Annotated in this window: 61 protein-coding genes and 1 pseudogene (1 of these 62 cut by a window edge); 25 read left to right on the plus strand and 37 right to left on the minus strand. The window is 59.6% G+C overall.

The window, feature by feature from the left end:
- Positions 1-716: glycine-rich domain-containing protein (locus tag ACCD02_RS23875; RefSeq protein ID WP_413307435.1), on the minus strand; the 716-nt coding region annotated here is incomplete at its 3' end.
- A 449-nt stretch (positions 717-1165) separates the two neighbouring features.
- On the opposite strand from ACCD02_RS23875, the gene ACCD02_RS23880 reads away from it, so the two are divergent.
- Together ACCD02_RS23880 and ACCD02_RS23885 are read left to right on the plus strand one after the other, a co-directional pair.
- Entirely contained in the window at positions 1166-2749 is a 1584-nt protein-coding gene (locus ACCD02_RS23880) for an aldehyde dehydrogenase (NADP(+)) (protein ID WP_413307438.1), read from the plus strand.
- Positions 2750-2962: 213 nt separating this feature from the next.
- Positions 2963-3685, plus strand: coding sequence for a FadR/GntR family transcriptional regulator (locus ACCD02_RS23885; RefSeq protein ID WP_413307441.1), 723 nt, complete (start codon positions 2963-2965; stop codon positions 3683-3685).
- Here ACCD02_RS23885 and ACCD02_RS23890 read toward each other — a convergent pair whose 3' ends face one another.
- Positions 3686-4936, minus strand: coding sequence for an MFS transporter (locus tag ACCD02_RS23890; RefSeq protein ID WP_413307444.1), 1251 nt, complete (start codon positions 4934-4936; stop codon positions 3686-3688). It lies immediately after the preceding gene.
- A 273-nt stretch (positions 4937-5209) separates the two neighbouring features.
- On the opposite strand from ACCD02_RS23890, the gene ACCD02_RS23895 reads away from it, so the two are divergent.
- From ACCD02_RS23895 to ACCD02_RS23915, 5 genes are all read left to right on the plus strand, one after another.
- A complete protein-coding gene (locus ACCD02_RS23895) occupies positions 5210-5812 on the plus strand; it encodes a hypothetical protein (protein WP_413307447.1) in 603 nt (200 codons plus the stop codon).
- 463 nt (positions 5813-6275) lie between these two features.
- Complete coding sequence (locus tag ACCD02_RS23900) at positions 6276-7220, plus strand: DedA family protein/thiosulfate sulfurtransferase GlpE (protein ID WP_413307449.1); 945 nt, start codon at positions 6276-6278, stop codon at positions 7218-7220.
- 192 nt (positions 7221-7412) lie between these two features.
- On the plus strand, positions 7413-8408 hold the full coding sequence (locus ACCD02_RS23905; protein WP_413307452.1) for an ABC transporter substrate-binding protein: 996 nt from the start codon (positions 7413-7415) through the stop codon (positions 8406-8408).
- Between the two features lie 232 nt (positions 8409-8640).
- Complete coding sequence (locus ACCD02_RS23910) at positions 8641-9588, plus strand: D-isomer specific 2-hydroxyacid dehydrogenase family protein (protein ID WP_413307455.1); 948 nt, start codon at positions 8641-8643, stop codon at positions 9586-9588.
- 90 nt (positions 9589-9678) lie between these two features.
- The gene (locus ACCD02_RS23915) at positions 9679-11811 is read left to right on the plus strand and encodes a TonB-dependent receptor (protein WP_413307457.1); all 2133 of its coding nucleotides are present in this window, start codon (positions 9679-9681) and stop codon (positions 11809-11811) included.
- A gap of 319 nt (positions 11812-12130) precedes the next feature.
- Here ACCD02_RS23915 and ACCD02_RS23920 read toward each other — a convergent pair whose 3' ends face one another.
- From ACCD02_RS23920 to ACCD02_RS23965, 10 genes are all read right to left on the minus strand, one after another.
- Positions 12131-12670, minus strand: a complete 540-nt coding sequence (locus tag ACCD02_RS23920) for a flavodoxin (protein WP_413307459.1) — start codon at positions 12668-12670, stop codon at positions 12131-12133.
- A 34-nt stretch (positions 12671-12704) separates the two neighbouring features.
- On the minus strand, positions 12705-14036 hold the full coding sequence (clpX, locus tag ACCD02_RS23925; RefSeq protein WP_413307462.1) for an ATP-dependent Clp protease ATP-binding subunit ClpX: 1332 nt from the start codon (positions 14034-14036) through the stop codon (positions 12705-12707).
- Positions 14029-14913, minus strand: coding sequence for a nitrogen fixation protein NifM (nifM, locus tag ACCD02_RS23930; RefSeq protein WP_413307465.1), 885 nt, complete (start codon positions 14911-14913; stop codon positions 14029-14031). Before nifM ends, clpX begins: the two co-directional genes overlap by 8 nt.
- Positions 14903-15388 (minus strand): nitrogen fixation protein NifZ, encoded by a 486-nt coding sequence (locus ACCD02_RS23935; RefSeq protein ID WP_413307468.1) that lies wholly within the window; start codon positions 15386-15388, stop codon positions 14903-14905. Before ACCD02_RS23935 ends, nifM begins: the two co-directional genes overlap by 11 nt.
- Before the next feature lie 13 nt (positions 15389-15401).
- Entirely contained in the window at positions 15402-15749 is a 348-nt protein-coding gene (gene nifW / locus ACCD02_RS23940; RefSeq protein WP_413307471.1) for a nitrogenase-stabilizing/protective protein NifW, read from the minus strand.
- Positions 15750-15784: 35 nt separating this feature from the next.
- A complete protein-coding gene (cysE, locus tag ACCD02_RS23945; protein ID WP_413307474.1) occupies positions 15785-16558 on the minus strand; it encodes a serine O-acetyltransferase in 774 nt (257 codons plus the stop codon).
- Positions 16555-17703, minus strand: a complete 1149-nt coding sequence (gene nifV, locus ACCD02_RS23950) for a homocitrate synthase (protein ID WP_413307476.1) — start codon at positions 17701-17703, stop codon at positions 16555-16557. Before nifV ends, cysE begins: the two co-directional genes overlap by 4 nt.
- 35 nt (positions 17704-17738) lie before the next feature.
- A complete protein-coding gene (gene nifS / locus ACCD02_RS23955) occupies positions 17739-18947 on the minus strand; it encodes a cysteine desulfurase NifS (protein WP_413307479.1) in 1209 nt (402 codons plus the stop codon).
- Between the two features lies 1 nt (position 18948).
- A complete protein-coding gene (gene nifU / locus ACCD02_RS23960; protein WP_413307482.1) occupies positions 18949-19917 on the minus strand; it encodes a Fe-S cluster assembly protein NifU in 969 nt (322 codons plus the stop codon).
- Between the two features lie 66 nt (positions 19918-19983).
- Complete coding sequence (locus ACCD02_RS23965; RefSeq protein WP_413307485.1) at positions 19984-20307, minus strand: HesB/IscA family protein; 324 nt, start codon at positions 20305-20307, stop codon at positions 19984-19986.
- Positions 20308-20582: 275 nt separating this feature from the next.
- Between ACCD02_RS23965 and ACCD02_RS23970 the strand changes: the two genes are divergently transcribed.
- Positions 20583-21821: an MFS transporter gene (locus ACCD02_RS23970; protein WP_413307487.1), complete on the plus strand. Its 1239-nt coding sequence runs from the start codon at positions 20583-20585 to the stop codon at positions 21819-21821.
- Here the strand turns inward: ACCD02_RS23970 and ACCD02_RS23975 are convergent.
- Positions 21788-22564: a phytanoyl-CoA dioxygenase family protein gene (locus ACCD02_RS23975; RefSeq protein WP_413307490.1), complete on the minus strand. Its 777-nt coding sequence runs from the start codon at positions 22562-22564 to the stop codon at positions 21788-21790. The genes ACCD02_RS23970 and ACCD02_RS23975 overlap by 34 nt on opposite strands.
- A gap of 422 nt (positions 22565-22986) precedes the next feature.
- Here ACCD02_RS23975 and ACCD02_RS23980 point away from each other — a divergent pair, with 422 nt between their 5' ends.
- Both ACCD02_RS23980 and ACCD02_RS23985 read left to right on the plus strand, forming a co-directional pair.
- On the plus strand, positions 22987-23409 hold the full coding sequence (locus ACCD02_RS23980; protein ID WP_413307493.1) for a TOBE domain-containing protein: 423 nt from the start codon (positions 22987-22989) through the stop codon (positions 23407-23409).
- A gap of 177 nt (positions 23410-23586) precedes the next feature.
- Positions 23587-23805 carry a Nif11-like leader peptide family natural product precursor gene (locus tag ACCD02_RS23985; RefSeq protein ID WP_413307496.1) on the plus strand — a complete coding sequence of 73 codons (219 nt, stop codon included), beginning with the start codon at positions 23587-23589 and terminating at the stop codon, positions 23803-23805.
- A 56-nt stretch (positions 23806-23861) separates the two neighbouring features.
- Here ACCD02_RS23985 and ACCD02_RS23990 read toward each other — a convergent pair whose 3' ends face one another.
- From ACCD02_RS23990 to nifH, 15 genes are all read right to left on the minus strand, one after another.
- On the minus strand, positions 23862-24656 hold the full coding sequence (locus ACCD02_RS23990; RefSeq protein ID WP_413307499.1) for a Rossmann-like domain-containing protein: 795 nt from the start codon (positions 24654-24656) through the stop codon (positions 23862-23864).
- Positions 24620-24943, minus strand: coding sequence for a (2Fe-2S) ferredoxin domain-containing protein (locus ACCD02_RS23995; RefSeq protein WP_413307502.1), 324 nt, complete (start codon positions 24941-24943; stop codon positions 24620-24622). Before ACCD02_RS23995 ends, ACCD02_RS23990 begins: the two co-directional genes overlap by 37 nt.
- Positions 24944-24952: 9 nt before the next feature.
- Positions 24953-25249 carry a ferredoxin III, nif-specific gene (gene fdxB, locus ACCD02_RS24000; protein WP_413307505.1) on the minus strand — a complete coding sequence of 99 codons (297 nt, stop codon included), beginning with the start codon at positions 25247-25249 and terminating at the stop codon, positions 24953-24955.
- Positions 25250-25251: 2 nt separating this feature from the next.
- Positions 25252-25461: a CCE_0567 family metalloprotein gene (locus tag ACCD02_RS24005; protein WP_413307507.1), complete on the minus strand. Its 210-nt coding sequence runs from the start codon at positions 25459-25461 to the stop codon at positions 25252-25254.
- Positions 25462-25481: 20 nt separating this feature from the next.
- Positions 25482-25961 (minus strand): NifX-associated nitrogen fixation protein, encoded by a 480-nt coding sequence (locus tag ACCD02_RS24010; protein WP_413307509.1) that lies wholly within the window; start codon positions 25959-25961, stop codon positions 25482-25484.
- A 29-nt stretch (positions 25962-25990) separates the two neighbouring features.
- Complete coding sequence (locus ACCD02_RS24015; protein ID WP_413307512.1) at positions 25991-26467, minus strand: NifB/NifX family molybdenum-iron cluster-binding protein; 477 nt, start codon at positions 26465-26467, stop codon at positions 25991-25993.
- A gap of 3 nt (positions 26468-26470) precedes the next feature.
- On the minus strand, positions 26471-27847 hold the full coding sequence (gene nifN, locus ACCD02_RS24020; protein WP_413307515.1) for a nitrogenase iron-molybdenum cofactor biosynthesis protein NifN: 1377 nt from the start codon (positions 27845-27847) through the stop codon (positions 26471-26473).
- A 10-nt stretch (positions 27848-27857) separates the two neighbouring features.
- Positions 27858-29273: a nitrogenase iron-molybdenum cofactor biosynthesis protein NifE gene (gene nifE / locus ACCD02_RS24025; protein WP_413307518.1), complete on the minus strand. Its 1416-nt coding sequence runs from the start codon at positions 29271-29273 to the stop codon at positions 27858-27860.
- A 189-nt stretch (positions 29274-29462) separates the two neighbouring features.
- The gene (locus ACCD02_RS24030; RefSeq protein ID WP_413307521.1) at positions 29463-30194 is read right to left on the minus strand and encodes a 4Fe4S-binding leucine-rich repeat protein; all 732 of its coding nucleotides are present in this window, start codon (positions 30192-30194) and stop codon (positions 29463-29465) included.
- Between the two features lie 8 nt (positions 30195-30202).
- Positions 30203-30472: a DUF6129 family protein gene (locus ACCD02_RS24035; RefSeq protein WP_413307524.1), complete on the minus strand. Its 270-nt coding sequence runs from the start codon at positions 30470-30472 to the stop codon at positions 30203-30205.
- 30 nt (positions 30473-30502) lie between these two features.
- Positions 30503-31216 (minus strand): dinitrogenase iron-molybdenum cofactor N-terminal domain-containing protein, encoded by a 714-nt coding sequence (locus tag ACCD02_RS24040; RefSeq protein WP_413307527.1) that lies wholly within the window; start codon positions 31214-31216, stop codon positions 30503-30505.
- A gap of 2 nt (positions 31217-31218) precedes the next feature.
- Positions 31219-31440, minus strand: a complete 222-nt coding sequence (gene nifT, locus ACCD02_RS24045; RefSeq protein WP_413307530.1) for a putative nitrogen fixation protein NifT — start codon at positions 31438-31440, stop codon at positions 31219-31221.
- 67 nt (positions 31441-31507) lie between these two features.
- The gene (gene nifK, locus ACCD02_RS24050) at positions 31508-33079 is read right to left on the minus strand and encodes a nitrogenase molybdenum-iron protein subunit beta (RefSeq protein WP_413307533.1); all 1572 of its coding nucleotides are present in this window, start codon (positions 33077-33079) and stop codon (positions 31508-31510) included.
- 90 nt (positions 33080-33169) lie between these two features.
- Entirely contained in the window at positions 33170-34651 is a 1482-nt protein-coding gene (nifD, locus tag ACCD02_RS24055) for a nitrogenase molybdenum-iron protein alpha chain (protein ID WP_413307536.1), read from the minus strand.
- A 169-nt stretch (positions 34652-34820) separates the two neighbouring features.
- The gene (gene nifH / locus ACCD02_RS24060) at positions 34821-35702 is read right to left on the minus strand and encodes a nitrogenase iron protein (RefSeq protein ID WP_413307538.1); all 882 of its coding nucleotides are present in this window, start codon (positions 35700-35702) and stop codon (positions 34821-34823) included.
- Positions 35703-36121: 419 nt separating this feature from the next.
- On the opposite strand from nifH, the gene ACCD02_RS24065 reads away from it, so the two are divergent.
- Both ACCD02_RS24065 and ACCD02_RS24070 read left to right on the plus strand, forming a co-directional pair.
- Complete coding sequence (locus ACCD02_RS24065) at positions 36122-36979, plus strand: SIR2 family protein (protein WP_413307541.1); 858 nt, start codon at positions 36122-36124, stop codon at positions 36977-36979.
- 30 nt (positions 36980-37009) lie between these two features.
- Positions 37010-37573, plus strand: coding sequence for a hypothetical protein (locus tag ACCD02_RS24070; protein ID WP_413307544.1), 564 nt, complete (start codon positions 37010-37012; stop codon positions 37571-37573).
- Positions 37574-37770: 197 nt separating this feature from the next.
- Here ACCD02_RS24070 and ACCD02_RS24075 read toward each other — a convergent pair whose 3' ends face one another.
- From ACCD02_RS24075 to rsxA, 8 genes are read right to left on the minus strand one after another with little or no spacing between them, the layout of a single operon-like run.
- Positions 37771-38493 (minus strand): dinitrogenase iron-molybdenum cofactor biosynthesis protein, encoded by a 723-nt coding sequence (locus ACCD02_RS24075; protein ID WP_413307547.1) that lies wholly within the window; start codon positions 38491-38493, stop codon positions 37771-37773.
- A gap of 53 nt (positions 38494-38546) precedes the next feature.
- The gene (locus tag ACCD02_RS24080; RefSeq protein WP_413307549.1) at positions 38547-38813 is read right to left on the minus strand and encodes an RnfH family protein; all 267 of its coding nucleotides are present in this window, start codon (positions 38811-38813) and stop codon (positions 38547-38549) included.
- Positions 38814-38834: 21 nt separating this feature from the next.
- Positions 38835-39566 carry an electron transport complex subunit E gene (locus ACCD02_RS24085; RefSeq protein ID WP_413307552.1) on the minus strand — a complete coding sequence of 244 codons (732 nt, stop codon included), beginning with the start codon at positions 39564-39566 and terminating at the stop codon, positions 38835-38837.
- A complete protein-coding gene (rsxG, locus tag ACCD02_RS24090; protein ID WP_413307555.1) occupies positions 39563-40252 on the minus strand; it encodes an electron transport complex subunit RsxG in 690 nt (229 codons plus the stop codon). The genes ACCD02_RS24085 and rsxG overlap by 4 nt, the downstream gene beginning before the upstream one ends.
- Positions 40249-41343 carry an RnfABCDGE type electron transport complex subunit D gene (locus ACCD02_RS24095; protein WP_413307558.1) on the minus strand — a complete coding sequence of 365 codons (1095 nt, stop codon included), beginning with the start codon at positions 41341-41343 and terminating at the stop codon, positions 40249-40251. The genes rsxG and ACCD02_RS24095 overlap by 4 nt, the downstream gene beginning before the upstream one ends.
- Entirely contained in the window at positions 41340-42806 is a 1467-nt protein-coding gene (rsxC, locus tag ACCD02_RS24100) for an electron transport complex subunit RsxC (RefSeq protein WP_413307561.1), read from the minus strand. The genes ACCD02_RS24095 and rsxC overlap by 4 nt, the downstream gene beginning before the upstream one ends.
- Before the next feature lie 20 nt (positions 42807-42826).
- Positions 42827-43345, minus strand: coding sequence for an RnfABCDGE type electron transport complex subunit B (locus ACCD02_RS24105; RefSeq protein WP_413307564.1), 519 nt, complete (start codon positions 43343-43345; stop codon positions 42827-42829).
- Between the two features lie 36 nt (positions 43346-43381).
- Positions 43382-43954 carry an electron transport complex subunit RsxA gene (rsxA, locus tag ACCD02_RS24110; protein ID WP_413307566.1) on the minus strand — a complete coding sequence of 191 codons (573 nt, stop codon included), beginning with the start codon at positions 43952-43954 and terminating at the stop codon, positions 43382-43384.
- A 454-nt stretch (positions 43955-44408) separates the two neighbouring features.
- Between rsxA and nifL the strand changes: the two genes are divergently transcribed.
- The 10 genes from nifL to ACCD02_RS24160 all read left to right on the plus strand — a co-directional run bounded on the left by nifL (position 44409) and on the right by ACCD02_RS24160 (position 53085).
- Positions 44409-45968: a nitrogen fixation negative regulator NifL gene (nifL, locus tag ACCD02_RS24115; RefSeq protein ID WP_413307569.1), complete on the plus strand. Its 1560-nt coding sequence runs from the start codon at positions 44409-44411 to the stop codon at positions 45966-45968.
- A 16-nt stretch (positions 45969-45984) separates the two neighbouring features.
- The gene (nifA, locus tag ACCD02_RS24120) at positions 45985-47550 is read left to right on the plus strand and encodes a nif-specific transcriptional activator NifA (protein ID WP_413307572.1); all 1566 of its coding nucleotides are present in this window, start codon (positions 45985-45987) and stop codon (positions 47548-47550) included.
- A gap of 55 nt (positions 47551-47605) precedes the next feature.
- On the plus strand, positions 47606-48283 hold the full coding sequence (locus ACCD02_RS24125) for a thiopurine S-methyltransferase (protein WP_413307575.1): 678 nt from the start codon (positions 47606-47608) through the stop codon (positions 48281-48283).
- A 192-nt stretch (positions 48284-48475) separates the two neighbouring features.
- Positions 48476-49990 (plus strand): nitrogenase cofactor biosynthesis protein NifB, encoded by a 1515-nt coding sequence (gene nifB / locus ACCD02_RS24130; protein WP_413307577.1) that lies wholly within the window; start codon positions 48476-48478, stop codon positions 49988-49990.
- A 39-nt stretch (positions 49991-50029) separates the two neighbouring features.
- A complete protein-coding gene (locus tag ACCD02_RS24135) occupies positions 50030-50308 on the plus strand; it encodes a 4Fe-4S binding protein (protein ID WP_413307579.1) in 279 nt (92 codons plus the stop codon).
- 10 nt (positions 50309-50318) lie between these two features.
- Positions 50319-50771: an ArsC/Spx/MgsR family protein gene (locus tag ACCD02_RS24140; protein WP_413307582.1), complete on the plus strand. Its 453-nt coding sequence runs from the start codon at positions 50319-50321 to the stop codon at positions 50769-50771.
- The gene (locus ACCD02_RS24145; protein ID WP_413307584.1) at positions 50768-51343 is read left to right on the plus strand and encodes a nitrogen fixation protein NifQ; all 576 of its coding nucleotides are present in this window, start codon (positions 50768-50770) and stop codon (positions 51341-51343) included. The genes ACCD02_RS24140 and ACCD02_RS24145 overlap by 4 nt, the downstream gene beginning before the upstream one ends.
- Complete coding sequence (locus ACCD02_RS24150) at positions 51340-51711, plus strand: thiosulfate sulfurtransferase GlpE (protein ID WP_413307587.1); 372 nt, start codon at positions 51340-51342, stop codon at positions 51709-51711. The genes ACCD02_RS24145 and ACCD02_RS24150 overlap by 4 nt, the downstream gene beginning before the upstream one ends.
- Positions 51708-52067, plus strand: coding sequence for a Grx4 family monothiol glutaredoxin (gene grxD, locus ACCD02_RS24155; protein WP_413307589.1), 360 nt, complete (start codon positions 51708-51710; stop codon positions 52065-52067). The genes ACCD02_RS24150 and grxD overlap by 4 nt, the downstream gene beginning before the upstream one ends.
- A complete protein-coding gene (locus tag ACCD02_RS24160) occupies positions 52045-53085 on the plus strand; it encodes an FAD:protein FMN transferase (protein WP_413307592.1) in 1041 nt (346 codons plus the stop codon). The genes grxD and ACCD02_RS24160 overlap by 23 nt, the downstream gene beginning before the upstream one ends.
- Here ACCD02_RS24160 and ACCD02_RS24165 read toward each other — a convergent pair.
- Positions 53086-53181, minus strand: a pseudogene (locus ACCD02_RS24165) (transcriptional regulator); the annotation flags it as partial.
- 291 nt (positions 53182-53472) lie between these two features.
- Here ACCD02_RS24165 and ACCD02_RS24170 point away from each other — a divergent pair.
- The 3 genes from ACCD02_RS24170 to ACCD02_RS24180 form a co-directional block, all read left to right on the plus strand.
- Entirely contained in the window at positions 53473-53997 is a 525-nt protein-coding gene (locus ACCD02_RS24170) for an RNA polymerase sigma factor (RefSeq protein WP_413307595.1), read from the plus strand.
- Complete coding sequence (locus tag ACCD02_RS24175) at positions 53994-54839, plus strand: FecR family protein (RefSeq protein WP_413307597.1); 846 nt, start codon at positions 53994-53996, stop codon at positions 54837-54839. The genes ACCD02_RS24170 and ACCD02_RS24175 overlap by 4 nt, the downstream gene beginning before the upstream one ends.
- Before the next feature lie 79 nt (positions 54840-54918).
- On the plus strand, positions 54919-54964 hold the beginning of the coding sequence (locus ACCD02_RS24180; RefSeq protein ID WP_413307600.1) for a TonB-dependent siderophore receptor. The gene runs 2321 nt beyond the window's last position; 46 of the gene's 2367 nt are visible here — the first part of the coding sequence; its start codon is at positions 54919-54921; the stop codon falls past the right edge of the window.

Consider the following 54964-nt stretch of genomic DNA (forward strand, 5'->3'; position numbering starts at 1 on the left):
CCACCACCACAGCCCCCGCCGCCGCAGCCGGAACTGCTGTCACCGCCGGAACTGTCACCACCGCCACAGCCCGAGGCCGAATCGCTGCCACTGGAATCGCCTCCGCCATCGGAACCCACGCCTGTGGCGAAATCGCCACCGCAGTACACCGTCGAGTTACTGCCCGCGCGCTTTACCGAAGTGCAGTCCACGACATAGTGGAAGCCATCGGCGATGCCGAGCTTGGCGTCCAGGGCAAACAGCAGCGGCAGGCGCAGGGCGTTCTTGGGGAAGATATTTTCTTCACGGCAGGCATACCACCAGCAGCGGCGCAGTCCAGCGTCGGCCTTTGCTGCGGCTTCCTTGCCAAGGGCCGCCGCCGGGGTGTGATGCAACAGGCCGCCAAAGGCTTTTTTGCAGAAGGTTTCGTACTCGCGGGTATGCAGGATGAATTCGTGCCACAGGTCATCCACCACCTGGGAAGGCATGGACACATATTTTTGCCCGCTCTTCAGATACGCCAGGAAGAACTGGCGCATGCCCTGGGCCACCAATTGACAGTCCTTGATCTGCAGATGACTGTGACGGCGCATCAACATCTCGAACAGATGGGCGGGCAAGGTATATTGGCGGATGTAGTGCTCGCGCTTGTAGATCAGCCCGTTCTGGCGGATTGCCAGGAGTACCCAGACCAAAAAAGCCGCCAATAACAGCAGAGGGATCAAGATAAAGTGCATTGCGACATCCGTGTGGGGTTTATGCGGTCGGCCTGATACCACGCTCTCGTACAGCAAATACAAGGCCCGTAAGAGCCGACTTGCTGGCGATGGCGGCGGATCAGCCAATATAAAGTCATCGCCTGTGACATTGCTTCAGCCAGCAAGCCGGCTCCTGCAGAACCTCATTCCAAATCAGAGAGCCCCGCGACGGGCCAGCCAGCCAACCAGACCATGAGACAGTGACCGCCAGGCTTAGTGCCCGCAAGAGCCTGGGTGTGACACCGCTCACAACCTCGACTCGACATGCCCGGTTGCGCAGCCTCTTGGGAGGTTGTACGATGACTGCTGACTATCGAGTAACCGCGCTGCCTCACGCGCGATCCACTGCAATTCGGCAACCCAGCATGAGCGCCTGTTGCGCTGTTACGTGCAACCGGCCCCACCGTCAAAAACAACAGGAGATACCGATGCCTACCGTTCTCGGCCATAACTTCATCGCTGGCGCCCGCAGCGCCCTTGGCGAACCGCAACACAAAAGCCTCGACGCCACTACTGGCGAGGCCCTGCCGTACAGCTTCTACCAGGCCACCGACGCAGAAATCGACGCCGCTGCCCTGGCTGCCAAAAGCGCCTTTTCCGAATACCGCCAACTGAGCCCGGCTCGTCGCGCGGAGTTCCTTGAAGCCATCGCCGACGAACTGGACGCCCTGGGTGACGATTTCGTTGCCGTGGTCTGCCAGGAAACCGCCCTGCCCGCTGCCCGTATCCAGGGTGAGCGCGGTCGTACCAGTGGCCAGATGCGTCTGTTTGCCAAAGTCCTGCGTCGTGGCGACTATCTCGGTGCGCGCATCGACCTGGCCCTGCCGGATCGCAAGCCGCTGCCGCGCGTCGATCTGCGTCAATACCGCATTGGGGTAGGCCCGGTGGCCGTGTTCGGCGCCAGCAACTTTCCCCTGGCCTTCTCCACTGCCGGTGGCGATACCGCCTCGGCCCTGGCCGCCGGTTGCCCTGTAGTATTCAAGGCCCACAGCGGCCACATGGCCACCGCTGACCTGGTTGGCTGCGCCATCATCCGCGCCGCTGAACGCACCCAGATGCCAAAAGGCGTGTTCAACATGATCTTCGGCAGCGGCGTCGGCGAAGGTCTGGTCAAGCACCCGGCCATCCAGGCGGTCGGCTTCACCGGTTCCCTGAGCGGCGGCGATGCGCTGTGCAAAATGGCTTCGGAGCGTCCGCAGCCGATTCCGGTCTTCGCAGAAATGTCCAGCATCAACCCGGTGGTTCTGCTGCCGCAAGCCCTGAGCAGCCGTGGCGACACCGTGGCCAAGGACCTGGCCGCTTCCGTGGTCATGGGCGCCGGTCAGTTCTGCACCAACCCGGGCGTCGTGATCGGCCTGCGTTCGCCGGCCTTCACCGCGTTCCTGGAGCAGCTCAAGGAGCACATGGGTGGCCAGGCGCCGCAAACCATGCTCAACGCCGGTGGCCTGCGCAGCTACAGCAAGGGCGTCCAGCATCTGCTGTCGCACCCGGGCATCACTCACCTGGCGGGTAAACCACAGGAAGGCAAACAGGCCCAGGCCCAGCTGTTCAAGGCCGATATCAGCCTGCTGCTCAACGGCGACGAACTGCTGCAGGAAGAAGTCTTTGGCCCGACCACGCTGGTCATCGAAGCGGCTGACGATGCCGAACTGAAACAGGCCCTGCTGGCCCTGCGCGGTCAACTGACGGCCACCCTGATCGGTGAACCGTCCGACCTGCAACAGTACAGCTGGCTGCTGCCGCTGCTGGAAGAGAAAGTCGGCCGCATCCTGGTCAACGGCTACCCGACCGGTGTTGAAGTCTGCGAAGCCATGGTTCATGGCGGTCCATACCCGGCGACGTCCGACGCGCGCGGCACTTCGGTGGGCACCCTGGCCATCGACCGTTTCCTGCGCCCGGTCTGCTACCAGAACCAACCGGACAGCCTGCTGCCCGCCGCGCTGCAAAACGCCAACCCACTGGGCCTCAAGCGCCTGGTCAACGGCGAGTGGAGCGACCAGCCGATCGCGTAACGTCGGCTGATTGTTGCTGCATACGGAACGGCGTGACCTTTGGGTCGCGCCGTTTTCCGTTGGAGCACGCCGCGGGGAAGAAGGGTCTGTGTGAGCGAATTCACTCGCGAAGAGGTCGGAGAACATAACGAAGCCTTCGCGGATGAATCCGCTCCCACACACTCTCATTTCGAATCATGAATTTGTGTTGTGTTTGATGAAAGAGGAAACACCATGAACGCGATACCCGGAGGCCGCCGCCCTTCTCGCAGCCTGGCACAAATGCTGGTCGAGGAACTGACCCGGCTGATCGAGGACGGCGCCATTGCCGTGGGGGAAAAGCTGCCGCCGGAAAAGCTCATCACCGAAGAGCACGGCGTCAGCCGTACCGTGGTGCGTGAAGCCATTTCCCAGTTGCAGTGCCTGGGCCTGGTGGAAACCCGTCATGGCATCGGCACCTTCGTGGTCGGGCAAATCGCTGCTCAGCCACAGCTGCAGACCGATCGCACCCTGGACGATGTCCTGGCGGTGATCGAATTGCGCATGGCCGTGGAGGTGGATGCTGCCGGGCTGGCTGCCAGCCGCCGCAGCGAGGCGCACCTGGCACGCATGGCCGCGGCCCTGGCGACGCTCGATAAAGCCGATGTGAGCCGTGCCGAAGCGGTGGAAGCGGACTATGACTTCCACCAGCAGATCGCCCTGGCCACGGACAATCGCTACTTCGCCGATATCAACGAACACCTGGGCACCGAGCTGATTCCACGGACCCGTCTCAATTCCGCCGCATTGGGCAATACCGAACCCGGCGAATACAACGCGCGCCTGCGTCACGAACATCAGGCGATCTATCAGACCATCGCCAATGGCGACCCGGCCGGAGCCAAGGCCGCCATGCATACCCACCTGAGCAATATCCGCGAGCGTCTGCGCCAGGCCTACCTGCAACGCGAGGCCTGATTACAGCCGCGTTGCGACCACGCCACGGCGCAGGGTCTGGCGCTGAATGATCACCACCAGCACTGCGGCAATCGAGGTGGTGGCGACCATCACGTAGCCGATCGTCTCAAAGCCCAGCAATTTGCCGTCGCTGCCAAAAGCAATCAAATGCCCGGCCACCAGCGAGGCACAGCCTCCCGATAGCTGTTGCACCGCCGAGTTGAGCGCATTGAACGAGCCACGCTGATTGGGTTCCGGCAACGTACTGATCAGGGCCTGGAACGGGATAATCCGCGAGAAGATGCCGAGGAACAGCAGCACGTTGACCAGAATCAGCCACGGCAGCGAGGTCGCCTTCAGGTGGGTGTAGATCAACACCATGATGATGGTCATCACGCAACCGGCCATGAATACCGGGACCTTGCCCAGACTGTCCGCCGCCTTGCCCACCAGCGGCCCGACGAAAATAGTGCCCAGGCCGGTGACCAGATAGATAGTCGGCAGGTGGCTGGCGTCGATGCCCAGATTATTGATCACAAAGGCGCTGCTGAACGGCATCAGCATGTAGCCGCCGGTAGTCAGCAAGGCCATGGCGGCAAACGCGGTCAGGTAACGCACCTCGGTGACGGTATGCAGCAAGTGCATGAACGGGCTGCGCTCCTGGGGCGCCTTGAGGTGTTCGTTGACCGGCTTGAGGAACAGGATGATCACCAGCCCGCCGATACCGCCAATCACCACCAGGGCGAGGAACGCAGAGTGCCAGCCCCAGTGGTTCGACAGGTATAAGCCCAAGGGCAGGCCCAACACCTGGCTGGCAGCAAAGGCCGTCTGGATGAAGCCCATGACCCGTCCGCGCAGTTGCGGGCTGAACAGGTCCGCAGCAATGGCCAGGACAATCGAACCAATCACCCCGGCGAAAATCCCGGTGACCATACGCGCCAGCAACAGCGCCTCGAAACTTCCGGCCAGGCCGCACCACAGGGTGCCGACGATAAAGCCGCCGTAGAAAAACAGCAGCAGCTTCTTGCGGTCGAAACGGTCGGCAAAGCCTGCCGTCAGCAACCCGGACAATCCGGCGCTGAAGGCGTAGGCCGAGACGATCATGCCGAACTGACCCGGCGAAATATCCAGCGCCGGCATGATCAGGGCGCCCAGGGGCGACATGATCATGAAGTCGAGAATGACCGCGAATTGCAGGAAGGCCAAAAGGCCGGTGACGAACTTCTGGTAGCGACTGAATTGCGTCGCGGGTGTTTCGTTGGGAGCAGTCATCGCAGTCCACTGGCGTTGATCATCAAGGCGGGCTGCAATATGCCATAAGCCATCACCGCAGTGGGATCCAATCGACCTGCTATCGATAAACCGGTCGGTATAAACCTAGGTATAGGCCCTGCACCCCCATGTACAAGTGACGCTCCTGGGGCACCGGTTTACTGTTCAGCCACTCCTGTCCAAACAGGAGTGACTGAACAGTAAACCGGTGCCCCCCGAGTGAGGTTGGGACGCCAGACAGGCCAAATACTGTCTGTAATCAGGAGTTCCCACATGCTGCCCTTGACCCGCCGCTTCTCTGATCTGCCACTGGATCTCGCCCTGCCCGGCCATGTCGACGACGAGGCCCGGGCCGCCCTGGCGCAACTGCTGACCGAGCAGTTGCACGTCAGCGCCGAACTGCTCGCGGTGATCCAGCAGGTGCGCTGGAAGTTGCGGGCAATGGCCTACAGCGCAGTCAAGGCGCTGTTTGAAAACCTGGACCGCAGTGGCCAGGACTTTCTGCGCCTGGTCAGTCAGCGCCTGTCGTACCTGGATCGCAAGGCGGCCAACTCGGTGCTGGTCGCTCATACCTTCGACGACGCCGACTTCAGTGACTGCTTTGCCGCCCTGCACGAACGCAGCCGCAGCCTGAGCCAACTGATCAGCAGTACCCAGCAACGGCTGGATCAGGCCTTCGATAGCGCTGACTACGCCACGGTCAATCTACTCAGTGAAATCGTCCACCGCGCTGGCCAGTTGCTGGCGCTGGTGGAGATGAATATACCGGCGGGCAGCCCGAAAGCACGGCGCGCCGCCACCTCTCGCACCCCCATCGGCACAGAGGAAATCTGGCCGGTCGGCCCGGCGGTCGAGGCCGGGATGATGTTTATGTAAGGACCTGCTGCAACCATTGTAAGTCCCTCCCTTGGCGCCCCTTGCGGGCGCCTTTTTTATTTGCGCTGCCTGCCCGCAACCCGGCCGGAGCAAATCGCAGGAGCGAATTCATTCGCGAAAACAGTAGTGCAGGCGATACAAATGCGTCGGATGTACTGGCCTATTCGCGAATGAATTCCCACACAGAACCGATGATATTCACGCGCTACTGTGGGAGCGAATTCATTCGCGAAAGCTTTATTCCGGACGCCGCCAATGTGTTGGATGTACTGGCCCCTTCGCGGATGAATCCGCTCCCACAGATCCGACGATATGCACGCGCTACTGTGTGGATTCGGGCCGTTCTGGCTTTACAGCAAAACATAGAGTCTCCCACAGGATTTGCTCTCTCCCCCTGCATGGATCATTTCAATATCCGGCGCACGCGGCATAATGCACCACGCCGTCCGCCCGAGAACCGCCTATGAACGATCTTCAGCAACTGAGCGAAAGCCACGGCATGCTGCTGGTATTCCTGAATGTCCTGCTCGAACAACTCGGCCTGCCAATCCCGGCCTGGCCGACGCTGATCGTCGCCGGGGCCCTGGCCATGCAGAATCCGTCGTTGCTGGGCGCAAGTGTGTTGCTGGCGATGCTTGCCTGCCTGATCGCCGACCTGGCCTGGTACTGGGCGGGCCAGCGCTATGGCGGGACGTTGCTGAGGACCATCTGCAAAATCTCCCTGTCCCAGGACACCTGCGTGCGCCAGGGCCTGAACCTGTATGGCAGGATCGGCCCGCGCGCCCTGCTGGTGTCCAAGTTCCTGCCGGGGGCCGGTGCATTGGTCACCACCGTGGCAGGCATCAGCCGCACGCCGCTGCCGGTGTTCTTTCGCTATTCCCTGGCCGGTTCCTTTATCTGGGCAGGCTCCGCGCTGCTGATCGGCCAGTTGTTCGCCGATGCCCTGACTGCCGTACTTGACCTGCTGGCCCGCTACGCCCTGCTCGCCGGTATCGGCATTGCGGCAGCCCTGGCCCTGTTTATCGCCTGGAAATACTTCAAGCGTGTGCAACTGCTGCGCCGCACCGCACGCATCCCACGGATCAGCGTCGACGAGTTGCGCGCCCTGCAGGATGGCGAAAACACCCTGCCCGTAATCCTCGACGTGCGCCCCAGCTTCAATGGCGGCGTGCAAGGTATCCCCGGCGCCATCAACGTCAGTCTGGAAGATCCCCTCGACGACCTGGTGCAACGCCTTGCCGATACCGACGTGGTCATCTATTGCGCCTGCCCCCACGAGCTGTCAGCAGCGCTGCTGGCCGAGAAACTGGGCCAACATGGGGTAACGCGGATCCAGGCCCTCACTGGTGGGCTGGATGCCTGGCGCCTGGCCAATGACTGGCTGCCGGAAGAAGATGCGCAGTTTTAATATTATCCGACTATAAAATCAGTCAATTACATAATTACTATATAACCAAAAAGACTTTCACAGCCTTTTCTTATAGATATAAATTCACTTCCAGACCCACCCCTTGCCAGGCGGAGGCCAATTTCCCGGGGGTGGCGACCTGTTCGCTCGGTTCAGCAGCCCCTTTATCGGTCGCACTGAAAGAGCCTTGCCATGACTGCACATCACTTCAATCGCCGCGACTTTCTGCGCGCCAGCTCGGTTGCCCTGGGCGTTGCCGGGCTGTCTTCCCTGGCGCCCACTTCGCTGTTCGCCGCCGAACCTTCCCTGTCCGGGCTGACCCTTGGGGTCGCCACCTACAAGGGCCAAGACTCTTACTTCACGACCGACGCCGGGACTGACAATACCCCGTACAAAGTCGACTATGCCGAATTCGCCGGCGGCAACCTGATCGTCGAAGCCCTGGCCTCGGGCAGTATCGATGTCGGCGGCATGAGCGAGATCCCGCCGATCTTCTCCATCCAGAGCCATCGCGAGCCAAAACTGATCGCGGTGCTGCAAGGCGATGTGAACAATCAGGTGATCCTGATCCCCAAGGAGTCCACCCTCGACTCGGTGCAGCAACTGCGGGGCAAACGTGTGGGTTATGTGCGCTCGACCACCGCCCACTACTTTCTGATCAAGGCCCTCAAGGAGCAGGGCCTGACCATGAGTGACATTACCCCGGTGGCGCTGACCCCACAGGACGGCTTCACCGCCTTTCAGAGCGGTCAGCTGGACGCGTGGGTGATCTATGGCGTGTTCATCCAGCTGGCGAAATTCCGCAGCGGCGCCCGAGTGTTGAAAACCGCGCTGGGCTACCTGTCCGGCAACTACCTGATCGCTGCCCGTCCAGGAGCGCTGGAAGACCCGCTGCGCAAGCGGGCAATCCAGGACTACCTGCAACGCCAGGCCCGCACCCTCGACTGGATCAACGACAACCCCGAACCCTGGGCAACCAAGTCGGCGAAATTGCTTGGCGTGGACAAGGAAGTCTTCCTCGACGTCTACCGCAACCGCAGCCAGCCCTACCGGATGCTGCCGGTGAACGCAGAGGCGATTGCTTCGCAGCAGGAAGTCGCCGATCTGTTTTTCGAAGCGGGTGTGTTGAGCCAACGCCTGGATGTCAGCCCGCTGTGGGACCGGCAGTTTCAGTTGTTGTCGACCTGATATTGCCAGCGCACACAACCTCACCACCCGGACTGGAAAACAAAGCCAAACCTACTGAATCACCTTGCGTCTGTGAGATGCAAATTGTGGGAGCGAATTCATTCGCGAAGAGGGCAATACATTCGACGCATTTGCATCGCCATCACTGGCCCGTTCGCGAATGAATTCGCTCCCACAGATTTACTCTTACCCTGCCAAGGGTCCATGCCTGCAGTCTTCCAAGGAACACCCCATGCCCCAACTCGTTATCGCCAGCCAGCTGGACCCGGACTTCAATGAGGTCATCCGCCAGCGTCGCCCGGATATCCGCCTGATCGATATCCCCGCCGGTACGCCCACCGACTTGCCAGCAGAGGTGCAGGTATTGCTGGCCCGGCCGATCAATGTGCGCGGCTATACCGCCCCGGACACGCCGCCAGCAGGCTGGCCCTACAGCCTGCGCTGGATTCATGTGGTGTCTTCGGGCATCGACTTCTACCCCGCCTGGTTTCTGCGCGGGCCGCAGTTGACCACTTCCAAGGGCAATGCCGCCGAGAACCTCGCCGAGTTTGCCCTGGCGCTGATCTTCGCCGAGGCCAAACGCCTGCCGCAGATCTGGGTGCACGACGCGCAATGGCAGTTCACCCCGCTGGCGCCGGTCAAGGGCAGCACCCTGGGCATTCTCGGCTTCGGCGCCATTGGCCAAAGCCTGGCGCAGAAAGCCCGCGCTCTGGGTATACGGGTCATTGCCCTGCGTCGTAACGCTGCGCCCCTCGGTGTGGAGGGTGTGGAAGCGGCGCGGGATATCCATGAGCTGTTCGCCAAGTCCGATCATCTGGTGGTGGCCGCCCCTCTCACCGACGAGACCCGTCACCTGATCAATCGCGATGTGCTGGGCAGTGCCAGGCCCGGCCTGCACCTGATCAATATCGCCCGAGGCGGCCTGCTTGATCAGCAGGCGCTGTTGGAAGCCCTGGATGACGGGCGCATCAGCCTGGCGTCCCTGGACGTCACCGATCCGGAACCGCTGCCCGATGGCCATCCGCTGTACCACCACCCCAAGGTGCGGCTGTCGCCTCACACCTCGGCCATCTCGACCCGCAGCCGCGAGGACATTGCCGACACCTTCATTGCCAACCTCGAGCGCTATCTGGCGGAACAACCGCTGCATAACCTCGCCGATATCAATCGCGGCTATTGAGTTTTCAGTTGCAACAGCGTCCGACCCCGCACCCGGTGGAGGCACCCAAAAAACCAGAAACACTGCCCCTTCACCTATGCGAGCACACCCATGACGCCACACTTTCCCCTGAACCGCCTGGCCCTGGCGCTGCTGGCTGGCACCCTTGGCCAGCAGGCCCTGGCCGACGAACCAAGCAAGGACGGCACCCTGTCCGTGGTCACGGTCACCGCCGAGCATCGCAGCGAAGACCTGCAAAAGACTCCGGTGGCGATTTCCGCCTTCGACGAAAAGGCCCTGGAAGACAAGCAGATCAAGAACGTGCGCGACATCGCCGGGCAAGTACCGAACCTGACCCTGCCGCGCCAGTCGATCTCCTATAGCGCCCAGACCTACGGCATTCGCGGCATCGGCGAGACCGACCCGATCCAGGAGTCGGCCGTGGCGGTTTATGCCGATGACCTGTATATCCCCCGGGCGATTTCCTCGATGCTCGACTTCAACGATGTCGAGCGCGTCGAAGTGCTGCGCGGCCCCCAGGGCACACTGTATGGCCGCAACAGCAGCGCCGGGGCAATCCGCGTGATCACCCGTGACCCGACCCAGGAAACCCGTGGTTTTTTCGAACTTGGCGCCGGTAACTACAACGCCGCCAATGGTCGCCTGCTGATCAGCGGCCCCTTGATCGACAACACCCTGTTCGGCAGTTTCTCGGCGACCCGCCTGACCCGCGATGGCACGGTGTCGGACCCGACCCGGCATTCGGACGTCAACAATATCGACATTCAGTCCTACCGCGGCAAACTGCGCTTCAAGCCTGACGACTCGCCGTGGGATATCCAGCTGACCCTGGCCAGCACCTTCGACCGGGGCGATACCACCAGTTATTCACCCTTTGATGCCAATGGCCGATTCGACAAATTCAAGAGCTACAGCGGCCTCAATCCGAAGAACCGCCTGGACCAGGGCAGCTCGGTGCTGCGGGCAATCTATGCCATCGACGATCACCTGAGTTTCAAATCGGTGACCGCCTACTCGGCGTTCCATCAACCAGTCAATTACGACAACTCCGGACAGGCCGCGCTGATCCAGCAGAACCTGATCCTCTACAAGCAGGATTACGCGACCCAGGAATTCCAGCTCAACGGCGACTACGACAAATTCAGCTTCACCACCGGGCTGCACCTGTACCGCGAGAAGTTCGATGCCGACCGCGATAACCTCACCTACTCCATTGCACAGAAACGGGTGATCGGCCAGGGCCAGTACAGCACCACCCAGACCGAAAGTTATGCCTTGTATGGCCAGGGCAGCTATCACCTGACCTCGCAACTGTCGCTGATCGCCGGGCTGCGCTACACCCGGGAGCACAAGAATTTCGACTTCGCCAATTACGGCATCACCACCACGCGGCAGATCACCGGCACCAACTTCACCGCCGACGACAGCCACTCCTGGCAATCCACCAGCCCGAAAATCGGCTTCGAATACGCGTGGACGCCACACCTGAACCAGTACGGCTATGTGGCCAAGGGCTTCAAGGCTGGCGGCTACGACAACCGCGCCCCCACCCAGGCCGCAGCCGAGCAGGCGTTTTCGCCGGAAGACGTGACCACCTATGAAACCGGCTTCAAGGGCGACTTTTTCAACAATCGCCTGCGCGCCAATGTGGCGTTCTTCTACAACAACTACAAGGATCTGCAGACCAACGCCTACGAACCGTCACTGGGCGTCAACCTGCGCACCAACGTCGGCCGTGCCCATACCTATGGTGTCGAACTGGAAACCCTCAGCGCCCTCACCGACGACCTGCAACTGAGCGCCAACGTCGGCTACCTGCAAAGCGAATACGACGACTTCCAGAACGCCAGCGGCCCAGGCGTGGATGCCAACGGTAAACAACTGGTGCTGTCACCGCGCTGGAATGCCAGCGTCGGCCTCAACTACACGGTCCCGGCAGGCATTCCGGGCACCGTACTGGTGGGGACCGATGCGCAGTTCCAGACCAAATCCTACGCCAACGCCTTGAACGACGACATTCAGGAAGTACCGACCCAGACCTTCTGGAACGCCCATACCAGCTACATCACCCCGGATGGTCACTGGACCACCACCCTGGCAGTGAAAAACCTCCTCGACCGCGCCTATCCGCAGTCGGTGGGCTATATCCCGTCCAGTGGCCAGCGCTATTACTCGATCAATGATCCGCGCACGTTGCTGCTGACAGTGCGGTACGACCTGTAAATCCATCCTGGATCAAACACAACCCAGTTACTGAATTGAAATGAGGTTTTTGTGGGGCCGGCTTGCTGACGATGGCGTCGGATCAGTCACCCGAGCTATTGCGAGCGCTTCGCACTCGATCGCCACCAAGGCGGTTCCCACAATAACCTCCTCCACCTGATGCCTCGCGAAATATCTGCTCATTTTTTGATCACCCAGCTCCAGACCGCCCGCGTACTGACATTCCTGAAGTTATCCACAGACATACCCCCGGTTTACGGGGACAACTTTCCCGTGGATTCAAGCGCTTAGCCATGACCTTCCGATTACTTGCGCACCTTCAGGGCAGATCAAATGCCCCGGCGATCATCTTCAACCAGCTGTCCAGGCGTTGCTCAGTCAGGCCGCTCTGGTTGTCCAGATCCAGTGCCAGGCCCACAAACTCGCCATTGACCACAGACTCGGAATGCTCGAACTCGTAACCTTCGATTGGCCAGTTACCCACCAGGGTCGCGCCACGACTGGAGAAGAAGCGATGCAGCTCGATCATCGCGTCGAGAAATTCATCGCCATACCCCACCTGATCGCCCAGCCCGTAAAGGGCGACGATCTTGCCCGTGAAATCTGCGTCGTCCAGTTTGGGCAGGAATTCTTCCCAGCTTTCGTTCTCACAATCAGCGGACAACCCTGGTAACAGGCCATCGCCCAGCGTCGGTGTGCCCAGGATCAGGAACGAATACTGCAAAAAATCTTCAACCGTAGTGCGATTGACGTTTAGCGGGTCCGCCATGATGTCGTCGTCGAAACGCTTTTTGATCAGCTTGGCCACCTTGCGCGACTTGCCCGTGTTGGTGCCGAAGAAAACTCCAATCCTGGCCATTGTTCACCTCTTGATTCACTGTGAGTTACGTTTTTTAAATCGAATCCAGGACCCGCTTTATCGTCGGTTGCGGCTCTCGCTGCGACAACGCGCGCGCCTCGGCACCAGTCGTGCCTTCTTCCATCAATTGCTGCACCACTTGCAAACTCTCGCTGCCCTGTTCGTCCTGTTGCAATTCCAGCGTGCATCGGCAAAGCCGAGGCTGAGAGGGCATGGTGAACATGATCGGTTGCAATACATTTTCCAGTACCGCCCGCAGACCGCGGGCACCGGTCTTGCGGCTCAGCGCCTGCGTTGCAATGAATGACAACGCTTCAGGCGTGACATCCAGGGTCACGCCTTGATAGGCAAACAATTGCTGGTACTGCTTGATCAACGCGTTCTGCGGTTCGGTCAGGATGCGCAGCAACGTGACGTGATCCAGTTCCTGCAAGAAGGTAATGATCGGAAAGCGGCCGATGAACTCCGGAATAAGCCCGAATTCATGCAAGTCGTCAGGCAACAACGAGGCCAGCAGTTCGTTGATCGGTGGACGTGGCTGCTGCGGCACGGCACGAAAACCGATACTGGAGCCTTTGGGTTGAACCCGCCGGCTGATCAACTCTTCCAGTCCGGAAAAGGCGCCTGCGGCGATGAATAGAATGTTGGTGGTGTCCACCACTTGCTCTTCACCCTGATCGCCACGACGCGACGACTTGCCCAGGCGGACCTCACTGCCTTCGATCATTTTCAGCAGCGCCTGCTGGACACCTTCACCCGAAATGTCGCGTGCGGTGCTGCCACCCCCGTTGCGCCGGGCAAGCTTGTCCACTTCGTCGATATAGACGATGCCCCATTGCGCCTGCTGTACATCACCGTCAGCGGCTTCGAGCAAGCGCGAAATAATGCTGTCCACATCGTCCCCCACGTAACCGGCCTGGGTCAGGGTGGTGGCATCGGCAGTTGCGAACGGCACACCAAGAGTCCGCGCCAGCATTCGCACAAGCAAGGTTTTGCCGGTACCTGATGGACCGGCCATGAGAATGTTGGACTTTTCTGGTTCGACCGGCGAACCCAACTGGCAGGTCACTTCGCTGCCTTGGTTGAGCAGACGCAGATAATGGTTGTACACCGCCACGGACAAGGTCTGTTTGGCTGCCTGCTGACCGATCACCGACTCGTCCAGATGCGCCTTGTAAGCGGCGGGAGTGCGCAGTTGCGGTGCCAGTTTCTGATTTTTGCGGTGCTGTCCCCAACTGCTGATGACTTGATGAGCCAGATTCACGCAGGCGGCACAAATGTGCCCTTCGTTACCGGCGATCAGTGGCACGTCGGGGGATTTTTCCGCATCACAAAACGAACAGCGAGGCGTTGGCGGCTTAACCATGGGTGATGCTCCGCGAAGCGTGCTCAGACTGCAGCAAACGTTCCAGCCATCGCCGCTGATGGATCGAACGCCGGTGGCTGCGCAATTTTTCCAACAACTGCGGCAAGATATCCTCCAGTGGGATGGGCGCCGCCGTATGGATGGCCTGGCAATACAGCAGATGCCAGCCCAGCGGACTTTCCACCGGCCCGCCCAGTTGCCCGGCTTCGAGATCGGCCAGGCAGGCATCCAGAGCCGGGTAAAGATCGCCGGCCTGGACACGACCCAGGCGGCCTTCCTGTAACGAGGTCGGACATTCCGAATGCTTGAGCGCCTGCTCACCAAAGCGCCCCGGCGTATCGTGCAAACGCCGGGCAATCGCCGCGATTCGCTGCCAGGCGGCTTCCCGGGTGTTCTCCGGAAACTGCGGGTTGATCGTAATCAGGATGTGCTGCACCTCCCGAGTCTGCGGGCGCACAAACTTGTCGAGGTGGTGGTAGTAATAGAGGCTGGCTTCGGTGTCGCCAATATCGATCATCGTCTTGCAGACTCGCTCCAGGATCGCGTCGACTTTCAACTCACGGGCCAGCATCAGCCGGACCTGCGCCTCATTGAGGGAGCTGTCTTCAAGGACCTGGAAAAAGGTCTCACGGCTGTCATAACGGTTGACGATGATGAACCAACTCTCATCCACCGTGGATGGCGTGACCACCACCCCCAGTGCCTCAGGACTGCGCAGCACCGCATCCTCGATCAACAGCTGGCGACTGACAATACGCTGCGCTTCTTGCAACTGCTGACGATCAAGGATCGAAGGCGAGCAGCCGAAATGCTCATGAGCGTATCTGAGCAAGTGGTAGTGGCGGGCCATCGTATCGCGTGTGTAATCACTGGCCATCGTACAATTGCTCCCTGGCATCGATGATGGATGAGCTATTGGCCGCCAGGCTTTTCTCCGGGACTTGCAGCGTGCGACCGTTGCTGAACCAGACGTGGTATTCGATGCCCTGCTGCCCGTCTCGCAGAACCTTTTCTATGCTGCCCGTCTCGCCCCTGGCCACCACTACCTCGCCACCAATAGTCAGCGTGCAGAGGGCAACCACGCTGTCGCGGAATTCGAACAGGTTCGGCACCCAAGGCAGGGACGCCAGGATCAGCTCCTCCTCGCGGCAACCGACGATCTTGCCGACGTCCATGAAATGCACGCGATAGATCAGCTGATCCTGCAAGTAGGTGCCGACGTCATACACACAGCCCACGGATCCACGACGCAGGAGCAGCGTGCCGGTGTCCTCGCCAGGGTAGGTGCCGTCGTTGCGCACGTTGCGAATAACCCGCACCGCGTCGCCGTACTCATAGAGAGGCAGGCTCATGGGACTGCCCTCTTCAGCTCAACAGATCGTCGATGGAAACGAAGGCGACCTGCGGCTCGTTCATCTTGAAGACCTTGAAGACCTTTTCGGTCTGCGCATCGGAGGCGACGAAATCGCTGTATGCGCGGTCAAGCAGATGGCTGTAGATCAATCGACGCGCCGGGTCCGAGTACGGCTGCAGGTCACCCGCCTTGATCAGGTAGTCGTGATAGCGCTGCATGATGTGCAGGCGATTGACCTGCACCACGGGCGGGTCGAACGGTACTTCGAAGAACTCAAGGAAGTCCTCGGCCGAAACCAGCTCTGCCATGGCTTGATCAAGACTTTCCTCATCCATCGTCAAGATGGGCTTCAGGTTCATGCTCGTATCTCCGTGCGGACAATTGAAAGGATCAGTTACGAACCGGCATTGCTGCTGCGGCGCAATGCACTGGCGACTAAGGCAATGGCAGCGCCGGGACAGTCCACTTCACAGAACTCGTTGTCCGGCTCACAGGTTTCATAGGTGTCGGCGGCAACACGCCCGCTGCCTGCTTCAACCTTGCGTTCAAGTACATCGATACGCGCCAGCAGGCAGGCGATAGCCTTGCCCACCGGATCGGGAATCAGATGGTGGTCAAGGTCGATGCCATAAGGGCTCAGGTGGGCCTGCGGCAACCTCACCACCTTGCCGGGAATACCCACCACCGTGCAGTTGGCGGGCACGTCCTGGACCACCACCGAGTTGGCGCCGACCCGCACGTGATCGCCCAAGGTAATCGGCCCGAGAATCTTGGCCCCGGCCCCCACCATCACGCCATTGCCCAAGCTCGGGTGGCGCTTGCCCTTGCGCCAACTGGTACCACCGAGGGTCACGCCGTGATAGAGCGTCACGTCATCGCCGATCTCGGCGGTCTCGCCGATGACCACGCAGGCACCATGATCGATAAACAGCCGCGCCCCGATGCGCGCCCCCGGATGGATATCGACATTGCTCAAAAGCCTGGCGAAGAACGCCAGCAACCGTGCCGGATAGCGCCACCCCCGCAACCACAGCCGATGGCTGATACGAAAGAGCATCAGAGCGTGTACGCCGGGATAAGTGGTCAAGACCTCAAGGCGTGAACGTGCGGCCGGATCCCGCTGGAACACGCAACTGAGATCCTCGCGCCATTCACTGAGCAGGCTCATGACAACCCCACGGTCAGTTGCGTGCTGTCGGCACACATTTGTCGATAGAACGTGTAGAGATCCTGTTCCCTGGGGCTGCACTTGTGCTGGGTCGAGAAACGCCGAATGCGCGCCAGCAATGCCGAGGTCTGCCAGTCCAGCAACTTGATGCCGAGCGCCAGATAACTGACCTGAACCATGTGCGCGCCGGAATGCTTGCCCAGCACCATGTCATGACGCCGACCGACCTCATCGGGATTGAGCCCTTCATAGTTGCTGCGATGTTTGAGCAGGCCATCGACATGGATGCCTGCCTCATGGGTGAAAACCCCCTCGCCCACGATACTTTTCTGCCACGACACGGCTCGCCCGGAAGCCTTTGCCACCACCTCCGATATCGACGGCAGCCCCAGCAGATTGATGCCGGTATCAATGCCATGCAGGTGCTTGAGCGCCAGCGCACATTCTTCCAGCGCGGCATTGCCGGCCCGCTCGCCCAGGCCATTGACGGTGGTATTGATATGGCTGGCGCCGCCTTTCACAGCGGCCAGGGTATTGGCCGTCGCCAGGCCGAAGTCATCGTGGGCATGGACTTCCAGCTCCATATCGAGGCGTTTGAACAGGAAGCGAAACTGCTCATACATGGCGAAGGGCTCCATCACCCCGACGGTATCGGCAAAACGCAGCCGTGTGGCGCCAGCCTGCTGCGCGACCTCACCGATGCGCACGATGAACTCCAGATCTGCCCGGGATGCATCCTCACACCCCAGACAGACCTCCAGGCCGGCCATTCGCGCCCGCTCCACCAAACGCCGCACTTCACCCAGTGCCCAGTGACGGTCGCGGCCCAGCTTGTGCTTGAGCATCAGGTCGGAAACCGGTAGCGAGAGATCCACCATGCCCACGCCACTGTCGAGCGCCGCCAGCAAGTCGTTGTCGCACATCCGGCACCAGGCCAACAGGCGCGCCGGCAAGCCCAGCCCGGCGATGGCGCGCATGACCTCGCGTTCCTCCTCGCCCATGCTCGGAATACCAATCTCCAACTCCGGCACACCGAGGTCGGCGAGGCCGCGGGCAATGGCGATTTTTTCATCGGCATTGAATGCCACGCCCGCGCTTTGCTCGCCATCACGCAAGGTGGTGTCGTCAATGATCACTGTGTTCATGCGTTACTCCAGGGATAAAGCGCTGCCAGCAGGTTTCAGGCGTAAACCGGTGCAAAGCCCTGATCGTTTTCTGCGGCCGGACCGTTGCCGCTCCAGTAAGGCGAAAGCTTGCGCAGCTTCGCGACAATCCCTGGCAGTTCACTGATCACGTGGTCGATTTCCGCTTCAGTGGTGTAGCGCGATAGCGAGAAACGCACCGTGCCATGAGCGGCGGTGTAGGGAATGTCCATGGCGCGCATCACATGGGAAGGCTCCAGCGAGCCAGAGGTGCAGGCCGAGCCGCTGGAGGCGGCGATACCAACCTTGTTCAACAGCAACAGGATCGCTTCGCCCTCTATGTACTCGAACGCGATGTTGGAGGTGTTCGGCAGGCGATTGCCGGGGTCGCCCGTGACAAATGCATAGGGCACCGCCGCCAGCAGCGCCGCTTCGAGTTTGTCCCGCAAGCGGCGCACATGGGTATTCTCGTGCGCCATGAACTGCAATGCGCGCTCGGCAGCCACCCCTAGCCCGACGATGGACGCGGCATTCTCGGTCCCGGCGCGACGCCCGCGCTCTTGATGACCACCCCGCAGCAGCGGACGAAAGCGCGTGCCACGGCGCAGATACAACACGCCGATGCCTTTGGGGGCATGCAACTTGTGACCTGACAATGACAGCATGTGAATGGATGAATGCTGCAAATCCAGCGCAATCTTGCCGACGGCCTGCACAGCATCGGTATGAAACATCACGCCGGCTTCATCAGCCATCAGCGCCATTTGTTCGACCGGAAAGAACGTACCGGTCTCATTATTGGCCCACATGACCGAAACAATCACCACGTCATCACTGAGCAGGCTGGCATATTCATCCAGGTTCAGGCGCCCACGCTTGTCGACCCTGAGCTTATGCACCGTAAAGCCTTCGCTGGCCAGGTGATCGCACAACCCCAACACGGCCGGGTGCTCCACCGTCGTGGTAATGATGGTCTTGCGCTCTGGCTGGGCCCTGATGGCCGAGAGAATGGCCGTGGTATCGGACTCGGTCCCGCAAGACGTAAAGATGATCTCCGAATCATGCTCGGCGCCAATCAGCTTCTGGATACTCTGCCGAGCCTTTTTCAACGCCAGCCCGACCTGATTGCCAAAGCTGTGCATGGAGGACGGATTGCCGAACTGTTCGGTGAAATACGGCAGCATCGCCTGGACCACCTCATCATCGACGCGGGTGGTGGCGTTGTTATCCAGATAGACAGCCTTCATCTCACACCTCCATCGCTTTAAGTTGCTCGGTCGAGTTCAAGGGCACGACTTTGATGAACTCGCCAAGCTCCTCCATCAAGCGCTGCTGGATACCGCCAAGGGTCATGCTCGCCAACTGACAGCCCGTACAGGCGCCGCTGAGCTTGACGTAGACATTCTTGCCATCGACGTCCAGCAACTCGACATCACCGTGATCGCGTTGCAGGTTGGGGCGTATCGCCTCAAGTACCGCCTCGATCCGACGGATGCGCTGCAATGTGCCCAATTTGACGGGCGCGGAGGCCATCGACGCGGCGCTCGGCTCAGTAACGGCGACCTCGGCGACTGGCATTTCGAGCACGACGAGTTGTGTCTTCTTGCCCACCCTGGCCCGGGTCGGCGCCGCGACGAAGGCCTCGCCACGGGCGGCTAACTCCTCGACCAGAATCCGCTCGATGCCTTCATGACAGGACGAACAACCACCGCCCGCCTTGGTGTAATTGGTGACGTCTTCGACGCTAGACAAACTGTTGGCGCGGATGGTGTCGCGCACCATCACCTCATCCACGGCAAAGCATTTGCACACCAGCGCCCCTTCTTCATGGTCGGCCTCCGGCGCCTCGCCACGAAAATCAGCGACCGCGGCACGCAGGGCTTCACGACCCATCACCGAGCAATGCATCTTTTCCGGCGGCAAGCCGTCCAGGTAATCGGCGATGTCCTGATTGCTGATCTTCAGGGCTTCGTCGAGGGTCAGGCCTTTGACCATTTCCGTCAGCGCCGAAGACGAGGCAATCGCCGAACCGCAACCGAAGGTCTGGAAACCGGCATCCAGAATAATGTCGGTCTTCACATCGACCTTCAGGGTCAGGCGCAACGCATCGCCGCAACTAAGAGAACCGACATCGCCGGTAGCGTTGGAGCTGTCTACCGCACCCGCATTTCTCGGGTTATAGAAGTGTTCTTTGACTTTCTCTGAGTAATCCCACATGACGGCTGATCTCCCGATGAATCCTGGGTTGCCGACGATGCCGGCAATGACGTGGTTGCCTGCCGTCTAGCAGGCGAAGGATTTGCCGCAGCCACAGCTGCTGTTGGCATTGGGGTTGGTAAAGGTGAACCCGCTGCCGTCCATGCTCTCGACAAAGTCCACGGTCACACCGCCCAACAGCGATGCACTGGCCTCATCGATCAGCAGGGTGATGCCATCGTAATCAACCATCTGGTCATCAGCGTTGCCACTCTGTTCCAGCTTCAGGCTGTACTTGAGGCCCGAACAGCCACCGCTCTCGACCCGGATACGCAGACCTGCGACGGGGTTTGCGGTACTACTCATGAATCGCGTCAACGCTGCCAGCGCGCTGTCTGTCATGGTGATCATTGGCATCTCTCCTCGGCCGCAGCCGTTGCATGTTCCGACCTTGCAAAGGTTCAGGTGCAAAGCAGATGCCAGAGCCTGAAGACAACTGGATAGCGATAAAAATCATAGGGTTATAAACCGCACAAACAACAAGCGAGGTGTAGCGAACAAGACCAAGAGGTGTCCTTGTCGGGTTCGCGACACAGCTTTGCGCCATGCCTGCGACAGCACGGCACAGCCGACTGGCCCGAGCCTTGCAGAAGCCCTGCAACGGTTAACTGCGTAAGGGCAAGCGCATGTTTGGACATATGTTCCGCGCACTGGGCCATGGTGATTACCGGCGCTACTTCATCGGCCAGGGCATTTCCCAGATCGGTAGCTGGATGCAGCAAACCGTTCTGTCGTGGCTTGCCTGGTCGCAAACCGGCACAGCCTGGGCGTTGGCCATGGTGGTTGTTTGTGGTCAGTTGCCGCTGCTGTTCATCGGTCCGCTGGCCGGTGTCTGGGCTGACCGCTATCCACAACGCCCGCTATTGCTGGTTTGCCAGACGCTGGCCTCGGTGCTGGCCGCCAGCCTCGCGTTGTTGAGCCTGTGGCGAACGCCCGGCATTGAAGTGGTGTTGCTGGCTGCGCTGATCCTGGGCGTGCTCAATGCGGTGGAAATTCCACTTCGCCAGGCGTTGATCGGCAGTCTTTGGCAGATCCGGGATTTGCAGGGCAATGCGCTGGCCTTGAACTCGCTGTCATTCAATACCGCGCGCTTGCTGGGGCCGCCCCTGGCCGGCGCATTGTTCGCGCAATTCGGCGCCACGCTGTGTTTTGCCCTCAATACCTTGAGCTACGTACCCGCGCTTTACAGCCTGTGGCGCATGCCACGCTTGCCCGCACCGGCCGCCCATGGGCCGCAGGTCAGCCTCCAGCAAGCCAGACGCTGGATCGGACAAACACCCGCGGCGCGCTGGCTGTTCATCAGTGTCGCGGGCAGCAGCCTGGGGCTGGCACCGTTCATGTCGCTGTTACCGATCTATGCCCAGCATGTATTTGGCATGGGCCCCGCCGGCCTGGGTCAGTTGCTCGGCGCCTCCGGGCTGGGCGCGCTACTGGCAACCCTGCTGTTGGCGTCACGATCCAGCCACTGGCCTACCGAGCATTTCATCGGCAGTGGAGCGCTGGTATTCGGTCTCAGTTGCCTGGGTTTTGCCTGCAATCAACGGATCGAGTTGGCGTGGCCGTTACTGGTGCTGGTCGGTGCGAGCCTGGTGGCTTGCGTCACCGCCAGCGGAATTCTGTTGCAAAGCCTGCTGCCGGATGCCCTGCGAGGCCGAGTCATGGCCCTGTACAGCGCTGCCTATATCGGCTGCATGCCCATCGGCAGTCTGTTGACCGGCGCCGTGGCAACCGGACTTTCAGTACGAAGCACTTTCAACCTGGCCGGCGCCGGCATGCTGATACTGGGCCTGATACTGATCTGCAAACTGCTCCACGTCAGCATCGCCAGGGTTCAATTCAGCTCCGACTCGGTGTCGCTGAAATAGTGATTGCGGCGCAAATTGGCGGCACTGTAACGCGCGACCAGACAGGTTCGGCTATCCAGCCGTGGCGCATTGACCCACAAGCCCTGTTGATGGATCAGCACATCGCCTTTATTCAGGGCCAACAAACGCGGAGGCTGGCCAATCAGGTTTTTTTGCAAGGTACGCATCCCCTCCAACAAGCGCCGCTCCAGTGCCTGCCAGTCTTCGAGACTGGCGCACTCCTCGTGCATCTGGTGCAGCGTCGAGGCCAGTTGTGGTTCGGCGCTCAACAGGCGTTGCAGGCATTGCCGATTATTGGTGTGGCTGCCCGGCAAGACACTGAGGCCGGCCTCCAGTGTTATCGCGCGCAACGCGATCCACGCGCTGATATGGGGTGCGGAGGAGGTGTCGCAGGCATGACAGGTGCGCAGCTGCTGAGTGCCTTCTGGCGAGCCGATACCCACCGGGTAACTGCGTTCGCCTGCCAGCATATTGAGAATGCCCAGCAGCCGATCATGATGCACCAGGGTCATGATGCCGGCGCTGGTCCGACACTCATAGGCCTGGCGGCGGCGCATGACTTCCGGATGAATCCGCGCGCTGACGCTGTGCAGGGGACTGGCGCGCAGCAGATAAGCAGCAACCGCGCCGGCCTGCTGGTCGATCAAGCCTGGCGCCAGGCACTGGCGTTGCACGACAAAACCATCACGCGCAAAAGCGAAGCTGTCCAACAGCGGGGCAAATGTGTGCAGGGACTGAGACATGATCAATGGCGGCCTCTGACAGAAATAATTCTCAATTGAGAATATATATCATTAAATAAAAAGCAAGCGTCTATCGCTACCGACTTGGTTTAATGCTTAACAACACTTCGCTATATATTTTTATATATAGCGAAGTACGCAGAGCAGTATCTGTGCCAACGGCACAGGCGGCGAAGTTGCCCCACCGTAGGCGCCCGTGAGTACTTATTAATGTGGGCTTTCCTACAATAAACGTCACTGTCACGACAACCTGTAAGTTTCACGACACGGCCCGTTGCCCTTTATCTGGCGTCGGGCGCGCGGCTATCCGCTCAAGACCGATTTGGTAGGGTTTTTGCTCTGGTGCAACTAAGCGCACGCAGGTAAAGCAGCGCCATAGTCAAACTCAACTCCCCGCCCTACTCACCAGAACGAGACAATTAATGAAAATCAGCGCACGCAATCAGTTGCAAGGTGTCGTCAGCGTTATCGAACGCGGAGCGATCAACGGCAGTGTGACCCTGGCGTTAAGTGAAGGGCTGGAGATAGTTGCCAATATTACCAATGACAGTATTGAGGCCCTCGGCCTGAAGACCGGCACCGCCGCGCTGGCCTTGATCAAGGCCAGCTTCATTCTGCTGTCACCGGACACCCAGGTTAAAATCAGCGCCCGCAATCGTCTGCAAGGTGTGATCAGCGAGATCATCCAGGGTGCCGTCAACAGCGAAGTAAAACTAGAACTTGCCGGTGGCCGCCTGCTCACGGCGATTATTACCAAGGACAGCGTGAACGAACTGGGCCTGACGGTTGGCCAGCCGTGCGTGGCGCTGATCAAGGCGTCACATATCATCCTGGCCGTGGAGTAACGCCATCGCCTGTACGCAATGTGTCGCCATGGCTGTGTCGCATTACTCACAATGCGATAAACGCCACCACACAAGTCATTGATTAAACAGGACTAATATCAGGCACCCAAGTTGCAACAGAGCCTTGGCAAAGCAGTTTCGCCTTGCCCCTCCAACTGCAACAGAGAGAGTTACAGCATGCCGGTCAAACTCATCAAATCCTTTTCGGACAAAGCCCGTGCCGACCAGGCCCTGGGCGAGAAACTGAAAGCCTGCGAGAAGATTCGTGAAGTGCTCGCGCTTGGCAAAGATAACGGCTTCAACATTGACGAGGCGTCGCTCTATCCGCCGAACGAACCACAATTCAGCGCCGATCAACTGTCTGAGAAAATGGCCAAAGCGTTGCTGCGTGCCTGATGTCACCGCGCGTGGAGCCAGGCTCCACGCGCAGCTTCTGAGGCGATAGCCGGCGGTCAGTCGGCCAGGGGCAGCAGAGCGTATTGCACCGCCCCACTGAACAGGCGAGTGCCACCGCCCTCCAGCACCACCTGCAAGGCTGCATCGGCATCCAGCAGCCGAACGCCCGCCAGATAATTCACCCCCCATTGCCGCCACTCTTGCAGCCAGGGCAAGCTTGGCCCCATCAACACCACTTGGGCGTGACGGCTCAATTCCAGCAAGCGCGGCAAGGTTTTGTTGGCAATACTGCTGGCGCTGATGAACACCCAGTCAGCATCGGGTAGCAGGTATTCGGCGGCGCTGTCCGGCAAATCGCCTTCCTGTTGCTGGCGCTCCAGGCAGTGATAGGGCTGCTCCTGCCAAAGGTGCTCGAGACCGGGATAGTGACCGATGACCACCACCTTACGCCCCTGAAGTTGCGGGCCGAAATGGGCGAACACCTGCAGATGGCCGGGCACATTGCCAGCCAAAGGCTGCGCCCGAGCCGCACAACCGGATGGTGTGTTGATACCGGCATTGAGCACCGCCAGACCGATCGCCGCCTCGGCATCGTTCCACGACAGCAGCCATGAACGCAGGGTCTGGCTCGACTGGCCTTTGAGGGTTCCGGCCCAACTCAAGGTGCGCGGCACTTGCCGGGGGCTGAAGGCGAACCCGAGGTTGTCGCCGACCTGGGCCAACGTCCAGTTCAGCCCCATACACACCCGTTGCACCGGTGCCACATCACCCACGCTGCCCAGAAGCCAATCGTATAAGGGCGATTGATGCAACCTCACCACAGCTCCGCCGGGGTCAGTTTTTCGGTCCATGGTTTGCCTTCCAGTAGATGGTCCTGAACGATGCGCTCGGCATCCTCGGCCTCGACCCAGCTGTACATAATCGAGCCCGGGTAAATCAGCACATTGGCGCCGGCATTGCACGGCCCCAGACAATTGGTGCTGGTCAGGGCAATACGGTTCTGGGCATTGCGCCGGATCAGTGCCTGGGCAAACGCGTCGAATACCTTTTCTCCACCCTTGGCACCGCAACTGCCACGCGGGTGGCCTTCAGAGCGGCGGTGCGTGCAGACGAAAACATGAAACCGGGGTGTGGTCATATGCGTTTCCTAAAGCGTCAGGGCTTGATGCGAATGACACTGTTTCGGGCAAACCCGAGCGCACGACATACAGCCAATACAATCCATTTCGTCCGCCAGGCTCATGACCTGCATTTCATCGTCGTCGTCATAATCGTCGTCTGCCTCGACCACGCTGCTGCGCTGGATCAAGGTGAACACGTTGCGCGGGCAAACCTTGTAGCAACGCCCGCAACCGATGCACTTTTGCGCGTCTATGGCTGTCACGAACCGCGGTACCCACTCCCCGCCACCGCGGGTCAAACCGGTCAGCGTTGCTTGCGCCATGTTTATCGACTCCCCAGTTGATCCAGCCGTTCGCGGGCTTGCGCCCAGTCTTCACAGGCCTGTTGCGTGCTCAGTGCCAGTTGCGACAACTGGCTGTAGTCACTCAGCAGCCGATCCTCGACCAGGTCGTGAATCTGCGCCGCCCACTCCGTGGCGATGCGTTTTTTCTGGCTGACTTCCTTTTGCAAGGCCTTGAGTTGTTCATCGTTCATCGTCTTGGCACTCTCGCTATCTAGATCTCAGCCACTGCATGATGTTCACCAATCAACAGCGTCGCCTTGCCGAGGACTTTCTCCGACTCTTCGATCAACGCATCGAGCGACTCAAAACCGAAGCGATGGACGTCCCGCAGGGTCTTATCCAATGCCACCAGCTTGCCCACTACGATCAGTGCCCTGCCGAAACCTTCATGGCTGATATTGATAAACGGCACGGCCAGAAGGCCGGTTTCCCGTTCAATCATCTGGGCTATGGCGTTGTAATAAGCCTTGACCCGCGCCAACGTGGTTTCGTCGGGGTCGCCGACGATGGGGATCGTGCGGCGCCGTTCCCGGGTCTGCACCAACGGGTCAAGGACCCGGGCATCGCTCCACGTGTCGTAAGTGCCGTAGCTGTCCATGGAGCGCAATTGCACCACCATCTGGCGAATGATGGGTTGGCCCAAGGCGGGATCATTCTCCAGGACCAATTGCTGTTCGTTTGCGTCATACATGCGGGTGTCCTCGTGGCGAATGTTCTGGGCTACTCATCCCAGGCCTGATCGGCCATGGCATCGAAGCGCTGACCGTTTATCCCTTCAATACGCTGGACCGCACGCGCCAGCCATGCTGACGGGCCTTCGCGCAATTCGTTTTGAAGGATCTCGATCAGCGCCTGAATATCAGTGATCTGGGAAACCTTGACCGGCTGCACGCCGACACTGAGCAACTGGCGCACTGCCGAGGCACCACACGCCTTGCAATAGACGGCAATGCAGCCTTCAAGCAGGTTCAACTTACTGACCAGCTTGTCCTCATCGCCGTCCTGCTCCTGATCGGCGAACTCGGCTACCGACAATACTTTCGCCCGCGCCTGATCGACGCCATAGATCACGAAAGCGCGGGACGAGCCAAAATGCTGATCGACGTGCAACCGGTCCGTCGACGCAAACGCCACCTTGAGCAGCAGGCCACCGTCGTCGCCATCGAGCACCTGCAATTGCCGGGTTGGTCCTTTCATCTCTCAGTGCTCCGTTGCTGGCGATTCACAGGCAGATTTCTGCGTGTAAATGGAGTGATAGACGGCGACCCCCGAATGATGCTCGAGCAACAGGTTGGCGATATCGAACAGCGCCTGAGTGGCGCCGCGATAACCCGACCAACAGCGTTGGAACCCACCCAGCAAGTCATATTGCGGAAAGCCCATGCGCAGCAGGGGTATACCCAGGCGTCGCGCGCTTTCATGGACATGGCTGTTGCCCAGCAGCAATTGGGCCTGGCCTTGCCGCGCGCTGGCTTCCAGGTCTTCAAGATCGCCGACCTGAATCCGCTGCAGCGGAGACGCCGCCAGGCTCGACGCGCGAGCAGGCACGACGGCACTTACGGTACGCGCGCCCATGCCGCTCAGCAGGCGGTCAAAACCCAGTAACAGATCGGCGTCGGCAGCGATCGCCACACGGGTGTCGCCCAGCATGAAATGCGTATCGAGCATGCAGTCCTGCAACTGCCGCCGTTGCCGCTGCCAGCGCTGCGATACCGGGTTGGCGCTGATCTCGGCCAGTGCCATCAGCCAGGCATCCACCGCCTCAAGGCCGAGTAACAGGCCAAAGCGTCGGTCGGGCACACCGGTCAAGCCCTGCAACACGTCGGCCGCATCGTTGAGACTCTCGCCGACAACCAGCGTAGCGATACTTTGCGGCGCGCTCGCCAGCTCGGTGAGGGCCAGGCCGCCGGTCGTCAGCGGATTGAATGAGGCCGCATCCAGGTGCCCATCAAGGGAGCCGGACAGATCGGGGATCAATAACGCCTGCAAACCGAAGCTCTCGATACTGTCGCTGATGAACTCAAGATCGCCGGGGGTCAGGTTGGCCGAGCACAGGACATTGACCTGGCGCGCACGCTGACCCACCCGGCGATGATCATGGGGAATCAGGGTTTCAATGATCGCCTTGACCGCCAGGGCAAAACCGCTTTCAAAGGAGCCTGAGAAATCCGGGGTGTTGACCGCCACCACAGCCACGTCGTTGAACTCGTCAAAGGCCTCGCGAAACTCATGCACCGCCCGGGTCAAGTCGCAGCCCTGGGTCTCGGCCAGCCCGGTACTGACCAATCCGATGATCTGTGGATGCTGCTTTTCACAGATAACCTGCAACGCCTGGACGATATTCTCGTCGGCGCCCATCACCGAAGACGCCTGATCCATCGCCGTGGTCTGCAGCGGCACCGGCTCACGAAAATGCCGGACGAAAAACACCTTGGCAAATGCGGTACAACCTGCCGCGCCGTGCATCAGCGGCATACTGCCCTGCATGCCCAGGAAAGCCAGGGCGGCGCCCATGGTCTGGCTGGCCTTGAGCGGGCTGACAGCCAACGCCTTGTTGCGATTGATGATCTCGGCCATGGTGATGTCCTCAGGCGCTGACAGCATTCAGCGAAGTGGCCGTGGCACAGTTTTCGGCCCACGGCGCCGGATTGCGTACAGCAGCCCAGACCGGGCTTTCCAGGGTCAGACAGAGCTGACGCACCAGTTCGAGCATGCCGTCATAACCGGCGTAGCCGAACTCGCGCTCCTGATTGATATCCAGGAACGGGATCCGCGCTTTCAGGGCTGTGTACATGTTGCGGCCACCGGCAATCAGGATGTCGGCGCGGTACTCATCGACCGTGCGCAATAACGCGCGAGGGTTGCCCTCATCGAGCATCTTCACCTCATCGCCCATCAACTCGCGAATACGCGCCTTATCTTCTTCGGTGGACTTCTTGGTGCCGGTGGCCACGACTTTCATACCCAGATCCTGCAAGGCGGAAATCACCGACCAGGACTTCACGCCACCGGTATAGAGCAAGACACGCTTATCAAGCAGGCGGGGACGCCAAGGTTCCAGGGCCAGGCGTATTTTCGCTTCCTCGCGCTGGATCAACGTTTCGGTACGCGCGCTGAGGTCGTCGTCGCCGATCAATCGGGCGAAGTCGCGCAACGCTTGTGAGGTGTCGGTAATGCCGTAGAAGCTGCCTTCGAACCAGGGTGTGCCAAAGCGCTCCTCAAGCTTGCGCGCGACGTTGAGCATGGCCTTGGAGCAGACCATCATGTTCACTTCGGCCGCGTGCATGCTTTGTACTTCGCGAAAGCGCGCATCACCGGACAGCGTACACAGCACCCGTATGCCCAACTCGTCGAGCAACGGCAGCACGTGCCAGAACTCACCGGCAATGTTGTACTCGCCGATCAGATTCACATCATGAACACGAATGCCATCACGCTGGCTTGCGGCCGGTAGCGGGTCCGGTTCCCGAGTACCAATCACGTGCTTGACCATGGCCTCTCCGGCGATGCGGTTACCGAGGTTTTTGGTACCGTAGAAACCGGCCGCATCCACTGGCACCACCGGAGTGGCGAATTGTTTGCTGGCCGCCTTGCAGACGGCGTCCACGTCATCGCCGATCAACGCCGGAACGCAGGTGTTGTAGACGAACACCGCTGCCGGGGAGTGGGTCTTCACGGCCTGGCCAATGGCGTGAAACAGACGCTTTTCGCCACGCCCCATGATCACGTCCTGCTCACTGAGGTCGGTGGTCATACCGATGCGATACAACTGCGGCCCGCTGGAGCGAGTGCCGCGGTTATCCCAGGAGCTCCCGGCGCAGGCGATAGGCCCATGGACGATGTGCGCCACATCGGCAATCGGCAGCAGCGCGATCTGCGCACCGTCGAAGGCGCAACCGCCATCGGTAGCACCCGGCGTGGATTTGGCACAGCCGGACTTCTCCTTCTTGTCGTGGGCGCAGGCAGGCTCATTGAGCAGTGCAGAAATCTCTTTGGCTTTCATCGCATATCCTCAGGTTCGTCACATCCCACGCACCAGGCCAGATGCTCACCGGTAGCTCACCGGTAGTTCATAGCAATGCCCATACCAATCAATAACCAGCTGTTTTTAAAGAAGTTATCGAGATCATTCTTTGTCAGGAAGCAGACTGTTTGTCAGGTATGCAACAGCCCATGGAGTGCCCTGCCACATTCAGGCCAGGCGTTCGGCAATCGCCGCCTGCACTTCCGGATCGTCCTCAACGAGGTCGCGCAAAGCGCTCAAGGGCGCGTTCTGTACAGCGGCCAAGCGCACGGTCCAATCGCCATCGTGCAGCAGATCCAACAGGTCCTCGCTGGCCAGGCGCGAAGCAACCAGGCGACGCACCTCGGGTTCGGGATCGTTGCTCATCAGACTCAGGCTTTCCACGGGCAGGCGGCGGGCAACGAACTTGCGCACCTGGCGGTCTTCATCGCGGATGAAACGAAACAACCGCCCCGGCGCAATACGCTGCACAACGTAGGCACGCACCAGGTAATCGATATCGGCCGCCATGCGTTCGAGCTGGTTCAACGGCAAGCGATCGGCGACGGTGATGCGCACCTCCCGGTCAGGGTCATGGATCAGCTCACCCAACTGTTCGCGCGGCAGTCGATACGCCACGGCGCGGCGCACCGCTTCATCCGGGTCGCGGATCAAAGGCGCCAGGCATTCCAGAGGCGCATAACGCACGGCAATCGCCCTGCGTTCCCAGAAGGGATCGGCCAGATAATCGATGGCGTATTGCGGGCTGTTGCGCAGGAAGCGATCAATCTGCCGCCCGCTGTGCGCGGCGACACAGGTATCCCCCGGCAGACACTGGCGCTCAATCAGCAAAGTGTCGCGAAAGCGACAGGTGCGACAGTCTCCGCTGAGCGTCAAGGACAGGTTGTCATCGTCGGCCATGGCGCCGCTCACACCTCGGCCACATAGGCCAGGACGATCCCGGAGGCGGCATTCAAATCGTTGGTCAGCACCGAGCAATGACTAGTGGAGTTGACCAGATACACCGCAAAGGCCTCACGCTCGACCACTGCACGGGCGTTGGCCGCAATATCGTCATCACTACAGCAGGTAAAGTGAACACCAGGGTGCTGGCTACGCAAATAGGCGATCAATGCCTCATCCAGGCCCTTTTCCTCGGTAGCATCAATAACACTGTCCAACAGCTGTTGTTCGATCATGACGCTCTCCTGATCGTATCGAAGGGATGTTCAATGCGCGCCGCTGAAGCGCACCCGCTGATCCGCACTTACACCCATGATCTTGGCCAGCCAGGGCGGAGCGCCCAGGGCCAGGGCTCTTTGCAACTTTTCAATGACTTCACGGGTGGCGACCGGCGCGGCAACTTTGATGGGGTGGATCCCGGCACGAATCACCCTGGCGCTTGCCGGCCCACCGATGCTAAGGGTGTAGAGCAAGTGGCAGTCCTCCAGCAATTGGCTACGCAGGGCATAGCGCTGCGGCTCCTCGCCGCCGAGACCGGCGGTTCGCACATCGATCAGCCGGCTGCCACGCGATGACACTTGATAAATAAGAAAGCGCCGGCAACCGGCAAACCCTGCATCCAGGCATTCACCCTGATCCGAAGCGCAGGCAATCCGCACTGAGTCAGGCAAGTCGCCCTCTCGATAAGCCTGGGCAACCGGCAGCGCCGGTTCGAGCAGGGGTACACCACGGCCACGCAACAGACTGATCGCCCGTTGCAGCTGACGTTCGCTGAACAGTGGCGTGTCGAGGCCCTCGCTCAAGCCAATCCGTAACCGCGAAGCCCGTACCCGGCCAAGTCGCGCCTCGGTCAATGGTCCGCCCGTGATCGCCAACAGCGTCAGCACCATACGCGCGGTATCGACTCCATCAAGCTCACGCGTCGCAAGGGCGATGCGCAACGCGAGGTGATCCGGTAATCGCGAGCGCTGCGCTGACATAGTCAATACTCGCCAGCGCGGGTCGCACGTAACGTAATGGGCAGGTGCGGCGGTGACGACATAAGCTCCAGGTAGAACGCAGTGTCGTCGGCCAGGGTAATCTTTCCCCCCCAGCAATCCGGGCGGTCGTGTTCAAGGCTGATCACGGGTATCTCCAGATCCCTCTTGGCGATATACAGGGTCAGTTGACCCTGCGGGGTACGGCGGATCATGACACTGGGCATGGCGTGCTCCATAAAACCCGGACGCAGAAAAAGATGACCGGGGCGCATTGCCCCGGCCGGTGGTCACTCAGCGAATCAGGTCGTAGTTGAAATCCGTGACTTGCATGATCCGGGTTTCTTCGTCCAGGCGTTCCAGCACCGCGTTGACCAGAGTGGTCAGCATTTGCATGGCGCCTTCGTAACCCAGGGTGGTCTGGCGATGCAGATGATGACGATCGAAGATCGGGAAGCCGATACGAATCAGCGGCACCTCGAACTCCTTGCCTTTATGCAACGTGTCGCGCTGGATGAACTTGCCGTAGCTGTTGCCGATCATGAAATCCGGCTTGTCGGTGAACACCAGCGAACGCATGTGCCACAGGTCCTTGCCAGCGTACACTGTGCTGCCCTTGCCGTAGGGCGAGGAAGCCAGCAGCGCGTCCATGGATTTCTTCCAGCGCTTGTTGCTGTTGTTGCACAGGATATGAATCGGCTCGGCGCCCAGCTCCAGCAGGAACTTGACCATGCCCAGCAGGTAATCCGGATCCCCCCAGAGTGCGAAACGCTTGCCATGCAACCAGGCATGGGAGTCGGTCATCATGTCCACCAGCCGACCGCGTTCGGTCGCCAGGCTTTCCGGGATCGGCTGACCGGTGATCTCACTGACGCTCATCAGGAACTCGTCGGTCCAGTCCAGGCCCATTGGAATGTTCAGCTTGGGCACCGAATGCTTCCAGGTACCTTCCAGGAACTTGCGGGTTTTTTCCAGCTGCAATGGTTGCAGCAACAGCGTGTCGTAGGCGTTGGGCGCATCCTTGATTTGCGCCTGGGTTGTGCCGCCCGAATACATGCGGAAGGTGCCATCAGCCGGCGTATCGAGCACCTCGGACGGGTCCGAGAGCATGGTGCACTCAACATCCATTTCCTTGAGCATGCGCTTGATGACGCGGAAATTGCCCAGGTAGGTTTCAAACCCCGGCACGATATTGAGCTTGTGGTTGCTGCCGACGACTTTGTCATCCATGTGGTTGAGGGTGAAGTAACGCATGATCCCCTCGAACATGTTGTCCCAGCCCGTCACGTGGCTGCCGACAAAACTCGGCGTGTGGGCGAACGGCACCGGGTAATCGTCGGGGATAAAACCACCCTGGCGGGAGTTGCCAATGAAGGCGTTGAGGTCGTCGCCGATGACTTCAGCCATGCAGGTGGTAGACACCGCGATCATGTCCGGCTTGTAGGTTTCGCGGCAGTTTTGCAGGCCATCCTTCATGTTCTGCTGACCGCCGAACACGGCGGCATCTTCGGTCATGGAGTCGGAAACGCAGGACACCGGTTCCTTGAAGTGACGGTTGAAATACGAGCGGAAATAGGCCACGCAGCCCTGAGAACCATGCACATATGGCATGGTCTTTTCGAAGCCCAGCGCACAGAGGACCGCGCCCAGAGGCTGACAGGCCTTGGCCGGGTTGATCGTCAGGGCTTCACGCTTGAAGTTCAGCTCCTGATATTCAAGGCTGGTGCTCCAGGTGAAGACCTCGTCGATTCTGGCCTGGGGGTGACCCTCTTCGAAATCCCCACGCTTGCGGGCAAGCATGTCCTGATAATCATCTTCTTGAAACAGCGGGTAGCTGGGTTTGATGTTGTCGACTTGCTGGCTCATGACGCTCTCCTTCGCCTCACTCATCTGTGACGGCGATCACGGATATCGGCTGCGGGTTGACCCGCAGCGGATGAATACTGAAACGGGCAATCAGGCGCTGGCGGCGATCTTCTCGGCGGCCTTGAGGGACGTCTGCCAAGGCGCGTGGATTTTCTTCCAGCACGGATTGTTCAGGGTCATGTCCATATCCCTGGCGAAAATGGCAAAGCCATCAAAGCCGTGATACGGGCCTGAGTAATCCCAGGAGTGCATCTGCCGGAATGGAACGCCCATTTTCTGGAAGATGTACTTTTCCTTGATGCCAGCCCCGATCAGGTCAGGCTTGACGCGTTTGACGAACTCTTCGAATTCGTAGCCGGTCACGTCGTCGTAGATCAGGGTCGCGTTGCCCATTTCCTTGAGCGTCTTGTCATAGTCATCGCTGTGACCGAACTCGTAGCCAGTGCCGACCACTTCCATACCCAGGTCTTCATAGGCGCCGATCACATGGCGCGGCCGCAGGCCGCCGACATACAGCATGACCCGCTTGCCTTCCAGGCGCGGACGGAAACGGTCGATGACCGCCTGCCACTGAGGTTGGTACTTGGCAATGACTTCTTCGCACTTGGCCTTGATGCTGTCGTCGAAAAACGCCGCGATTGCGCGCAGTGACTCAGAGGTTTTGGTCGGCCCGAAGAAGTTGTATTCCAGCCATGGAATCCCGTATTTCTCTTCCATATGCCGGGAGATGTAGCTCATGGAGCGGTAGCAGTGCAGCAGGTTGAGCTTGACCTTGGGAGTCAGCTCCATCTCCGCGAGCGTGCCATCGCCGGACCATTGGGCCACGACACGCAAGCCCATTTCTTCGAGCAGGATCCGTGACGACCAGGCATCCCCGCCGATGTTGTAGTCACCCAGCACACACACGTCATAAGGCGTGCCCTGGAAGCTGTCGTCGTTGTCGCGCTTGTCCAGCACCCAGTCGCGGATCGAGTCGTTGGCCACGTGGTGGCCCAGCGATTGCGACACCCCCCGGAAGCCTTCGCAGCGCACGGGTACGACAGTGGTTTGGTATTCAGCGGCCTTTTTCTTGGATACCGCTTCGATGTCGTCGCCGATCAGGCCGATGGGGCATTCGGACTGCACGGAAATACCCTGATTGAGCGGAAACAGCGTTTGCACTTCGTCAATCAGCGTACCGAGCTTTTTGTCGCCGCCGAACACAATGTCCTTCTCCTGGAAGTCCGAGGTGAAGTTCATGGTGACAAAGGCATTCACCCCGGTCGTGCCGATGTAATAGTTGCGCCGCCCGGCGCGCGAATACTGGCCGCAACCTACCGGGCCGTGGGAAATATGAACCATGTCCTTGACTGGCCCCCAAACCACGCCCTTGGAACCGGCGTAGGCGCAGCCACGGATACTCATCAACCCCGGCAGCGACTTCTTGTTCGACGTCAGGCATTTCTTCGACTGCTCGATCGTCGGGTCATTGGGCGCCAAGTGCTTGGCGCGGTCCTTGCGGGCCTTTTCGGGGTAAACCTCCAGGACTTCCTGGATGAGCGACTCAACCTCTTCGCGTGACATACCAGACATGGTATGGCCTCCTCTTGCCTTACGTTCATATGCGGGTAACGGACGATCCGCACAGCCTCATTGCCATGCGAACCTCCGACAGGGCCAATCTGCCCTGTCCCGTCCGATGAACCCCCATGGTCTGCCGACGATCGTCGGCGCACCGCGCGGGGATTCTTAAGTAGTGCGATCAGGCAACGACTTCGTCGGCAGCGGTTTTGCCGATGATGCTGGCGTCCTCTTCATCCATGATCCCGAACTCCATCAACAGGGCTTCGAGCTCGTCCATGGTGATAGGGGTAGGAATGACCATCTTCTTGTTGTCGACGATCTTGTTGGCCAACGCACGATACTCATCAGCCTGTTTGGCGTTCGGGTCATATTCGATGACCGTCATGCGGCGGATTTCAGCGCGCTGGACCACGTTGTCGCGGGGCACGAAGTGAATCATCTGGGTGCCCAGCTTTTCCGCCAACGCAATGATGAGCTCGTCTTCACGGTCAGTTTCACGGCTGTTGCAAATCAGGCCCGCGAGGCGAACGCTGCCAGAGTTGGCATACTTCACGATGCCTTTGGAGATGTTGTTGGCGGCATACATCGCCATCATCTCGCCAGAGCAGACGATGTAGATTTCCTGCGCCTTGTTCTCGCGGATCGGCATGGCGAACCCGCCGCACACCACGTCACCCAGTACGTCGTAGAACACGAAGTCCAGGTTTTCGTCGTAGGCGCCTTCCTCTTCAAGAAAGTTGATAGCGGTGATGACACCGCGACCGGCACAGCCAACACCTGGCTCCGGACCGCCAGACTCGACACACTTGATGCCCATGTAACCGGCCTTGAGCACATCTTCAAGTTCCAGGTCTTCCACGGTGCCTGCTTCGGCCGCCATCTCCATGATGGTGTTCTGGGCCTTGGAATGGAGAATCAATCGAGTGGAGTCGGCTTTTGGGTCACAGCCGACAATCATCACTTTCTTGCCGCTTTCGGCCAGGGCAGCCACGAGATTCTGGGTTGTCGTAGACTTCCCGATCCCGCCCTTGCCGTAAATAGCACATTGACGCATTGCCATAATTAAATCCTCAGGTTTCGTTTCCACATGACTGTGGGCTGTAGGCACGAACAAGCCTGCGCGGAATGGACAGCTGCAGTGTTTGTGCCAGCCACTAAAACAAAACACAAGCCTTTGTTTTTAAACAAGTTATTAATAACTATCGAATAACAATAACAGTGGCATACATAACAAACCTGCAAAACTGTAGGTCGCAATGGCAACAATCCAACAAAGGACTAACATCGTCTGTTGCGGCGACTTTAGAATCCAGGAAAGTGTGGCATTCACGACAATTTGTCTTGAATACAACAGCACTGTTCATCGCTATTAACTCAGTATTATTTGCGATATCAAACAGTTGTCTGCAGCGCGAGGGCTGGTGCGTATATTGCGAGGTTGCTGCCTGAGTGTAAGTTCACTGACAGCAGGTAATGGTTATGAACGATGGCGTAATAAAGGAAATCCTTGCAGACCTGATCAAGGGTGATCTGGTGCCCTATCTGGGGCCTGGGGTATTGCATGACGTAACGGACCGAGTCTCGGGCCAACCGATCCCCGCCGACAGTGACAGCCTGATCCTGGCCATGACCGGCGGCCAGCCCATGGCGCCACGCTTGATGTATGAATTCCCCCGGGCGGCCATGCACCTTGAAAATAAAAAAGGCCGCAGCTTCATCGAACGCTTCCTGACCCAGACCTACGGCGGCGACAATTGGACGGTCTCGCCCGTGCATCGCTGGCTGGCCAGCTTGAAGCTGGGTTATGTGATCGACAACAATCGCGATACCCAGCTGCAACACGCCTATGCCGGTCAGCCACATACCCTGATCGTCGGCGCGGCGCGCCTGGCGGCCAGTCCCTATCGCTTCGATCTGTATCAGTACGACGGCCAGCACTATCGCCCTGTCGACCTGCGTGACGTCGACACGGATCTGCCCGTACTGTTCAAGCCGCTGGGCACGCCCCTGCCCAGCCCCAACTACGTTGCCAGTGACGCCGATTTCGTCGACTACATCACCGAACTGATGGGTGGCTTCGCCATTCCCGCCTGGATCAAATTGCAACGGCGCAACAAGCGCTACCTGTTTCTTGGCATGCGCTTCAATCGCGACACCGAGCGCATGGTCATGAGCGACATGATCCAGGATGCGGCCCCTGACGCTGGCTGGGTATTGATCGCCGACCCCAGCGCGAAAGAACGCAAGTTCTGCGAGCGCAAGCAATTGCAACTGATCGAAACCGACTGGCGCGAGCTGTTCGCCCTGGCCACGAACCCGGCCATCCTGCCAGCGTAATTGCCCCGTATCTTCCAAGAGAGAACAACCATGCTGCTCAAAGACTATGAAGCCAAATCCCTGCTGTGCAATCTCAGCGTCCTGGGCGCGACGTCGACACCCCATACCTTCGCCTATCGCGGAGACCTGGTGCTTGAAGAAGGCGATATCGCAGACAGCGCCGGCCGCCGCCATCCACCCAAAACCGTGGTCAAACAAGCCATCCTCTTGACCCGTGCCAGGCAACTGCAGATGGTCGCCGGAGCCCTGATTGAACTCAGTGACCTGCCGATATTCATCGAACATTACCAAAGCGATCTGGCTGCCGATGCACAGGTGCTGTTCTACGTGGAAAACCTCGGCAAGGCACTGAAGGTCAACCTGGGCAAGGTGGACATTATGCTGCTGCCCCACGATGGCGGCGCGGTGTGGAATACCCTGATGGATGACCTGAAACTGGACAAGGATGACTTCAAGGGGCACAGCACCGAGGACAAGGTAACTGTCATGTACGAGGCGTTGAAGCGTTTCGCACCACGCCTGGATGCCTTGAGTTACGAAGACGCCCTGCATCACGTGGTCGCCCATCAACGCGAAGCCCGCGGACCGATCTGACCGGTTCCACGGGCTCGGGCCGGGAAGCTATCGCCTAGTGTCCTGTCTCAAAAATACGTTCTCCTTTTGACGAGTAGCTGTTGTTACCAGGCAAGGCGCCGCGACGAGTCATAGCAGGGCTATGGCGAGGAGTGGCAACGCGGTCGGGCAGCCACAGGTGCCGTCAAAATGGAACAGCTTATTTCGCAGACAGGACACTAGATAGCTTCCTCTGAGCGCTCGAAGCGCACCCGCTGTTCGGCACTGGCACCGAGCAGCTTGGCCAGCCAGGGTGGCGGCGACTGACGCATGACCTGCTGTAACTGAGCAAGAATATCCGCCGCCGCAGCCCCTTGGTTTTTCTTGATCGGATACAGCCCGAACTTGATCACCTTGGCCGCCGCCGGCCCGCCGATGGACACCACGTAAAGCACCTGGCAATCCTTGATCAACTCGGTACGCCAACTGTTGCGATCCTCGGCGAACTCAGCGTCAAGGGTGGACCGTACATCCACCAGCTGGCAGCTGTCGGCATTGACCTGATAGACCAGAAAACGCAGGCATGAACCAAAATGGCCGTCCAGTTGCTCACCGTTGTTGGAGGCAATAGCCACGCGAATCGAGTGCGCCGGCATCACCTCCAGTGGCACTGCGACCGGCAAATGCTCACTGTCGCCCTCGCCCCACAGGATGCGCACGGCGTCCTTGATCCCCGGTAACTGGATACCGAGTTCGTCGCCCTCCTCCTCGCCGTCGACGTTGGCCAGCCCGGTCTTGATGTCCGTCACGGTGACACTCTGCAAGCTGGTTTCGGTCAGCTCGCCGGGCACTTTTTCGTGCAACACCTCAAGCAGGCGGCCAACACTGACGCCGGGCATGGCACGCGCTGCCAGGGCAATGCGCAAGGCAGTTTCACGGTTCATGTTCATGGTTGCATTCATTTCAGGCCTCCTCAGGCTGGGTGTAGGCAGTCGCACGGCCGATGGGCTCGCCGTCATTCTTCGTCGTCATCATCCTCATCGTCATCGAGCACCCGGGTGATGCGCTGGTAAATCTCCACGCGATCCCCCTCCCGGAGCGTCGTATCAAGCTTTACGAACTTGCCGAAGATCCCGACTTTCTGCACTTGCAGGTTGATCTCCGGGCAGCAGCGCAGCACACCGGACTGTTCAATGACCTGCGCCACCGTGGCCCCATCGCTGACCCGGCAGGTCAGCAGCAACGGTGGTGAAGGTGCGGCATAGACCACATCGACGTTCATGGCATTCCCTCCTCGGATAGCTCATTGCAGAACGATCAATTCACCGTGGGTAGTGATCCGTCGCACGGCACGTTTTTGATCGAAGACACGCTTGGCCGCCAGCAAAAAGCCGAGCACGATAAAGGCTCCCGGCGGCAGCACCACCAGCAAGATGCCTTTGTAGTCAGGGATGATGGTCATCTCCAGCCAATGGAAATGCGGCCCCAGCAGCAGGGATGCCTGGGAAAACAGGGTGCCACTGCCAATGATTTCGCGAATGCCGCCAATCAGCATCAAAAACCAGGTAAAGCCCAGGCCAATGCCCGCGCCGTCGAGAAACGACGGGAAGACCGAATGCTTGAGGGAGAACGACTCTGCCCGGCCGAGAATCGCGCAATTGGTGACGATCAACGCGATGAACAGTCCGAGGACTTTGTAGAGCTCATGCATCCAGGCGTTCATGGCCATGTCGATGATCGTCACCACGCCAGCAATGATGCCGATCATCAGCGGGTTGCGAACCTCGGGGGAAATGGTATGGCGCAACAAGGAGATGATCACGTTGGTACAGATCAGTACCGCCGTGGTCGCCAGCCCCATGCCCAGGCCGTTGGTGGCCGTAGACGTGACCGCCAGCGTCGGGCACAGGGCAAGAATCTGCACCAGGGTGACGTTGTATTCCCAAAGCGCCCCGGTAAAGAAACGCCAGACGGATGTGTGTTCATTGACAGGACTGGCGCTGCCGACACCGGCATCAGGTGAGCAATGACTCATGGCTTGGACTCCTGGGTTGGCTGGTCGCTCGCGTGCCTGAGGCGATCCACATGACGCTGCTGAAACTCCAGCGCCTGCAGAATCCCCTTGACCACGGCGCGCGGGGTAATGGTTGCACCGCTGAACTGATCGAATTGGCCGCCGTCCTTCTTCACCGCCCAGGCCTTGAGCGGGGTGTTACTCAACGACAGGCCGTCGAACCGGGTTATCCAGTTGCTTTTGGCAATGTCGATCTTGTCGGCCAGGCCCGGGGTTTCCTTGTGAGTCAGAACGCGCACACCGAGGATCGTACCGTCGCTGGCAATGGCGATGAGCTGCACAATGGGCCCGCCGTAACCCACGGTTTTGACACTCAGGGCAACCGCGCTCAACTCCCCCTTGAGCCGGGCCGGAAACACTTCCACGTCGCCCAGTGATTCGTCACTGACATGAAAGGCATCGGCCAGGGGATTGTTGTCATAGAGCGCGGCAGGCAGCACCTGACGCAGCACGGCCAAGCGGTCTTCCTGCTGTTCGCTGACGATGGAATCGTGCGTCGACACATCGGTGAGCAACAGCGCCAAAGCGACCAGCGCGCAGACCACGGCCAGGGAAATGCCCTGATAAACCAGCTGCGTACGCCAGCGCTCAAACAGCGTGGGTCGCGCGGGTGCCGGGGTCGTCGGGGGGATCTGTTGGCCGTTCATACCTTGTCCACCTCTTTGACCTGCCGCGTCCAGTTGGCGACCTTCAAGGGTTTGCCCCGGACATTGCGGCCGTAGGCCCGCGGGCGACAGTAACGATCAATCAGCGGCGTCAGCGCGTTCATGAACAACACCGCAAAAGCCACCGCTTCCGGGAAGCTGCCCCAGGTGCGGATCACATAGATCAGCGCACCGCTACCGAAGCCGAAGATCAACCGTCCGGTTCGTCCTACCGGCGAGGTCACCGGGTCGGTGGCGATGAACAATGCGCCCAGCATCAGCCCGCCCGAGGTCAGGTGATACAAGGCACCGGGATAGCGCAGCGGATCGATCTGTTGGGCCAGACCGGCAAACAGCGCAACAATGAATAACATCGCCAGGGGAATTTCCCAGTGGATGATGCGCAAGGCGATCAACCAGATACCGCCGAGAATCAGCAGCAACTCCGAGGTTTCGCCGAGGCTGCCGCCGCTGTGCCCGAGAAAGGCCGGCAGCACCGAGAAATCGCGGTCGAGAATTTCACTGGCGCTATGGTGCAAGGTCAGCTGCGTCTTGAGGTTACCCAGGGCCGTGGCGCCGGAAACCCCATCGGCTTGCTGCACACCGCTAAAGGTAATCCGCAGGCCTTCGAGAAAGTCCGGGCTGCCCGCACTGAACAGCGGATGCGGCAAGGCCCAATGAGTCATCTGCAGCGGAAAGGAAATCAGCAATGCCACTCTGGCCAGCATCGCCGGGTTAAACAGGTTCTGACCGATCCCGCCATAAACCTGTTTGCCCAAGCCAATGGCAAACAGGCTGCCACCGGCACCGATCCACCAGGGCGCCCACGGCGGCAGGCACAGCGCCAATAGCCAACCGGTGAGCAACGCCGAACCATCCAGCAGGCGCGTCATGGGCTGTTTAAGCAGGTGCAGGCAGGCCGCTTCAACCACCACTGCGCTCAGGCAAGTCACCAGAAACAGATTGATCGCCGGCCAGCCAAACAGATAGCAACCAAACAGCGTGGCGGGCAGTAACGCCAGACAGACGTGAAGCATAATGCGGTTGATCGAAGAACGATCATGGGCGAACGGCCCGGCGGCAGGACGGCTCATGGCTGAACCTCCTCATTGTTCTGGACAGGTGTGTTGCGCGAAGCCTTGGCTGCTTTCGCCACCTTGCGCGCGGCTTCTTCGCCGGCAACGCGCAGGGCACGCGCTTCGGTCGCTTGCCTGACGTAGTCGCTTTTACGGGCCGCCTGACGGCGCTCATCCTGCTGGCCCATGCCGTACTGGAAAAACTGCACCAACGGAATATGCGACGGGCAGACATACGAGCAACAACCGCAAAGGATGCAGTCACGCAGACCGTATTCGCTGGCAGTATCGAAATCATCCTTGCGGGTGTGAGCGACCATTTCCATGGGCATCAGCCCCATCGGGCAGGCATCCATGCAGCGCGAACAACGGATACAAGGTGAAGCCTCATTGTGCGGGACCTCATCTCGCGTCAAGGCCAATACCCCCGTGGCGCCCTTGATCACCGGCACATCGGTCGACGGCAGGATCACGCCCATCATCGGCCCGCCGAGCAATAGCCGCCGGGGTTCCCGGAGCAGACCACCACAGGCATCGATCAACGCCTGAACCGGTGTGCCGATCGGTACATCGAGATTCTGCGGGGTGGCAATGCACCCACCGGCGACCGTCAGCACCCGCGAGATCAGTGGCCGCCCAAACCGCAGTGCCTGCTGAATCGCGTAGACCGTACCGACGTTATGCACCAGCACGCCGACCTGGGTGCTGCGCCCGCCCGCCGGGACCTCCCGCCCGGTGATTTCCTGAATCAGTTGCTTGGCCGAGCCCATGGGATACAACGCTGGCACGGCGACCACTTCAATGGCGCCAAAAGGAGCGGCAGCCAGTTGCATCGCTGCCAACGCCTCAGGCTTGTTGTCCTCGATGGCGATGACGATGCTGTAGGCACGCAAGATGTACTGAATCAACCGCGCGCCATCAATGATATGGGCAGCTCGCTCGCGCATCAGTCGGTCATCGGTGGTCAGGTATGGCTCGCATTCGCTGCCATTGACCAACACCGTTTTGATCTCGTGCCGGGTGCCTTGCTTGAGCTTCACAGCGGCCGGAAAAATCGCACCGCCCAGACCCACGATCCCGGCGGCCGCAACTCTGTCGGCCAGCGCCAGCGGATCCTCATCGAAGGGGTCGGCCAGGACGTCGAGGTCAATCCAGCGATCCCTGCCATCGCACTCCAGAATGATCCCGTTGGTTTCCAGACCCGAAGGATGCGGGGCGAGAATCGGGCCGATATGCAGGATTTTTCCCGAGCTGGGCGCATGCACCGGCGCTGACAGTTCAGAAGGCGAACTGGCCAGCAATTGGCCCTTGAGCACGGTGTCGCCCACCCTGACCAGTGGCAAGCCTTCGGCCCCCGCATGCTGGCGCAAAGGCAAGGAAAGACGCGGCGACAGCGGCACGTTGCCGATCGGCAACAAGGCCGAGCGCTCCTTGTTGGACAGCGGGTGAACACCACCGCGTACGCGAGCAAAATTGAACATGGCTAACTCCGTCAGTCGACTCAGGCAAGCTGAGGCTTGGCCCAACGCCAGGTGTCCAGAGACACGTCTTGCGGGCTCAGGGAAACGCAATTTTCCGGACACGCCTGCTGGCATTTTCCGCAGCCGGTGCAGGCGTTCTGCAGGATGCTATGAATCTGGCCATTGGCACCGACGATGGCATCAGTCGGGCAGGCCTTGAAACAACGGGTACAGCCCGTGCACTGGCTGTCATCGATACGGGCCAGCAAGGGCGCGCTCATCTGTCCGTCCAAGGGCACGCCCAGCAACTCGGCCAGCTTTTCAGCCAGGGCCATGCCGCCAGGAGGACAACAGGTAACCACCGAACGACCTTCCACCAGCGCCGTGGCCGCCGCCGTGCAACCGGGAAAACCACACTGTCCGCACTGGCTGCCAGGCATCAACGCCTGTACTTCCTTGAGCAACGGATTTTCATCCCCGACCGCAAAGATCCGCGCCGCGACACCCAGGCCGCCGCCCAGGACCAGACCGATCAACGCCAATACCAAAATTGCAACCATATTCCCTCCTCTCGCCGCCCATCGCCGGCGGTGGTTTTAGATCAGCCCGCCAAACCCCATGAAAATCAGCGCCAGCATGCCGCCCGTGACAAAGGCAATCGGCGGACCACTGAACGCAGCAGGAATGTTCGACACCGTCATGCGTTCGCGCAGGCCGGCGAAAATAATCATGATCAAGGAGAAGCCCAGCGAGGAGCCGAATCCGAACAGCCCCGCCTGCAGCAAGGTGTGGCCTTCGCGCACGCTGATCAGCGGCACGCCGAGCACGGCGCAGTTGGTGGTGATCAGTGGCAGGTAAATACCCAGAGAGCGATACAGCTTGGGGCTGGTCTTGCGCACCGCCAGCTCGATCAGTTGGACCACTGCCGCGATAATCACGATGTACGCCAGGATCCGCAGGAAGCCGATTCCCAAGGGCTGCAATACCCAGTGTTCGACCATCCAGCTGGAGATACTGCCCAGCGTGATGACGATGGTCGTCGCCACCCCCATGCCGAAGGAAGGCTCCAGCTTGCCCGACACCCCCATGAAGGGACACAAGCCCAGGAACCGCACCAACACCACGTTGTTGACCAGCACGGTGCTGATCAGAAATAGCAAATAGTCCATGACGCTTGCCCACCTCTTCGCAGAACACTCTCCGGTTGCCTTGGTCGGCTCGGGTTTGCGAAGGGGTTTTGCATCAAATATGCCATGGGTCGATTTGTCGGTTTTTTTCCCCGCAAAGCCCGCCTCAGGCTGACCTGGGTCAATAGACGTTGAAAAAAAACGCTCATAGATAAACGCAAATTCAGCCGTGTGTAGGTTTTGCGACAGCCCGGATCTACCACGACGGCGTGACTGTGGGCTTTCGTACAGAAAGTCCTACATAAAGCCCTTCGTCCTTTGTCGGTTGCTGTTCCGTTTATCTCAACCAATTGAAATGTATTGATTTTTTTACACGGCACAGTGCTTGCAGACAGCCTTCAGGCAGACGGATAACCCTGTTTTAAAAAAGATGATCCCTTTAGTGATCGCGACAGACCGAGTTTTCAGCTTCCAGGCATTTGACGAGGTTTTGCGTATGACCCAGGCCAAACTGACACCCGATAGCCAGATCCCACCTGAAAGCGTCACGCCCACCGGCCTGGCTGCCGAGGTATTCCAGCAAGCGGTGGAACATGCACCTATCGCCATTTCGATCACTGACCTGCAGGCCAACATTCTCTATAGCAATCGCGCGTTCAGCAGCATCACCGGCTACAGCGCGAGCGAGATCATCGGCAAGAATGAGTCACTGCTGTCCAACGGACAGACACCCAAACTGGTTTATCAGGCCTTATGGAGTCGACTGGCACAGAAAAAGCCCTGGTCGGGTGTACTCATCAACCGGCGCAAAGACGATCTTCTTTACCTTGCGCAGTTGACCGTCGCTCCCGTGCTCGATCAGGACGGCGAAACCATCCACTATCTGGGCATGCATCGTGACACCAGTGACCTGCACGAACTGGAGCAACGGGTCAGCAACCAGCGACTGTTGATCGACGCGGTGGTCAACTCGGCCCCCGTCGCCATCGCGGTCCTGGATCGTGAGCATCGGGTACAGCTGTCCAATCCAAGCTTCAGTCGTCTGGCCCGGCACCTGACTACCGATGGGACACCGGAAAGCCTTGTCACCCTGCTGCGCGACAATCTGCCGGAGCCTTTTGCAGGGCTTGAGCAACAGGGCAAGAACTTCACCGGCAAGGAAATCTCCTTTGACCTGGGCGGCTCCTCGCCTTGCTGGCTGTCCTGCCATGGCATGGCGGTAGAGATCGAGGATGAAAGCGCTGACGTATTTTTCTCCCACGGCGAAGAGCGTCATCTGTTGCTGACACTCAACGACATTTCCGAACTGCGGCAAAAGCAGCAGGACTCTCAACTCAACGCCTTGAAAGCACTAATGGCCGAAGATGAACTGCTCGACGGCATGCGCGAAACCTTCAACGGCGCGATCCACCGCCTGCAAGGCCCGGTCAATCTGATTGCCGCTGCCGCGCACATGCTCGAACGCCGACTGGGCGACGAAGGCAAGAACGACGCCGTACTCAAGGCCATGCTCGAAGCCAGTACAGCGGGCATGGAAGCCCTCGAAAGCCTGGCGGGTTCGATCCCGGTGCGAGTGGCCGATACCAAGATGCCGGTGAACATCAATCAACTGATTCGCGAAGTCATCACGCTGTGCACTGACCGGCTACTGGCCCAGGGCATCATCGTCGACTGGCAGCCAGCCCTGCGCCTGCCTTGGGTGATGGGCGGCGAAAGCAGCCTGCGCAGCATGATCAAGCATCTGGTGGACAACGCCATCGATGCCATGAGCCAGAACCACACCAGCCGCGAGCTGTTGATCAAGACCCAGGTGGAAAACCAACAAGTGGTGCGTCTGGAAATCAACGACACCGGCCCAGGCGTAGCACCGGAACTGATGTTCAAAGTGTTCCAGCCATTTTTCAGTACCAAGCCTGCGCACAAGGCCGGACGCGGTATGGGGCTGGCCATGGTGCAGGAAATCGTCAACGAGCACGCTGGCATGGTGCATATCGACGGCAGTTACCAGCAAGGCTGTCGTGTCGTGGTTGAACTGCCTTTCTCCATTGCTCGTTGACCAGGAGGCTTCGCCGATGAATACCCATCTCGTCCAGCGACCCGCGATGCCGACCCGGCTGGAACTCTTTGACGGCCAGTTACAGGCCTTGTCCGGGATCGTCCGGATACTGTGTCGCGAACAGCAGATCGAGGTCGTGTTCGCCCAGATTCTGGGGATCATGCATAACGATCTTGGGCTGCTGCACGGCATGGTATCGATCTGCGATCCGACCCAGGGTACGTTGCAGGTCGGTGCGATCCACAGTGATGCGCAAACCGTGATCCACGCCAGCGAAACGGTGCGTTACCGGATTGGCGAGGGGGTGTTGGGCAGCATTGTCAAAAATGGCAACAGCGTCGTACTCGGCCGAATTTCATCGGAACCGCGCTTTCTCGACCGCCTCGCCTTGTATGACCTAGAGATGCCGTTCATTGCCGTGCCAATCAAATCCCAGGACGGCAATACCATCGGTGTACTGGCCGCCCAGCCGGACGCTCGCGCTGACAGCCTGATGGCTGATCGCACACGTTTCGTGGAAATCATCGCCTGCCTGCTTACACAGTCCGTGCGCCTGGTGGTGAACCAGGAAGACGGCAGCCAGGTCAAGAATGAACGAGACGAACTGCGCCGGGAAGTGCGTGCCAAATACGGCTTCGAGAACATGGTCGTGGGCCATACCGAAATCATGCGGCGAATCTTCGATCAGGTCCGGCGAGTCGCCAAATGGGACAGCACGGTACTGATCCTCGGCGAGTCGGGCACGGGCAAGGAACTGATCGCCAGCGCAATCCATTACAACTCTCCACGGGCGCATCATCCGCTGATCAAGCTCAACTGTGCGGCACTGCCCGAAACGCTGTTGGAGTCCGAGCTGTTCGGCCATGAAAAAGGCGCGTTCACTGGCGCGATCAAGCAACGCAAGGGACGCTTCGAACAGGCTGACGGCGGCACCTTGTTCCTTGATGAAATCGGCGAAATCTCGCCGATGTTCCAGGCCAAGTTGCTGCGAGTTCTTCAGGAAGGCGAACTGGAACGGATCGGTGGCAGCCAGACCGTTCGGGTCAATGTACGGATTGTTGCCGCAACCAACCGTGACCTGGAAAGCGAGGTGGAAAAAGGCCGGTTCCGCGAAGACCTTTATTACCGGCTCAACGTTATGGCCATTCGTGTACCGCCGCTCAGAGAACGCATTGCCGACCTGCCGGAGCTGGCCGAATTCCTGATCACCAAGATCGCCCGGCAACAGGGACGCAAGCTCTCCATTACCGACAGCGCAATCCGATTGCTGATCAGCTATCGCTGGCCCGGCAACGTCCGCGAACTGGAGAACTGCCTGGAGCGCTCATCGATCATGAGCGAAGACGGCACCATCACCCGGGACGTGATCTCTCTGACAGGCCTGGACAACGACACCCAGCCACTGGCGCCGTTACAGGATGTAGACCTGGGCGACGACTCGATGGACGACCGTGAACGGGTCGTTGCCGCGCTGGAGCAGGCTGGCTGGGTTCAGGCCAAGGCGGCTCGCCTGCTGGGGATGACACCACGACAGATAGCCTATCGAATCCAGACGCTCAACATTCATATGCGCAAACTGTGACGCGCCTGCCTCTGAAAACAGAGGTCTTGCGTGCCCGGCCAGGAAGGCCATACCGATGAGCGATTCAGACAACACACTATGGCTGCAACTGTGGCGCGAACACCGCATTGCATTCCATCAAGAGGCGGTCAATCCCCTGTTGGCGCGCTTCTGGCCAGCTCTGAGAGTGACTCGCCACAACCGGGTCTTCGTTCCCTTGTGCGGCAAAAGCCTGGACATGATTTGGCTCGCCAAGTGCGGCCACGATGTCATCGGCGTGGAATTGAGCCCCGTTGCCGTAAGGGCTTTCTTCAATGAAAACCACCTGTACCCGACCCGCCGCGAAACCGGGGATTTCACCATGTGGCACGCCGGCCGGATCACGATTCTGTGCGGTGATTATTTCGCGCTCCAACCCCAGGACCTTGGGCACATCGATACGGTCTATGACCGCGCCGCTCTTACTGCTCTGCCCGCCCATATTCGGGCCGCTTACATTGCCCAACTGCGCAGGATAGTCCCGGACACGGCCAATGTGTTTCTACTGACAGTGGAGGATGCACAAGCCGGAGACAGCCGTCAGAAAAGGATGGGGATCGACCGGGAAGTCGGGGCTTTGTATGCCGCGGATTTTGAGATCGAACTGGCCCATGTCGAGAGTCTGTATGAAACCCATCCTGATGTTTTGGACCATGCAGCGAAGCCGGTCGAATACAAGGTGTACCGACTCCAGGGTAAAAAAAGCCATGTCTGATCGGCGACGGACTGCGACAAGGGCCTTGTCAGTTGTCGGACACAGCACCTTCTGCAGCCCCGAAAGATTGTCCGATGCCGGACAAACCCCATGACGAACGCTTATAAAACCCTTTTGAATCAATGCCCTGAAAAATCGGCACAACACTTGCTGATACCTCTCCAGACAAAGGCGCCTATCCGGAGAATCAGCATGGAACTCAGCGTACTTGGGCAAGAAAACAGCGAACAGGCAATGGCTGGCGGTTGCTCGTCAGGCTCATGCGGCAGCACCGACGATCAGCTCTCGCACTTGCCGGACAGCATCCGCAAAAAAGTCCAGAACCATCCGTGCTACTCCGAAGAAGCCCATCACTACTTCGCCCGCATGCATGTGGCCGTCGCCCCGGCGTGCAATATCCAATGCCACTATTGCAACCGCAAATACGACTGCGCCAACGAGTCACGTCCTGGCGTGGTGTCCGAGGTGCTCGATCCGCTGCAGGCAGTAAAGAAGGTCAAGGCGGTGGCCGCCACCATTCCACAAATGACTGTGCTCGGCATCGCCGGTCCGGGCGACCCGCTCGCCAATCCGCAACGCACCTTTGAAACCTTCCGCCTGCTCAGCGAGCAAGCGCCGGATATCAAGCTTTGTGTCTCGACCAATGGCCTGGCCCTGCCGGAACTGGTAGACGAACTGGCCAAGTACAACATCGATCATGTGACCATCACCATCAACTGTGTGGACCCGGAAGTCGGCGCCAGGATCTATCCGTGGATCTTCTGGAACAACAAGCGTATTCGCGGCAAAAAAGCCGCAAAGATTCTCATCGAGCAACAACAGAAAGGCCTGGAAATGCTGGTTGCCCGGGGGATTCTGGTCAAGGTCAACTCGGTACTGATCCCCGGCGTCAACGCCGAACACCTCAAGGAAGTCAGCCGTGTGGTCAAGGCCAAGGGCGCCTTTCTGCATAACGTGATGCCGCTGATTGCCGAAGCCGAACACGGCACGTTTTACGGGGTCATGGGCCAGCGCAGCCCGGAGCCTGAAGAACTGCAGGACTTGCAGGATGCCTGTGCCGGCGACATGAACATGATGCGCCATTGCCGCCAGTGCCGGGCCGATGCCGTTGGTCTGCTGGGCGAGGATCGGGGCGACGAGTTCACCCTCGACAAGATCGAGCAGATGGATATCGACTACGAAGCCGCCATGCTCAAACGAGCGGTTATCCACGCGGCGATCATCGAAGAGCTGGATGAGAAAGCCACGAAAAAGGCTCGCCTGGCAGCCATGTCAGTCCCCGTTACCAGCGCCCCTCAGGTCAAAGGCAGTCATCGCCCGGTACTGATGGCGGTGGCCACCAGCGGCGCGGGCCTGATCAATCAGCATTTCGGTCACGCCAAGGAGTTTCTGGTCTACGAAGCATCGTCCTGCGGGGTGCGCTTCATCGGGCATCGCAAAGTCGAGCAGTACTGCATCGGTGATGACAGTTGCGGTGAGAAAGAAAGCGCCCTGGCCGGTAGCCTGCGAGCCTTGAAAGGCTGTGAAGCGGTGTTGTGTTCCAAGATCGGTTTCGAACCCTGGAGCGCACTGGAGGCTGCCGGTATTCAGCCCAATGGTGAACATGCCATGGAGCCCATAGAAGAGGCGGTACTGGCGGTCTATCAGGATTTGATCGACAACGCGCGTCTGGATACCCAGCCATCTTCATTGCGCGTCAATGCCTGATCGAACCCTGGAACGTATGTGACGTGAGGAGCGTGGAACGTGGCACTGAAAATTGTCGAGTCCTGTGTCAACTGCTGGGCCTGCGTTGATGTTTGTCCTAGCGACGCGATCAGCGCGGCGCCGACGCAGTTCCTGATCGATGCACACAAATGCACCGAATGCGATGGCGACTTCAGCGAGCAGCAGTGCGCCAGTATCTGCCCGGTGGAAGGCGCGATCCTGTTGGCCAATGGCTGCCAGGCCAACCCCCCGGGGTCCCTGACGGGCATACCACCAGAACGCATGCTTGAGGCAATGCGGGAAATCCAGGCGCGCTGAGGAGGCCACCATGTCGTGCATCGTTTTTTACGAAAAACCTGGCTGTGCCACCAATCAACTGCAAAAACAGCTGCTGCGTTCCTGCGGCATGCAAGTCAAAGTGCTTAACCTGCTGATTCAGCCGTGGACCCGGGACACCTTGCGCCCCTACTTCGGCGAACGGCCCGTGGCAGAGTGGTTCAATCTTTCGGCGCCAGCCATCAAATACGGCAATCTGGATCACCGCGCGCTCGATCCTGAGCAGGCGATCACCCTGATGCTGGCCAACCCATTGCTGATTCGCCGCCCGTTGATCCGATTCGGCGAGCACCATCTGGTCGGTTTCGACTTGGCCAGACTCAATGCCATGCTGCCCTGTCGGGGCAGCTTTCCCATCGACAACATCGACCCGCTGGAGGGCTGCAACCATGGACAGGAATCCCATATCGGCTGTGTGCCAACGACCATAGAAGTCACGCCATGAATGCCACTGCCAGCCGCTCCGGCGCGCTGCTGGATGAGCAGCACGCCAACCATGCCTGGCTCACCCGCATCCTTGCCGAGCAGCGTGCCGGGCGTACCTGCCTGCCGCGGCATCTTGGCCTGAGCGTCAGGTTGTACGACGAAATGATCGCGCTGCACTTCGGCAAATCGGGGCAGTTGCAGGACTGCGCGCGCACAGCGGGTGATGAACCGGGCGCACTCAGGGAGGAGCTGCTGGAGCTGCGCCGTGATGAATGGTTTGAATTATCCCGCCTGCTACTCAGCGGACGCCGGGGGCGCGAACAAGAGGAAGTCTGGCTGGCCGGCATCGTCGCGGCCGGTTGCCTGGGCGGCAATCATCTCTGGCGGGATCTGGGCCTGGCGTCACGGTTGCAGCTGCGCGAGCTGTTGACCCATAACTTTCCGCTGCTGGCCATGCGCAATGTGCAAGACATGCGCTGGAAAAAATTTTTCTACAAACAATTGTGTGAACAGGACGGCGGCTACGTCTGCCGCGCACCTTCTTGCGGAATCTGCCCAACTTATGATGAATGCTATGGAGAAGAATCATGACTCACTACACACGCATCAGCGTCGACGACGCCCAGGTTCTGCTGACCAGCAAAAGCCCGGTGATGTTGCTCGACATGCGCGACGCTCACGCCTACTGCCAGGGGCATGACCCGCGGGCAATCCATCTCAGTGAACTGAGCATCCGCAGCCTGATTCGCAGCACGCCCAAGGACGTGCACCTGATCGTCTGCTGTTACAAGGGCCATGCCAGCCAGGAGCGAGCCCAGTTACTGGCGGACTTTGGCTTCTCCCATTGCTACAGTCTGGACGGCGGCTACGAGGCCTGGAAGAACCGCCGCAGCCATGCAGACCACTTCGTCAGAACCCGGACCGCCGCAGTGGCTCGGCCCCTGGGAGATCACGCATGAAAACGCCTGACACCGAAGCACGGATTCGCGCCCAGATCAGTGCAAATCCCGTGATCCTGTTCATGAAAGGCACCGCCGACGCCCCGGAATGTGGCTTCTCCGGGGCGGTGGTAAACGCTCTGAACCAGATGGGTCAGGCTTTCACTTACGTCAATGTTCTGGCCGCGCCACAGATACGCGAAAAACTGCCAGGCATCTCTGCATGGCCGACCTACCCGCAATTGTTCGTCAACGGAGAGCTGGTGGGGGGCGCCGATATTGTCCTGGCCATGCAGGCCGATGGCAGCCTGGCGCAATTGCTGGCAACCGTTCACCTTCCCGCGGGCGATGATCATGCAACGACCAGCAAACACTAGCATCTATCGGCATACAGGCATGGGCCTGGCCTGTGTATTGCTGGCCGCACTTCTGGCCGGTTGCGGCGAACGTATCGAAAGTTTTGGCGGGCCGACCATGGGCAGCACCTACACGATCAAATATGTACGCACATCGTCAGGCCCGTCACCGAGCGAAGTCCAGAGCAAGGTGGAAGCCGCATTGCGTGAGGTCGACGAACAGATGTCGACCTATCGCAAGGATTCGCTGGTATCACGTTTCAATCGGCTTCCGGCGCAAAGCTGCATGGAGTTGCCCGAAAGCATGCTCAGCCTGGTTCGCTACGGCAGCCAGTTGTCCGAGGACAGCGGGGGCTCCTATGATCTGACTGTCGAACCCTTGATGAACCTTTGGGGATTCGGCCCCGACGCCCATGGCGAACGCGTGCCCAGCGCCGCCGAGATCGCTCAAGTGTTACAGCACATCGGGCATCGACACCTGCACATCGAACAACAGCAACTGTGCAAGGACACCGATATCAAGCTGGACTTCGACAGCATCGCAGCCGGGTTTACGGTGGATCAGGTTTCAGCGTTGCTGGAGCAAATGGGCATACACAGCTATCTGACGGAAATCACCGGCGAGCTCAAGGCAGTGGGCCTCAAACCCGACGGCAGCGCCTGGCGTATCGCCATCGAAGCCCCCCGCAACGATGAACAAGTCGCGCAGATCAGTCTCGACCTCGACGGTTACGGCATGTCCACCTCGGGCGACTATCGCAATTACTTCGAAGCCAACGGCAACCACTACTCGCACCTCTTCGATCCAACCACCGGAGCCCCCATCACTCATAACCTCACTTCGGTCACTGTCATCGACCGCTCGGCCCGCAACGCGGACGGTCTGTCCACCCTGCTGATCGTCATGGGCCCTGTACGCGGCTTCCAATACGCCCTTGTCCATCAGGTTGCCGCAGTGTTCATCACGCGAGAAGAGAAGACCTTCGTCAGCCATAACACACCCGCGCTGGACGCACTGCTGGCGCAAAAAGCGAACTGATCAAGCCGTGTAGTTCAACGGCAGCGCCGTGGTGGACTTGATCTGCTCCATGGCAAAGCTGGAGCTGATATCGGTAATCCCCGGCAGTTCGATCAGACGCTCCCACAATAATCTCGCCCACCTGATGCATCGCGAAATACCTGTTCATTTTTTGATCACTCCGCTCCAGACCGCCCGCGTACTGGCATTCCTGAAGTTATCCACAGACATACCCCCGGTTTACGTGGACAACTTTCTCGTGAATTCAAGCGTTTAGCCATGACCGACCGGTCAATCGGGCAATGCAAGGGTAAGCAGTGATTACAGCTGGATGAAATGGCAGAAGACTATTAATGAAAAGACTTCTCATTTATATTCAGCAATGTTTCAGCCTGTTTCGAGTTCACTGTGCCGTTCGATCCCGTCAAGCCATCCCTGCTCAACACCCTGGTTCGTCACTATGACGATCTGGTGGATCGTGTGCGCCGGCGTTTTGGTGACCGGAGTTTTGCCCATGAAGTCGTGCATGATGTCTGCGTGCAACTGCTGGAAAAGAGCGAGAAGGACGGCGTGCACTCGCCCCTGGCCTTGCTGCACAAGATTTCCCATGACCAGGCGGTGAGCCGCTACCGCAGCGAACACCGTCGCCAGTCGTGGATCGTCACCCTGCCGCAGCTGCCGGACACGATCTGTGAAAGCCCTTCGCCACAGCGTTACTGTGAGGCCAACCGGGAACTGGAACACCTGGCCCAGGCCATCGCTCAGTTGCCGACGCGCTGCCAGATGGTTTTCGTCATGCACAAGGTCCACGAGATATCCCAGGCAGAAGTCGCCACGCAATTGGGTGTGTCACTCAAGACGGTGGAAAAGCATCTGCGTCTGGGCATGGTCGCCTGCCGTGACTACCTTGCACGTCTGGAGACACAGCCATGAGTCCGACGCCCGCTCCAGAGCAGCCGCTGTCCCGGGAAGACGAAGCCCTGTTGCGCCATCGCGAAGAACTGCGCAAACGCTTCCCCCTGCCCACGCCCAAGCCTCGCAAACCGCGCAAGGCAGCAGCCGCGGCGGCGTTACTGATTTTGCTCGGCGCCGGACTGGCCTGGCTTGACCCGGCCTATCGCAGCGAAACCTACAGCACGGCCATCGGCCAACACCTCAGCAGCCAACTGGCCGACGGCAGCCGCCTGACCCTGGACAGCAACACCCGCGTCGACGTCGAGTGGCATGTGCGTTCGCGACGGGTTGTGCTGCACAGCGGCCAGGCGTTGTTCGACGTCTCGCGCACGGTGCTGCGGCCATTCGAAGTCCAGGCCGGAACAACCCGGATCAAGGTCCTCGGCACCCTGTTTGGCGTACGCAATCTGGATGACAGCGTGCGCGTGACCCTGGCCAGGGGCAACGTCAGTGTCAGCTCGACCCTGCCCGACGAAACACCGCAGCAACTGATTCCCGGCCAGCAAATCGAGGCCAGCCATGGTCATCTACTCACGCCTTCGACGGTGGATGTCGAGGCGGTGCTGGCCTGGAAGGACAACCGCCTGATCTTCGAACGCACGCCCCTGGGCGACGCGCTGGCGGTGATCCAGCGCTATCGCCAGGCACCGATCCGCCTGGATGACCCGAGCCTGACCAGCCTGCCGATCAGCGGCACTTTCGACAGCAGCAACGTGGAAAACCTGCTCGGTCTGCTGCCGAGCATTCTGCCCCTGAGCCTTGCCAGCGACGCCGATGGCACCCTGCATGTACGGCGTAAAAACACTGCCTTGAAAAAATAATCGCGCAACCAGGTAGGGTTGCGCGGGCTTCGTGACGGCTTTCTGTACATAGCCCACGTCATTCAAGGAAACCCCTTACATGAAGCAGCCTGTACGTCCCAGCCGTCGGCGTTTGCCGCTGTCCT

Source organism: Pseudomonas sp. Pseusp88, from assembly GCF_047303955.1.
Classification (GTDB): Bacteria; Pseudomonadota; Gammaproteobacteria; order Pseudomonadales; family Pseudomonadaceae; genus Aquipseudomonas.

What these genes read in the sequence shown, in the direction of transcription:
- ACCD02_RS23880 (WP_413307438.1), top strand. Translation starts at nt 1,166, where the DNA reads ATGCCTACCGTTCTCGGCCATAACTTCATCGCTGGCGCCCGCAGCGCC.
- ACCD02_RS23885 (WP_413307441.1), top strand. Translation starts at nt 2,963, where the DNA reads ATGAACGCGATACCCGGAGGCCGCCGCCCTTCTCGCAGCCTGGCACAA.
- ACCD02_RS23890 (WP_413307444.1), bottom strand. Translation starts at nt 4,936, where the DNA reads ATGACTGCTCCCAACGAAACACCCGCGACGCAATTCAGTCGCTACCAG.
- ACCD02_RS23895 (WP_413307447.1), top strand. Translation starts at nt 5,210, where the DNA reads ATGCTGCCCTTGACCCGCCGCTTCTCTGATCTGCCACTGGATCTCGCC.
- ACCD02_RS23900 (WP_413307449.1), top strand. Translation starts at nt 6,276, where the DNA reads ATGAACGATCTTCAGCAACTGAGCGAAAGCCACGGCATGCTGCTGGTA.
- ACCD02_RS23905 (WP_413307452.1), top strand. Translation starts at nt 7,413, where the DNA reads ATGACTGCACATCACTTCAATCGCCGCGACTTTCTGCGCGCCAGCTCG.
- ACCD02_RS23910 (WP_413307455.1), top strand. Translation starts at nt 8,641, where the DNA reads ATGCCCCAACTCGTTATCGCCAGCCAGCTGGACCCGGACTTCAATGAG.
- ACCD02_RS23915 (WP_413307457.1), top strand. Translation starts at nt 9,679, where the DNA reads ATGACGCCACACTTTCCCCTGAACCGCCTGGCCCTGGCGCTGCTGGCT.
- ACCD02_RS23920 (WP_413307459.1), bottom strand. Translation starts at nt 12,670, where the DNA reads ATGGCCAGGATTGGAGTTTTCTTCGGCACCAACACGGGCAAGTCGCGC.
- clpX (WP_413307462.1), bottom strand. Translation starts at nt 14,036, where the DNA reads ATGGTTAAGCCGCCAACGCCTCGCTGTTCGTTTTGTGATGCGGAAAAA.
- nifM (WP_413307465.1), bottom strand. Translation starts at nt 14,913, where the DNA reads ATGGCCAGTGATTACACACGCGATACGATGGCCCGCCACTACCACTTG.
- ACCD02_RS23935 (WP_413307468.1), bottom strand. Translation starts at nt 15,388, where the DNA reads ATGAGCCTGCCTCTCTATGAGTACGGCGACGCGGTGCGGGTTATTCGC.
- nifW (WP_413307471.1), bottom strand. Translation starts at nt 15,749, where the DNA reads ATGAACCTGAAGCCCATCTTGACGATGGATGAGGAAAGTCTTGATCAA.
- cysE (WP_413307474.1), bottom strand. Translation starts at nt 16,558, where the DNA reads ATGAGCCTGCTCAGTGAATGGCGCGAGGATCTCAGTTGCGTGTTCCAG.
- nifV (WP_413307476.1), bottom strand. Translation starts at nt 17,703, where the DNA reads ATGAACACAGTGATCATTGACGACACCACCTTGCGTGATGGCGAGCAA.
- nifS (WP_413307479.1), bottom strand. Translation starts at nt 18,947, where the DNA reads ATGAAGGCTGTCTATCTGGATAACAACGCCACCACCCGCGTCGATGAT.
- nifU (WP_413307482.1), bottom strand. Translation starts at nt 19,917, where the DNA reads ATGTGGGATTACTCAGAGAAAGTCAAAGAACACTTCTATAACCCGAGA.
- ACCD02_RS23965 (WP_413307485.1), bottom strand. Translation starts at nt 20,307, where the DNA reads ATGATCACCATGACAGACAGCGCGCTGGCAGCGTTGACGCGATTCATG.
- ACCD02_RS23970 (WP_413307487.1), top strand. Translation starts at nt 20,583, where the DNA reads ATGTTTGGACATATGTTCCGCGCACTGGGCCATGGTGATTACCGGCGC.
- ACCD02_RS23975 (WP_413307490.1), bottom strand. Translation starts at nt 22,564, where the DNA reads ATGTCTCAGTCCCTGCACACATTTGCCCCGCTGTTGGACAGCTTCGCT.
- ACCD02_RS23980 (WP_413307493.1), top strand. Translation starts at nt 22,987, where the DNA reads ATGAAAATCAGCGCACGCAATCAGTTGCAAGGTGTCGTCAGCGTTATC.
- ACCD02_RS23985 (WP_413307496.1), top strand. Translation starts at nt 23,587, where the DNA reads ATGCCGGTCAAACTCATCAAATCCTTTTCGGACAAAGCCCGTGCCGAC.
- ACCD02_RS23990 (WP_413307499.1), bottom strand. Translation starts at nt 24,656, where the DNA reads ATGGACCGAAAAACTGACCCCGGCGGAGCTGTGGTGAGGTTGCATCAA.
- ACCD02_RS23995 (WP_413307502.1), bottom strand. Translation starts at nt 24,943, where the DNA reads ATGACCACACCCCGGTTTCATGTTTTCGTCTGCACGCACCGCCGCTCT.
- fdxB (WP_413307505.1), bottom strand. Translation starts at nt 25,249, where the DNA reads ATGGCGCAAGCAACGCTGACCGGTTTGACCCGCGGTGGCGGGGAGTGG.
- ACCD02_RS24005 (WP_413307507.1), bottom strand. Translation starts at nt 25,461, where the DNA reads ATGAACGATGAACAACTCAAGGCCTTGCAAAAGGAAGTCAGCCAGAAA.
- ACCD02_RS24010 (WP_413307509.1), bottom strand. Translation starts at nt 25,961, where the DNA reads ATGTATGACGCAAACGAACAGCAATTGGTCCTGGAGAATGATCCCGCC.
- ACCD02_RS24015 (WP_413307512.1), bottom strand. Translation starts at nt 26,467, where the DNA reads ATGAAAGGACCAACCCGGCAATTGCAGGTGCTCGATGGCGACGACGGT.
- nifN (WP_413307515.1), bottom strand. Translation starts at nt 27,847, where the DNA reads ATGGCCGAGATCATCAATCGCAACAAGGCGTTGGCTGTCAGCCCGCTC.
- nifE (WP_413307518.1), bottom strand. Translation starts at nt 29,273, where the DNA reads ATGAAAGCCAAAGAGATTTCTGCACTGCTCAATGAGCCTGCCTGCGCC.
- ACCD02_RS24030 (WP_413307521.1), bottom strand. Translation starts at nt 30,194, where the DNA reads ATGGCCGACGATGACAACCTGTCCTTGACGCTCAGCGGAGACTGTCGC.
- ACCD02_RS24035 (WP_413307524.1), bottom strand. Translation starts at nt 30,472, where the DNA reads ATGATCGAACAACAGCTGTTGGACAGTGTTATTGATGCTACCGAGGAA.
- ACCD02_RS24040 (WP_413307527.1), bottom strand. Translation starts at nt 31,216, where the DNA reads ATGTCAGCGCAGCGCTCGCGATTACCGGATCACCTCGCGTTGCGCATC.
- nifT (WP_413307530.1), bottom strand. Translation starts at nt 31,440, where the DNA reads ATGCCCAGTGTCATGATCCGCCGTACCCCGCAGGGTCAACTGACCCTG.
- nifK (WP_413307533.1), bottom strand. Translation starts at nt 33,079, where the DNA reads ATGAGCCAGCAAGTCGACAACATCAAACCCAGCTACCCGCTGTTTCAA.
- nifD (WP_413307536.1), bottom strand. Translation starts at nt 34,651, where the DNA reads ATGTCTGGTATGTCACGCGAAGAGGTTGAGTCGCTCATCCAGGAAGTC.
- nifH (WP_413307538.1), bottom strand. Translation starts at nt 35,702, where the DNA reads ATGGCAATGCGTCAATGTGCTATTTACGGCAAGGGCGGGATCGGGAAG.
- ACCD02_RS24065 (WP_413307541.1), top strand. Translation starts at nt 36,122, where the DNA reads ATGAACGATGGCGTAATAAAGGAAATCCTTGCAGACCTGATCAAGGGT.
- ACCD02_RS24070 (WP_413307544.1), top strand. Translation starts at nt 37,010, where the DNA reads ATGCTGCTCAAAGACTATGAAGCCAAATCCCTGCTGTGCAATCTCAGC.
- ACCD02_RS24075 (WP_413307547.1), bottom strand. Translation starts at nt 38,493, where the DNA reads ATGAATGCAACCATGAACATGAACCGTGAAACTGCCTTGCGCATTGCC.
- ACCD02_RS24080 (WP_413307549.1), bottom strand. Translation starts at nt 38,813, where the DNA reads ATGAACGTCGATGTGGTCTATGCCGCACCTTCACCACCGTTGCTGCTG.
- ACCD02_RS24085 (WP_413307552.1), bottom strand. Translation starts at nt 39,566, where the DNA reads ATGAGTCATTGCTCACCTGATGCCGGTGTCGGCAGCGCCAGTCCTGTC.
- rsxG (WP_413307555.1), bottom strand. Translation starts at nt 40,252, where the DNA reads ATGAACGGCCAACAGATCCCCCCGACGACCCCGGCACCCGCGCGACCC.
- ACCD02_RS24095 (WP_413307558.1), bottom strand. Translation starts at nt 41,343, where the DNA reads ATGAGCCGTCCTGCCGCCGGGCCGTTCGCCCATGATCGTTCTTCGATC.
- rsxC (WP_413307561.1), bottom strand. Translation starts at nt 42,806, where the DNA reads ATGTTCAATTTTGCTCGCGTACGCGGTGGTGTTCACCCGCTGTCCAAC.
- ACCD02_RS24105 (WP_413307564.1), bottom strand. Translation starts at nt 43,345, where the DNA reads ATGGTTGCAATTTTGGTATTGGCGTTGATCGGTCTGGTCCTGGGCGGC.
- rsxA (WP_413307566.1), bottom strand. Translation starts at nt 43,954, where the DNA reads ATGGACTATTTGCTATTTCTGATCAGCACCGTGCTGGTCAACAACGTG.
- nifL (WP_413307569.1), top strand. Translation starts at nt 44,409, where the DNA reads ATGACCCAGGCCAAACTGACACCCGATAGCCAGATCCCACCTGAAAGC.
- nifA (WP_413307572.1), top strand. Translation starts at nt 45,985, where the DNA reads ATGAATACCCATCTCGTCCAGCGACCCGCGATGCCGACCCGGCTGGAA.
- ACCD02_RS24125 (WP_413307575.1), top strand. Translation starts at nt 47,606, where the DNA reads ATGAGCGATTCAGACAACACACTATGGCTGCAACTGTGGCGCGAACAC.
- nifB (WP_413307577.1), top strand. Translation starts at nt 48,476, where the DNA reads ATGGAACTCAGCGTACTTGGGCAAGAAAACAGCGAACAGGCAATGGCT.
- ACCD02_RS24140 (WP_413307582.1), top strand. Translation starts at nt 50,319, where the DNA reads ATGTCGTGCATCGTTTTTTACGAAAAACCTGGCTGTGCCACCAATCAA.
- ACCD02_RS24145 (WP_413307584.1), top strand. Translation starts at nt 50,768, where the DNA reads ATGAATGCCACTGCCAGCCGCTCCGGCGCGCTGCTGGATGAGCAGCAC.
- ACCD02_RS24150 (WP_413307587.1), top strand. Translation starts at nt 51,340, where the DNA reads ATGACTCACTACACACGCATCAGCGTCGACGACGCCCAGGTTCTGCTG.
- grxD (WP_413307589.1), top strand. Translation starts at nt 51,708, where the DNA reads ATGAAAACGCCTGACACCGAAGCACGGATTCGCGCCCAGATCAGTGCA.
- ACCD02_RS24160 (WP_413307592.1), top strand. Translation starts at nt 52,045, where the DNA reads ATGCAACGACCAGCAAACACTAGCATCTATCGGCATACAGGCATGGGC.
- ACCD02_RS24175 (WP_413307597.1), top strand. Translation starts at nt 53,994, where the DNA reads ATGAGTCCGACGCCCGCTCCAGAGCAGCCGCTGTCCCGGGAAGACGAA.